Raw genomic sequence first — 57,671 nt, forward strand, 5'->3', positions numbered from 1 at the left:
GGCGTCTATGGCTTCGACCTCGAAACCGCCGGCATGGTGGCCGCCGCCTATTCCATTCCCGGCAGTCTGTTCCGGGCTTATGGCGGCGTGCTGTCGGACCGCATCGGCGCACGGACCGTGATGTATCTCATGCTGCTCGTCGCGGCGATCACGACCTTGATCCTGTCGCTGCCGGCGACGCCCGGCATCCTGCCCATCGCCATCACGCCGCTCGTCTTCGTGGTCGTCGTCTTCGCGCTCGGCTTCGTCATGAGCCTCGGCAAGGCCGCCGTCTACAAGCACATCCCGGTCTATTACCCCGAGAGCGTCGGGGCGGTCGGCGGCCTCGTCGGCATGATCGGCGGGCTCGGCGGCTTCGTCCTGCCCATCGCCTTCGGCGCGCTGAAGGACGCGACCGGCCTCTGGTCGAGCTGCTTCCTCCTGCTCTTCGTCGTCGTCGCGGTCTCGCTCGCCTGGATGCATCTCGCCATCCGGCGGATCGAGCGCCGCGCTGCCTCGGCGCCGGCCGGCGTCACCGCCTGACACGCATTGATTGGACCCAGGATGGATCGCCCCATGCGCGAGAAACTCATCGTCATCGGCGCCGGCATGGCCTCGGGCCGGGCGCTGGAGCATCTCTTCGATGCCGCACCTGGCGCTTTCGACGTCACGCTCTTCGGCGCCGAACCGCGCGGCAATTACAACCGCATCATGCTCTCGCCGGTGCTGGCCGGCGAGAAGACCTTCGGCGATATCGTCACCCATGATGCGGCCTGGTATGCCGAGCACGGTGTCGCCTGCCGCTTCGGCGAGACCGTCACCAGGATCGACCGCAAGCGCAAGGTCGTCGTCTCCAAGGGGGGCGAGACCCCCTATGACAAGCTGCTGATCGCCACCGGTTCGGCGCCCTTCATCATCCCGATCGCCGGCCGCGAGCTGCCGGGCGTCATGGCCTTCCGCGATCTCGACGATGTCAATGCCATGGTGGAGGCGGCGCGCAAGCCGGGCGCCAAGGCGGTCGTCATCGGCGGCGGCCTGCTCGGCCTCGAAGCGGCCGCCGCCCTGAAGCTGCGCGGCATGGACGTGGTGGTGCTCCACCTCATGGGCCACCTGATGGAGCGCCAGCTCGACCCCGCGGCCGGCTATCTCCTCAAGAAGGAGCTCGAGGGACGCGGCATCAAGGTGCATGTCAAGGCGCAGACCAAGGCGGTCCTGGGCGAGGAGCGTGTCGAGGCCGTGCTGCTCGAAGACGGCACCATCTATCCCGCCGATATCGTGGTGATGGCGGTCGGCATCCGTCCCGAGGCGCGGATCGCTATTGATGCCGGGCTTTATGTGGAGCGCGGCATCGTCGTCAACGACCAGATGGTGACCTCCGATCCCGATATTCTCGCGGTCGGCGAATGCGTGGAGCACGAGAACATCTGCTATGGCCTGGTGGCGCCGCTCTATGACATGGCGCGCGTCGTGGCCAAGACGCTGATCAAGGAATATGCCGCCTTCCGCCCGGTCGAGACTGCGACGCAGCTCAAGGTCACCGGCATCAATCTCTACTCGGCAGGCGATTTCGCCGATGGCGACGACCGCGAGGAGATCGTGCTGCGCGATGCCGCGGTCGGGGTCTACAAACGCCTCGTCCTCAAGGAGAACCGCATCGTCGGCGCGGTCATGTATGGCGAGACCTCCGACGGGGCATGGTTCTTCGACATGCTCAAGAAGGGGACCGACGTTTCGGAGATGCGCGATACGCTCATCTTCGGACAGGCCTACCAGGGAGGGTCCCCGCTGGACCCTACGGCGGCCGTTGCAGCCTTGCCGGATGATGCGGAGATCTGCGGCTGCAACGGCATATGCAAGGGCAAGATCACCGGCGCAATTACTGAGAAGGGGCTGACGTCGCTCGACGACGTGCGCGCCCATACCAAGGCCTCCGCCTCCTGCGGCTCCTGCACCGGCCTCGTCGAGCAGCTCATGAAGTTGACGCTGGGCGATACCTATAAACCCACGGCCGTGCAGCCCATGTGCAGCTGCACCGATCTCGGGCATGACGATGTTCGCCGGCTCATCAAGGCGAAGGCGCTGAAGACGATCCCGGCCGTCATGCAGGAGCTCGAATGGAAGACCTCCTGCGGCTGCGCCAAATGCCGTCCGGCGCTGAACTACTATCTTGTCTGCGACTGGCCGGATGAATATGCCGACGACTACCAGTCGCGTTTCGTCAACGAACGCGTGCACGCCAATATCCAGAAAGACGGCACCTATTCGGTGGTACCGCGCATGTGGGGCGGCGTGACCTCGGCGAAGGAGCTGCGCGCCATCGCTGATGTCGTCGACAAGTTCGACATCCCGATGGTGAAGGTCACCGGCGGCCAGCGCATCGACATGCTCGGCGTCAAGAAGGAGGACCTGCCAGCCGTCTGGGCCGAGCTCGGCCAGGCGGGCTTCGTCTCCGGCCACGCCTATGCCAAGGGCTTGCGCACGGTGAAGACCTGCGTCGGCTCCGACTGGTGCCGGTTCGGCACGCAGGATTCGACCGGCTTCGGCATCCGCATCGAGAAGTTCATGTGGGGCTCATGGACGCCGGCCAAGGTGAAGATGGCGGTGTCGGGCTGCCCGCGCAATTGCGCGGAGGCTACCTGCAAGGATGTCGGGGCGATCTGCGTCGATTCCGGCTATGAGATCCATTTCGCCGGCGCCGCCGGCCTCGATATCAAGGGCACGGAAGTACTCGGCCTCGTCAAGACGGAAGACGAGGCGCTCGAAGTCATCGTCGCCCTCGTGCAGATGTATCGCGAACAGGCCCGCTATCTCGAGCGCATCTATAAATGGGCGAAACGCGTCGGCCTTGACGAAATACGCCGCCAGACCCTCGATGATCTGGAAAAGCGCCGGGCCTATTACGACCGCTTCGTCTTTTCCCAGCAATTCGCGCAGGTCGATCCCTGGTCGGAACGCGTGTCCGGCAAGGACAAGCACGAGTTCCGCCCCATGGCGAGCATCGGCTTTGCGGAGGCGGCGGAGTGAGGAGCGAATCCGCCAATACGAGACGCGACGCGACCACCCTCCCCCTTGTGGGGAGGGTCGATCTGCGAAGCGGATCGGGGTGGGGGTGGTCAAGCCTCGCGCCCCTCATTGTCACCCCCACCCCGCTCACTGCGCTCGCGACCCTCCCCACAAGGGGGAGGGTGAAGACGGCCCTCGCTATCGGCAGCGGCAACAATTGAGTAGCCAATCATGAGCTGGATCGAGATCGGATCGATCAACGATATCCCCCGCCGCGGCGCGCGCTGCGTCGCCACCCCTGCGGGCAAGATCGCGGTGTTCCGCACCGCCGACGACAGGGTCTTCGCCATCGACGACCGTTGCCCGCACAAGGGCGGCCCCTTGAGCCAGGGCATCGTGCACGGCGCAGCCGTCACCTGCCCCCTGCACAACTGGGTGATCGCCCTCGACACGGGCAAGGCGCTCGGTGCCGACGAAGGCGCGGTGCGCACCTATCCCGTCAAGGTGGAAGGAGAGCGGCTCCTCATCGACGCCAGTTCCCTGACGAGCCTGGCCGCCTGAGGATGATGATGGCAGAGGCGCCGAGCGTGAAGACCACCTGCCCCTATTGCGGGGTGGGCTGCGGCGTGATCGCCGATGTCGCGCCCGACGGCGCGGTCGCGGTGCGCGGCGACCCCGACCACCCCGCCAATTTCGGCCGGCTCTGTTCGAAGGGCTCGGCCCTCGCCGAAACGCTCGGCTTGGATGGTCGCCTGCTCCATCCGGAAATTGGCGGCGCGCGCGCCGGCTGGGATGAGGCGCTCGACCTCACCGCGACCACCTTCTCGCGAGCCATCGCCGAGCACGGGCCGGATTCGGTCGCCTTCTATGTGTCCGGCCAGTTGCTCACCGAAGATTATTATGTGGCAAACAAGCTGATGAAGGGCTTCATCGGCTCGGCCAATATCGACACCAATTCGCGCCTCTGCATGGCCTCGGCAGTCGCCGGCCACCGCCGCGCCTTCGGCACCGATACGGTGCCGGGCGCTTATGAGGATCTGGAACTGGCCGATCTCGTCGTGCTGGTCGGCTCCAATCTCGCCTGGTGCCACCCGGTGCTCTACCAGCGCCTCGCGGCGGCGAAGGAAGCGCGTCCGGCGATGCGCGTTGTGCTCGTCGACCCGCGCCGCACCATGACGGCCGATATCGCCGACCTGCACCTGCCGATCCGCGCCGACGGCGATGTCGCGCTCTTTGCCGGCTTGCTCGCCTTCCTCGCCGGACACGAGGCGCTCGACCGCGCCTATGTTGCAGCCCACACCACCGGCTTCGATGCGGCTCTTGCTGCCGCGCACAAGCTCAGCCTCGGGGACGTTGCCGCGCAGACCGGCCTCGCGCCCGAAGACCTCGCCACCTTCTACGATCTTTTCGCCGTAACGGAGAAGGTCGTCACCGTCTTCAGCCAGGGCGTCAACCAGTCCTCGTCCGGCACGGATAAGGCCAATGCCATCATTAATTGCCATCTGGCGACCGGTCGCATCGGCAGGCCGGGCATGGGCCCCTTCTCGATCACCGGCCAGCCCAATGCCATGGGTGGGCGCGAGGTCGGTGGCCTCGCGAATATGCTCGCCGCCCATATGGACATCGAGCGGCCGGAGCATCGCGACCTCGTGCAGCGCTTCTGGCACGCGCCGGTCATCGCCGACAAGCCGGGGCTCAAGGCCGTCGAGATGTTCCGGGCCGTAGCGGACGGGCGCATCAAGGCGCTCTGGATCATGGCGACCAATCCGGTCGATTCCATGCCGGAGGCCGGCCTCGTCGAGGAGGCTCTCAAGGCCTGCCCCTTCGTCGTGGTCTCCGACATCTATGATGCGACCGACACCATCCGCCATGCCCATGTGAAGCTGCCCGCCGCGGGCTGGGGCGAGAAGGATGGCACCGTCACCAATTCCGAGCGGCGCATCTCGCGCCAGCGGCCCTTCCTGCCCTTGCCCGGCGAGGCGCGGCCCGACTGGTGGATCATCACCGAGGTCGCCCGGCGTATGGGTTTCGCGGAGGCTTTCCCTTATACCTCCCCGGTCGAGATCTTTGCCGAACACGCCGCGCTGTCGGCCTCGGACAACGACGGCAGCCGCGATTTCGACATCGGCGCCTATGCGGGGCTCGACCAGCGCGCCTTCGACAGCCTTGCGCCGTTCCAATGGCCGGCGCCTTTACCCTCCCCCGCCGCCCATCCACCCTTCGGCTTCAGTTTTGAAGTCCCGCCCGCGCCGGTCCCGCCTTTACCCTCCCCCTTGCGGGGAGGGTCGGCGCGCAGCGCCGGGGTGGGGGTCATGGACGAAGACGAGCGACGAACACCACCCCCACCCCGCTCCGCTTCGCGGATCGACCCTCCCCACAAGGGGGAGGGTCAAGACCCCCGCGCCCCTTCCGTCACGAGAGGCGAAAACGACGTCACGGTATCGAGCACCATCCGCTTCTTCGCGGACGGGCGGTTCTTCACCCCGGATCGGAAGGCGCGGTTCGTCGCCGTGACACCGCAGGCCGAAACGCGGACGAGCGCCGACTATCCGCTCGTCCTCAACACCGGCCGCATCCGCGACCATTGGCACACGATGACGCGCACGGGCCGGAGCCCCCGCCTCTCCCAGCATCTCGCCGAGCCGTTCGTCGAGATTCACCCGGACGATGCCGCCCACTACGGCATCGGTGATGCCGAGATCGTCCGCGTAACGGGGGCTACGGGTTCGGTCCTCCTGCGCGCCCTGCTCTCGGACCGGCAGGCGCGCGGCGCGATCTTTGTGCCGATGCACTGGACCGACCAATTCGCGGCACAAGCCCGTGTCGATCGGCTCGTGCCGGGCATCACCGATCCCGTCTCCGGCCAGCCGGCGCTGAAACATGTGCCGGTGCGCATCGAGCGCTTCGCGGCTGTGCTCTACGGCTTTGCCGTGCTGCGCGAGCGCTCCGCCGTCATCGATGCGGACTACTGGGCGCTGGCGCGCTGCAACGGTGGCTGGCGGTTCGAATTTGCGCTGGCCGACAAAGACCGCGACGGCGCGGCACTCGCCGCCGAACTCTTCGGCCATCCGCCGGACGTCCTCGCCTATCACGATGCGCGCGTCGGCCAGCAGCGCTTCGCCGCCTTCGAAGGCGGCCGGCTCCGTGGCGCGCTCTTTCTCGCGGCCGAGCCCGTGGCCGTGTCGCGCGCCTGGGCCGTCGACCAGCTCGTGGGGGATTTCGCCGACCAGCGCGCGCGGCTTTCGGTCGTCGCCGGACGGCCGGGCCGCGGTCTCGATCGGGGCGCCACCGTCTGCGCCTGCTTCGGCATCGGTGCCAATCAGATCGCCGCCGCGGTCGCCGCCGGCTGCACGACTGTCGCCGCCATCGGCGAGGCGCTCCAGGCCGGCACCAATTGCGGCTCCTGCCGCTCGGAAATCAGGGGGATCATCGATGTCCACCGTCTTCGCGCAGCCGAGTAAGGCAATGGTGCGAGTCGCGCCGCTCGCCGTTTTGCCCGTCTTCTTCGCGCTGAAGGGTAAGCCGGTGGTCGTTGCCGGCGGCTCGGACGGTGCCGCCTGGAAAGCCGAGCTTCTCGCGGCCGCCGGTGGCATCGTCCACATTTATGCGCCAGCAAAAGAACTGAGCGAGGAGTTCCAGCGCATCCTGGCGCAAGCGCCAGACCGGTTCATTCATCATGATCGTGCCTGGTCGGCCGCTGACTTCGCGGGGGCGGCGCTCGCCGTCGCCGATCTCGAGCAGGAGGAGGTCGAGGCCTTTCGTGCAGCGGCGCGGGCCGCCGGTGTGCCGGTCAATGTCATCGACAAGCCGGAGGCCTGCGATTTCCAGTTCGGCGCGATCGTCAATCGCTCGCCAGTCGTGGTCGGTATTTCGACGGCGGGTGCCGCGCCCATTCTCGGCCAGGCGATCCGTCGCAAGATCGAGACGCTGCTGCCGCCGAGCCTCGCAGCATGGGCAGCGCTCGCCGAGGCGATCCGCGCCAGGGTCGGCGAGCGGCTGGCCGGACCTGCTCGGCGCGCCTTCTGGGAAGCGCTCGTCGACCGCGCCTTCGGCCCGGCGCCGACGGCCCGCGCCGAGGCGGAACTGACCGAAGCCATGGATCGCATCGCCAGCACCACCACCGGCCAGGGCCGCGTCACGCTGGTCGGGGCGGGGCCCGGCGATGCCGAGCTCCTGACGCTCAAGGCCGTGCGCGAGCTCCAGTCGGCCGACGTCATCCTGTTCGATGCAGGAACCTCCGGTGATGTCTTGGAGCTCGCGCGGCGCGAGGCTAAACGCCTCCTGGTCGGCGAGGATAGCCGTCCGGACATGCAGGCGCTGATGGAGAAGCTCGCCCGACGCGGCAAGCATGTGGTGCGGCTCGTCGCAGGCAATCCGGCCGGCATGCCGGAAGCGCTAGCTGAGGTTACTCGCCTCGAAGCCGCCGGCATTGCGGTGAGCGTGGTGCCGGGCATCGTAGTACCTGAGGATTCAGATGCGGATACGTCTATGAGCGAGGGGTCCGCACGTCTTGGTAACCTCCTGGTAAATTCTGGTGGTTACTGATTCCTGACAGTATGCGGAGATGTCCAATGGACATGCGTCAGGAACCATTTTCGTCGGACGAGCCGAATGACCGGAGCGCCGGCGAAGGTCGCGAGATCGAGGGCCGCGCCGCCCCAACGAGCGAGGGCCGGCAGCTTGTGCCGGTCGCTGTTGCGCCGCGAATCGATCCGGATGCACGGCCGAGCATCAATGGGGCCGCGATGTCCGGTGGCTTGGCGACGAGCCTCGCCGAACTCGGGGCGCGCTTGGCCGCCTTCTCCAAGCGGCATGGGGCCGTGCTCGCGGCCGCGATGGTGCTCATCCTCGGTAGCGCCGGCAGCTTTGCAATCGCTAAGCTCTCGGAAAGCCAGCCGGGCTCGGGAGGCCATGCCGGCTCCGCGACCAGCGATGCCAGCGTGGTCGCCGCCAAGAGCCCGCCCATCGTCGGCACGGAGCAGCGCCAGGCGGATATCGCGCGGCTCAGCGACGAGTTGCGCAAGATGAAGGCTGGGCTCGACAGCCTGCGCGCCTCGGTCGACGCGAGCCGCAACACCGACGACCTCAAGGCCCTGCGCACGACAGTGGCGGCGCTCAAGGATGATCTCGCCCGCACCAAACAGGATACGTCCGGCGCCGTGGCTCAGGCCACCGCCCAGCTGTCGAAGCAGATCGACAAGCTGGACCATGTCGACAACAGCGCCAAGCTCGCGCAGATTACGGCGCGTCTCGAGCGCATCGAAAAGCAGATGGCGGATCAGACGGTGACCGGTTCGATCAAGCCGGCGGCGCCGCCCCCCAAGCCCACACCCAGGCCGTTGGCCAAAATTCAACCGAAAACCGTTCCGGGTTGGTCCGTGCGCGAGGTCTATGACGGTGCAGCCCTTCTCGAAGGCCGCGGCGGCCTCTTCGAAGTAAGCCCCGGAGCCAATGTGCCGGGCCTCGGTCGGATCCAGTCAATCGAGCGCCGCAACGGCGGCTGGGTCGTCGTGACCGCAGCAGGTCTCGTGCAGTCCGAGTGGTGATCCGAGCGCGCGTTTTTTGAATGGAGGGGGCAGCGACTTCGGAAGGCCTCAGATCGCCGAGGCGTTGCTCTCGACACGCGTCAAAAGCTCTAAGGCACCGGACGCGTTCTGACGGGCGATAAGCGTTTCGTAGCCGGCGAATTTTGGGTGCGGTGTCGCGAAGGTGTGCCTGTGCGTGGCGGTGATCACGACCGCCGCGGCGCCCGCAGCATCCGCGGCAGCAATGCCCGCCGCCGTATCCTCGAAGACGAGACATTGGGCGGCAGGATAGCCGAGACGTTCGGCCGCGAGTAGAAAGCAATCCGGCGCAGGCTTGCCGTGGGTGACGTCCTCGGCGGTGATCATCGTCGGCGGGCTTGGCAGCCGGGCCGCTTCGAGCCGCCGCTCGGCGAGCGCGCGCGATGCAGAGGTGACGATCGCCCATCGGTCGATCGGCAGGGACGCGAGAAAATCGGCGGCCCCGGCAATCGCCTCAATGCCCGCGACATCCTCCAACTCGGCTTGCGTGATCGCCCGGGCCTCGGCCTCGGCGTCGATCCCCGGTAGCGCCAACCGGTGGACGGTTTCCACCGTCCGCACGCCGTGGATTGTCGGCAGGAAGGTCTCGACATCGACCCCATGGCGGCGTGCCCAGGCCGCCCAGACGCGCTCGGCCGCGACGATCGATGTCAGGATCGTGCCGTCCATATCGAAGAGGAACGCGGCGAAAGGTTGATCCGGAAATACGAGATCGTCGATCATAGGCAGCTCCGACAGGATGGGCTGGGGACCTTTGCACGATAACGGCTGCTGCGGCCAGAGCCGCGCTGGCGGCGATGCCTCGCCTGGAATGCGGCTCAGGCGTTGCCGATCAAAATGCCGGCGGCGAAGACGAGCGCCCCGCCGAGCACCACCTGGAAAGCCGCCCTCAGGAAGGGCGTCTCCATATAGCGGTTCTGAATGAAGGCGATCGCCCACAGCTCGACGAAGACGACCGACACCGCGATGACGGTTGCCGTCCAAAAATGCGCAATGAGATAGGGAAGCGCGTGACCGAGGCCACCGATGGCGGTCATGACGCCCGATGCCAACCCGCGCTTGACCGGCGATCCCCTGCCGGACAATTTTCCATCGTCGTGGGCCGCTTCCGTGAAGCCCATGGAAATGCCAGCCCCCACCGAAGCGGACAGCCCCACGAGAAAGGTCTGCCGGGTATCCTGCGTCGCAAAAGCCGCGGCAAAGATGGGCGCCAGGGTCGACACCGAACCGTCCATCAGCCCGGCTAGCCCCGGCTGGACGAAGGTCAGGATGAACTGCCTGCGCTCCGTTGCTGCTTCCTGCTCCTTGACGTCACGGGGCGCGTGAGTGAGGCCGAGCTCGCGCGCCAGCGCTTCATGGGCCTTCTCCGTGCTCGCCAGATTGCCGAGAAGGTCCCGCGTCGCGGCGTCCGTGCAACGCTTCGCTGCTTCCAAGTAAAAACGATAGGCTTGGTTCTCCATCGCTTCCGCGGCGGCGCGAACCTTGTCGATCCCGAGCGGCCTCACCAGCCAATCAGGCTCACGCTCATAATAGCCGCGCACATGTTCTCGGCGGATCAGGGGAATGGTGTCGCCGAACCGATCGCGATGAAGCGCAATCAAGGCTCGGCGATGGCGATCCTCCTCGTCGGCCATATCGTCGAAGATCTTCGCCGATTGCGGGAACTGATCACGCAGGCCATCGGCATAGGCGCGGTAGATGCGCCCATCGTCTTCTTCGGAGGAGATCGCCAGGGCGAGGATTTCCTGCTCGCAGAGGCTCTTAAAGGGACGGCGATGGAAGCGGAAGAGGCGAGACAGCATGGCAGGGGCCTATTTAGAATAATTCTAAATAAGGGCCGCCTAAAGCCCCGTCAAGCGGTCGCGCCCGCGGTTGCCTCCTCGACGCGCCGTCTGCCGCCTCCCGACCCGACCCCATGGCTGAAGCCATGCCATTTCGCTCGACCTGCCGCGATGGGCAGCGCAGTATCCGGCAAGGAGAGCGGAACCGAACGCCACTGGGCGGCATAAACGCTGAGCGGGCCCGGCGGGGTCTCCGTCATTCCGTCTGAAGCAGCGCTTTCTCCGGCGCCCTCAATCGAACAGGCAGGCCATGGTCTCTATTCAGCCCTTCCTTTCGCGAACCAGCGTTGCCTATTTCTCGATGGAAATCGCGCTCCGACCGGAGATGCACACCTATAGCGGCGGCCTCGGAATCCTTGCCGGCGACAGCGCCCGGTCGGCCGCCGATCTTAGTCTGCCCGTCGTCTTCGTGACGCTCGCGTCCCACAAAGGCTACCTGCGCCAGGAGATCGAGGCCGACGGCAAACAGGTCGACAATGCGGACCCGTGGAAGATCCGCGATTTCGCGACCCCTCTCGACGCCATGGTGGCGGTCGAGATCGAGGGCCGCTCGGTCTGGATCCGGCCGTGGCTCCACACCGTCTCGTCTCCGCTCGGTGCGGCGGTGCCCGTCCTCCTGCTCGATACGGATTTCGACCAGAATGCCGCCGTCGACCGCGAGATCACCGATCGGCTTTACGGGGGCGACGAGATCTACCGCCTGAAGCAGGAAATCGTACTCGGCATCGGCGGCGCAAAGGCGCTGGAGGCCCTGGGATTCAGGATCGCGACCTTCCATCTCAACGAGGGGCACGCGGCGCTCCTCACGCTGCACCTCCTCGGCAAGCCTGCGCTCGCGGATCTCGCCAACAGGGATCCCGTCGAGCGCGTGCGCGAGGCCTGCGTCTTCACCACCCACACGCCGGTCGAGGCAGGGCACGACCGTTTCTCCTACACCGATATCGAGCGCGTGCTCGGCACGGAGCTGATCGACCTCGACGAGCTCAAGCTGCTCGGCGGCACCAGCCAGCTCAACCTGACGCTCCTTGCGCTCAATCTCAGCGGTTATGTGAATGGCGTGGCGGTGCGCCATGCGGAAACGACCCGGCGCATGTTCCCGGGCTATCGCATCGAATCCGTGACGAATGGCGTCCATGTGTCGACCTGGACCCACCCCGCTTTCGCCGATCTCTACCAAGCCGACCTGCCCTGCTGGGCCCACGAGCCGGAACGCCTCGTCCGCTGCGACCAACTGCCCGACGAGCACATCTGGAGCGCGCATCAGCGGGCCAAGGCCGAGCTTCTCGCGCTCGTCTTCCGCGAGACAGGCCACACCCTCGATCCGGACCGGCCGACCATCGCCTTCGCCCGCCGCATGACGGGCTACAAACGGCCGGACCTCATCTTCACGGAACTCGACCGCCTGCGCGCCATCGCGCGCCGCTACCCGTTCCAGATCGTCATGGCCGGCAAGGCCCATCCGCGCGACAGCCAGGGCAAGGCGCTGATCGCGCAGATACATCGCCATATGCGCGAATTGTCGAATGATGTTCCGGTCATTTTCCTGTCGAACTACGACATGGACCGCGCACGCGTGCTCGTGGCCGGCGCCGACATCTGGCTCAATACGCCCATGCCGCCGCTGGAGGCATCCGGCACGAGCGGCATGAAGGCGGCACTCAACGGCGTCTTGAACCTCAGCGTCGTCGACGGCTGGTGGGTGGAGGCCTGCATCGAGGGCGTCACGGGCTGGGGCATCGACGGCCGGCGGCTCGACATGGCCCAGGACGATGCCGCCGAACTCTACGGCAAGCTCGAAGACACCGTTCTTCCGCTCTATTACGAGAATAGATCGCGCTGGATCTGGATGATGAAGCAGGCGATATCCAAGATCGGCCCCTACTTCAACAGTCAGCGCATGATGCGCCGCTATGCGAGCGAAGCTTATCTTCGCTGACCAGAGATCCGAAAGTTGAGTGGCCGCATTCGACGCCACGCCAAGCCTGGAGACAGTGGGAGCTCTTTTCACCCTTTCGTTGAGCGCGAAAAGAGCTCCCGATTCTTGACAGATCGCATCACTTCGAGCGGGCCGGCATTCACCTCGCCCGAAACGCTCTTAGCCGGCGACAGCGGCCGTTTCGACGCGCGGCTGCCATTTCAGAATGTGCTCGGCAGCGGCCACCGTCTCACCGCGCTGGTTGGTGACCTCGATACGGGCGCGCGTGCGCAGCCGTTCGGGATCGACTTCCACGACGGAATAGGTCGCCGTCACGGTATCGCCGATGAACACCGGTGCGACGAAGCGCACACGGTCATAGCCGAGCGAGACGGGCGTCGAATCGATGCCTTTCTCCAGGCTGCGCTCGATGAGCATCGTCGAGCAGGTCGACATATAGCCGACCATCAAAGCGCCATGGGCAATGCGCTTTCCGAAAGCGGAGGTGCGCATGAATTCCTCATTGACGTGATTGCCCGAGAAATCGCCGGTAATGCCGGCGAAGAGATAAACGTCGCTTTCCGACACCGTCTTGGCGAAGCGCACGGTATCTCCAACTTCCGCATACATGGCTTTCATCGGCTTTTCCTTATCGAGACAGGCTGGAACGAACGGCGCCGACCGCTTTTAGCTCGTCGATCTCCGCGGCTGAAAAGTCGAGGGACACTAAGATCTCGTCCGTTTGCTCGCCGACTTCCGGCGGCAATCGGCGCACGGGCGGAACGCTGCCGTTGTACTTCAGCGGATGCTTGACCACGGTGGCCTCGCCGCCCCGGACGGGAATGACCTCGAAGGCGCCGTTGTGAATGGCCTGGGGGTCGTTGCGAAGATCGTCATAGCTCTGCACGCGCTCGCACCAGACGCCCGCCTTGTCGAAGGCGGGCGCGATCTCGGCAAAGCGCAGCGGCGCGAGTTCCTCCGCCAGCGCGGTCGCAATCCGGTCCCGCTCGGCATGCGGGTCGAGGTCAGCGAGCGCCGCAAGCCGCGGATTGTCGAGCGCCTCGGCGATGCGTTTCACCGGGTTGAGCGAGATCGCCACCCAGCCGTCGGCGATCTGATAGACGCCGTAGGGAGCCTCATGGAACCAGGTGACGAGATGCTCGTCGCGGTCGAAACGCTCGTTGCCGTGGCCCCCGCTGTAGTAAAGGCTCAGCGCCTCGGTCTGCATGTCGATGCCCGCAGCGAACAGGCTTCCTTCGATCAGCGTGCCTTTGCCGGTCGCGAGCTTATGCGCATAGGCGGCCGCAATGCCCATGGCGAGGAGCGCCGCACCATGCTGGTCGACGGCAGCACAGCCGATTCCGGTCGGCTGCGCCGCCCCCGTCGCGGCGATCAGGCCGGACCGCGCCTGGATCAGAAGGTCCTGGCCCGGCCGGTCACGGGCCGGACCATCGGCGCCGAATCCGGTCGCCGAGGCATAGATGATGCCGGGATTGATCGCCGCCACATCCTGGTAGCCCAAGCCCAGCCGCTGCATCACGCCAGGGCGATAGTTCTCGAGCAGAACGTCCGCGGACCGGATGAGGCGCTCAAGAACGGCCTTCGCCCGCGGCTCCTTGAGGTTGACCGCCAGGCTGCGCTTGTTGCGGTTGGCGGAGACGAAGAAGGCGCTGACCCCGTCGACGAAGGTATTGGCGCCCGACCAATGCCGCTCGAAAGCACCGCCGACCGGCTCCACCTTGATCACGTCGGCACCCATGTCGGCCAGATACTGCGCGGCGGCCGGACCTTGCAGATAATGGCAGAAACTCAGAAGCCGCATGCCGTTGAGCAGCATCGGCGCCTCCGGCGCGGCCTTCCGCTCGTCGTCACTCATTCAACATCTCCTATCGGCGCCGCGGGCGGCGGCGACATCTGTTCACGGGTCTCGTTGACGCTCATTCGTTTGGTCGGGGCTTCAGGCGGGCGGCCTCGACCGGCCTTGCCGCCACCTCATCGCCCACCCAGGATCTGGCGGGCGATGATGACCCGCTGGATCTGGCTCGTGCCTTCCCAGATCTCGTAGACCCGCACATCCCGGTAGAGCCGCTCGACCGTCGAGTCGCGCGAATAGCCATAGGCGCCGTGGATCTGGACCGCGTTATTCACGACGCGATTGGCCATCTGGGAGGCGAAGAGCTTCGCCTCGGAGGCCTCGCGTATGATCGGCAGCCCTGCATCCCTGCGCTGCGCGGCGCGGCGGATCATCAGGCGAGCCGCTTCGATATTCACGGACATGTCGGCGATCATGAACTGGACGGCTTGCAGCTGGGCGATGGGCTGCCCGAAGGCCTGCCGGGTTTTGGCATAGCCGACCGCCTCCTCGAAGGCAGCCTGGGCAATGCCGACGCTCTGCGCGCCGATGCCGATCCGGCCGGAGTTGAGGGAGGTGAGCGCCCGGCGCAGGCCCTCGCCGGGCGGTGCAAGCACCATCGCGTCCGGCACGAAGCACTCCTCGAACAGGAGTTCGCCCGTCGCCAGGCCACGCACTCCCATGATCTCGGCCTTGGCGCCGCGCCTGCAGCCGTCCGAGTCGGTCGGCACCAGGAACAGCCCGATGCCGGCTCGCCCGAGCGTCCGGTCGGTCGTCGCCACGACGACGGCGAGATCGCAGTTCAGCGCGAAGGTGATGAACTGTTTGGCGCCGCTGAGAAGATAGCCGCCGGTGACGCGCTTGGCCGTGGTTTTCACCGCCGCCACGTCGGACCCGGTGTCGGCCTCCGTCTGGGCGATGGCGCAGATCAGTTCGCCCGCCGCCATCTGCGGCAGATAGCGCTGCTTGATGTCCTCACTCGCATTGGTGAGGAGGACGTCACACATGAGCTTGCAGACCATCTGCGCGTCAGCGACTGCGGCGGCGCCCGTCGCGAGCTCTTCCTGGACGAGCGCCCACGAAAACGTATCGGCGCCCGATCCGCCGTATTCGGGCGGCAAGGTCATGCCCAACAGCCCGAGCCGGGCCATCTCGCCGTAGAGATCGCCGGGGAAGCTGTCGGTTTTGTCGATCTCGGCGGCGCGCGGCCGCACCGCTGTACGGGCGAAGTCGCGGACCGTGTCCTGGATCAGCTTCTGCTCGTCTGTCAGACCGAAGTTCATTCGCCATCTCCAGCGTGGAGCGCCTCAGACGCTCCACGCCGTTGGAATACTGAGTGATGATGGTCGGGCGGGCTCGCCCGACCTTTGTTCAGTTCGACTTCGTCGCCGCCTGGAGCTCCTGCAGGAGCGCCTCGCCATTCGGCACCGCCTGGAGCAGGCTCGGCCAGGTACCGCGCGCCGTGGTCTTGAACTCGGTCAGGTCCGGCTGAACGATTTCGACCTTGGCCTTTTCCAGCGCCGCCATGCCTTCCTGATAGGTGCGCTTATAGGTCTCGATCGAGGCCTTCGAAGCTTCGGCAGCCGCACGGCGAACAAGATCCTGCTGCTCTTTCGTCAGGGCATCGAAGCGCACCTTCGACATCAGCACGAGGGAGGGCATGTTGTGCGTCTTGGTGAGATTGAAGAACTTCGTCACTTCGACGAACTTGTCCTGGATCACCTGCTCCGGTGAGGCCTCGGCCCCATCGACGACGCCATTCTGCAGCGCGACGAAGACTTCCGAATAGGCCATCGGTGTCGGCTGTGCGCCGAGCGCCTCATAGGTCTTGATGAAGCCGGGCCCCTGCAGGACGCGGATCTTCATGCCCTTGAGATCGCCCACGGTGCGCACCGGCCGCGAACCATAGACGCTGCGTTCGAAGACCGAGAAGAAGTTCAGGCCGACCAGCCCGCGGCTGTCCAACATCGCCAGCATTTTCTGGCCGAACGGGCCTTGCAGGACGGCATTCGCCTGATCAACCGATTCGAAGAGATAGGGCAGCGACAGGATAGAGAATTCCGGAATGGTGTTTTCGAGCGGCGGGCTGGCCGTGATCACGGCGCTGATCGCGCCGGTACGCGCCGACTGGATCATCTTGACTTCGCCGCCGAGCTGGCTTTGCGGGTAGATCGTGACCTTCATCTCGCCATTGCTGCCGGACTCGATCACTTCCTTGAATTTGAGCGCCGCAGCCTGGTAGTGGCTGTCGGTGGTCAGCGTATGGCCGATATTGATCTCGACGGGAGCGGCATTGGCCTGCATCGCTCCGAAGATCAGCGAGGCGCCAACAAGGCCGGAGCGTAATATGCTGTTCATTTGGAAGTCCTCCACTTTCAGGTCAGGTATTTTTATTTAACGAGAAGGAGCGATATCGCCGGCACGTAGGAGATGATGAGCACGTCGATAACCAATACCGCGAGGAAGATGAGCAAGGGCCGCACGAGCTGGTCGATGCGCAGTCCCGCGATCTCGCAGGCGATGAAGAGATTGACGCCCACCGGCGGCGTCACCATGCCGACCGCCAGATTGACGACGAAAATCATGCCGAAATGTAGCGGATCGATGCCGAAATGCACCGCGACCGGCCCGAGGATGGGGGCCAGGATGATGATCGCCGCGAGCGTCTCCATGAACATCCCGACCATGAAGAGCAGGCCGTTGACGAGGAGCAGAAAGGTGAAGGCCGAGCCGGCCACCGAGGTGATCCAGGTTCCCACCTGCTGCGGCACCTGATTGATGGTGAGGGCGAAGCCGAAGGCCGACGCGAAGGCGACGATGAACAGAATGCCCGCCGAAACGAGAGCAGACTTCACGAAGATCCGCCCGACGTCGGCGAGCGTCAGCTGCCGGTAGACGAAGAAGCTGATGAGGAAGCCGTAGGCGACCGCGACGACGGCAGCTTCTGTCGGCGTGAAGGCTCCGCCATAGATGCCGCCGAGAATGATGACGGGCATGAGAAGGGCGAGCGAGGCATCCATCGCGGCACGAAGCACGCCCCTCAGCCATTCGCGGGGCGCCACCGGCCTCACCTGGTCGAAGCCCATGACCGAGGCCGTGGCGAAGACGGTCAGCATCAGGGAGAAGCCGACCAGCAGTCCCGGAATGATCCCGGCGATGAAGAGCTCCGTGATGGAGGTATTCATCACGAGCGCATAGATGATCATCGGCAGGGAGGGCGGAATGATCACCCCGAGCTCGCCGGAAGCAGCGACCGTCGCCGCCGCGAAATTCAGCGGATAGCCCTTCTCCTTCATCGCCGGGATGGTCGTGGAGCCGATGGCGGCCGTGGTGGCCGAGGACGACCCGGAAATGGTCGCGAACATCATGCTCGTGAGCACGGCGGCCGCGCCGAGCCCGCCCCGCAGCCAGCCGACGATCGCGTTGGCGAGCCCGATCAGCCGTTGGGAAATGCCGCCCGCCTGCATGATATTGCCGGCCAGGATGAAGAACGGCACCGCCATCAGCGAAAAGCTGTCGAGGCTTTCGAAGGCAGCCTGGATGGCCGCCACGATCGGCAGCCCCTTCTGGTAGAGAATGGCGAATGAGACGAGCCCGATCGAAATCGCGACCGGAACGGAGAGGAAGAGCAGAACGATCAGGCCGCCGAGAATCTGCACGATGAGCATGGCGTCAATCCCCCGCCATCTCGACGGCCGCAGCGACCGGTTCGCCCCCGTTCGTCAGCCTTGCGATGGTGAGCCCGACGAGGTTGAGCAGTGCCAGCGCGCTTCCGACGGGCAAGGCGGCATAGACCCACGGCATGGGAATGCGCATCACGGGCGAGGCCTCGATCATACTCATCACGGTCCAGTCGATCCCCGTCCGCAGAAGGCAGGCGAAGAAGAAGAAGCTCAAGACGATGCTGGCGATGCGGATGCTGCGGCCCCAGGCCCCGGGAAGCGTCAACGCGAAAACGTCGACGGCGATCAGCCGTCCGTGCCGGCAGAGCACCGCCACCCCGAGAAAGACGCTCCAGGCCACGAGATAGCGCGCCGATTCCTCTGTCCAGGGAGCAGCCACGATCACGCCGACGGCCGGCAGGACGAAACGCACGATGACCTGCAAGAGCACCGCGATCGTCGCCAGCGCGAACAAGGTGCCGGCCAACCAGCAGGCCAGCGTATTCACCCCGTCGAGCAGCCTGAGGAAGCCTCGCGCCATCCTTGTCTCCCTCACGCCAGCGCGGGACGGCGAGGCCCGGCTACAAAGCCCCTCGTCACCGGCTCGATGATGTCCGCGACTGGGAAGCCTCCCGACCACGTCATGTTTCACTCCCGAGCGGGGCGCCGTGCCCCTCTTGCTGTTGTGCGACCGATGAGCCGCATGCGGGCTCGGCAAAAAGCAGGGAAGCCGGATCGCGTGCCGCCTGTCGGCGGCGGGACGCCGGATTCCGTTCTTCCGTTGGGTCCAACTTGGTCCTCCCGCGCCAGTTTTTCTGGTCTCTGCTTCTGAAAGCGCTTACATGTAAAAGCCTGGATTACGCGGTGTCAATATGTTCGGAATCGCGATAGCGCGAGAGTGGCTGGCTGGCGCGGAGACGGCCGTGGTAGGAGCTGACGCGTGCGGCCGCGATCGGGCGGGGCTGTCGGCATGGCCGGCCGAGGCTCGCCGATGACGCCGCATGTGAACAGGCGCGGATCCGAATGACCGACGTGAAGAAAAAGATCGTGATTGCGGATATCGCCGCCGCCGCCGGTGTTTCCACCGCCACGGTGTCGCGCGTGCTCAACACGCCGTCCATCGTGCGGCCGGAGCTGCGGGAGCGCGTCCAGCAGGCGCTGCGCACCTTCGGTTATGTCCCGCATGCAGCCGCGCGGGCCCTCGCCTCACGCAAGACTCGCTCGGTCGGGGCCATCGTGCCGACGCTGGGCACCTCCATTTTCGCGCGCGGCGTCGAGGCCCTGCAGAACCGGCTCGGCGAGGAGGGTTACGGACTGCTGGTGGCCAATTCCCAGTATGATCTGGAACGGGAGCTGTTCGAAACCCGCACCCTGCTCGAGCGCGGCATCGACGGGCTCGTGCTTGTCGGCAACGAGCGGGTCTCGGAAGCGCGCGCGCTGTTGCGGCACTACGGTATCCCGGTCGTCGTGACCTATGTCAGCCATGCCGCCGACGACCTGCCGGCGATCGGGCTCGACGGCTTCCAGGCTTGCTACGATCTCACGCGCGCGCTGATCGAGCTCGGTCACCGGCATTTCGCCGTTGCGACGAGCCCCTTCGGCACCAATGATCGCATTCGGGCGCGCCGGCACGGCATGTTGACCTGCCTCGAACAGCGCGGCCTGCGCCCTCCCCCGGATGCGGTGCTGGAGGTGCCCTACACCATGGAGGACGGCCGACGCGCGCTGCGGACGCTGGTCGCGCGATTTCCCGAGATCACAGCGCTCGTCTGCACCACCGACGTGCTCGCGATCGGCGCTATCGCCGAGGCCAAGGTGATCGGCCTCGACGTGCCGGGCGACCTGTCGATCTCCGGCTTCGACGATCTCGAATTCGCGAGTTATCTCGACCCGCCGCTGACCACCGTCCATGTACCGGCCGAGGAGATCGGCCGCCTGGCCGCCGAACGCCTGATCGGCCTCATCAGGGGGGAAGAGGTCGCCATGTCGACCGATGTTCCCGGCCGGATCGTCTATCGCCGGTCAACAGCGGCGCCGCGCGCCGGCGGCTTACTTACGGATATCCTGGAAAGACGCCAGCCGGAGCGCGCAGCAGCGGTCAGCGGTTGAACCGAGGCTGTCGCTTCTCGAGAAAGGCGGCAACCCCCTCGCGCAGATCGCCCGTCCGGAAGAGCGCGCCAAACGCCTCGGCTTCTGCGGTGTCGATCGCGCCTGAAGGCACGGCGGCCGCGACGCAGGCTTTGGCGAGCCGCAAGGCCTCGCGCGGCAGGCCCGCGAGTTCAGCCGCCAGGCTGTCGACGCGGGCGTCGAGTTCGCCCTCCTCGACGACCTCGTTGATCAACCCGATGTCGAGAGCGCGGGCCGCCGAAATCGGCCGGCCGGTCATGATCAGGCTTCGCGCCATCGCCGGCCCGACCTCCTGGACGAGGCGCTTGATGCCGCCGGCGGCCGGCAGCGCGCCCAGCTTGATTTCGGGAAAGCCGAATTCGGCGGTGCTCGCGGCAACGCGCAGATCGCAGGCCAGCATCAGCTCGCCGCCGCCGCCCAGTGCCAGGCCGCGCAGTTTGGCGATGACCACCTGCGGCAGCCCGGCGATACGATCGTAGAGATATTGCTCGAACCGGATCTTGGCGACGCCGCCGAGTTCATCGTCGGGAAACTCGCGAATGTCCGAGCCCACCGAGAAGGCGCGGGCGCCGTCCGACTCGATCACGATGACGCCGAGATCACGCCTGTCCGCGAGGGCGCCCGCCGTCTCGAACAGCGCCCGTCTGACGGCGGTCGTCAGGATATTGAGCGGCGGATTGGCGATGCGGATACGCGCGACCGCCCCCTCGATCGCAAGCGAAACCACGGGCTTGGCCTTGTCCTCGGACATCACTCAGACCAGCCGGTCGAGGGTGGGACCGTAGCGTCCGGGCATGGTGACACGGCAGAGCGCCTCGACGAAATAGAAGTCGCCGAACAGCACGGCTGCATCCGGCCCGATGTTATGCGGCTTGGAGTAGCAGCCGTGCTTCAGCAATCCGCGATGGGAGGGCTCGCGCGCCAGGCAGCTGCGGCACAGCCCCTCCAGCAGCCACAGCCCCTGTTCCCGGCGACGCCCAGCGCGCGCCTGGTCGGGGTCGAGGTCGGCGAGCTTCAGGAAGGCATTGGCGACGATGGCGGAGGCGGCGCTGTCGCGTGGAGCGTTGGGCAGTGCCGGATCGTCGAAATCCCAGAAGGCCACGGGATCGTCGCCGATCCGCTGCATGAAGTAATCCCCGAGGTCCTGGGCGAGCTCGAGATAGTGGCGCTGCCCCGTGGCAGCCGCGGTGTCGGCGAAGCCGAGGATGGCCCAGCCTTGGCCGCGCGACCAGCAGGACTCGTCCGCATAGCCTTGGAAGGTGTAGCCACGGGCGCGCTCGCCCGAGGGCAGCGCATATTGCACGGCGTGATAGGTGGAGCGATCCGGCCGGATGAAGGCCGCCTCGGTCATGCGGGCATGGGCTTCCGCGGCGACCAGATAGCTCGCGTCGCCGGTGGTGCGGGCGGCCCAATAGAGCAGCGCCAGATTGGCCATGGTGTCGATAGCCGAGCTGCACTGAGCGCGCGGATCATCGAGGCTGCCCCAGGAGGAGAGATAGGCGCCGCGGTCGGTGCGCACGAGCCGGCTGCGCAGGCGCGAGGCCGCCTTCAGGGCGGCGGCGGCGAGTTCCGGGTCATGGGTGATATGATGGCCGGGCACCGCGCTCGATATGAAGATGAAGCCGATGTCATGGGTATTGGGGTCGTCGGCGCGCTGCTCGACCAGCCGTATCCGCTCGCGGGCGAGCTTGAGGAAGCGGTCGTCGCCGCGGTGAAGATGAGCCGCCAGCAGCAGACCCACCCAGAAGCCGCAGAACCAGTTGCCGTGGCTCCAGTTATCGCCCGTATAGCCCGCCGACACGGATGCGAGCATAGTATCCCAGCGGCCGTCGGGGGCGGTGACATAGGGAAATGCGACCCCGAGGCTCTGCTCGTCTTCCAGCAGCTTGTCGGAGAGGAGGTCGAGAGCGTCGCGGAAGAGGTCGGCTCGGGTGTCGGTAAGCGCTATCATTCTTCGGCTCTAGCTTGAGGACGGCGGTTCGACAGGAACGTAGAGAACACGGGGGCCTGTCGAGCAAAACGGGTGCAAACGCTGCCATTGGCCCGACTTTGTGTCAATAAAATTTGAAAGCGATTTCAGAACACCTCCGATGAGCCGCGCGCCGGCCGATGCCCGGCCATTAGGGTGATCTCTAAGCGTGGACCGGGCCTGCGCCGAGCGAGGGCCGTGAGCGATCAACCGGCGGCGCCGGCCACCTCCGGCGCGGCGGGGAAGGTGGAGCGCACGAGTTCCCAGGCGACTTCCAGATGGCGTCTCATCGCCTGTTCGGCCCCGTCCGGATCCCGATCGACGATGGCTTGGAAGACGGCGGCATGGCCGGCAAAGTTCAGCCGGTCGATATCGGCGGCGCGCGGCATGTCGCACCAATGCCGCACCAGCCATTCCACATAGGCCTTGTGCAGCACTGGATAGATCGGATTGCGCGGGATGCGGTAGAGCAAGGCGTGGAAGGCGACATCCGTGGCGTAGAACGTCTCGCTGTCGCCGATCGCCATACGGTTGCGCTCGAGCACCCCGCCGAGTTCCTCGATGTCCTCCTTGCGCGCCTCTCTGGCCGCAGCTCGGGCAAGGCCGCTCTCGATGAAGACGCGCGTGTCGAAGAGGTTGCGCACGCCCTCCTCGTCATCGAGGAGATGCCTCACGAAGTGGCCGATGGTGCTGAGGGCCTGATCGTAATCCGGCTTACGGACCACGGGGCGGAAGCCCGGGCGCGTATGCAGCAAGCCGCGATTGGCGAGGCTGGTGATGGCCTCCCGCACGACGGTGCGGCTCACCCCATAGCGCTGCATCAGGTCGCGCTCGGGCGGCAGCCGCTCGCCCTCTTCGATGTTCCCGGCCGTGATCAGGGCCGCAAGCCGCTCAGCGAGCACGTCCGAGGCGCGGCCCACCCGCCGCCGCACCATGCCCGTTTCTGCCATCACCTTGTTCACAGGATCGAGACCTCGAACAACAGCCGCTCCTCCGTTCTGGAATGATCGAAACGCCTCCTGATGTCAATTTTGATCCGACCAAACTCTGCTGGAATTGGGGAGAGAAAGGTCGCCGATGGTAGCTCTTGACAGTCCGCTATGCTTGGGGCTTGCTTTGGTCCAGCCAAAGAGTGGCGGCCGGAAACGGCCGCTTGGAGGAAACCCACCGCGGTTCGATCGGCGTGGCGGCTTCAGTCCGTCTGCAGGGAGGGTCGGAATTGCCACAGCTTTCCCACATCGACCCCGCCGGGCTGCGCCTGGCGAGCCTGTCGCACCTTGCAACCACCCACCCTGTCACCTGCCCTGGAGCCATTCGCACGGCCCGCGGCTTGTGCGGGAGCACTGGCTATGGGCGGCGAGGCGAGACGATCCGGAATGACGGCACGCGGGCTCACCGCGGCATCGAGGAGGAAATGACATGTTGAGACGCACCTTCCTGGCGCTTGCGGCCGGCGCCGCGACGCTCCCGTTCGGCTTCGCTGCGCTCGCGCAGGAGCTGCCCAAGCTCGAGGCGAAGGACAAGTACAAGGTCGGCTTTGCCCAGACGGAGTCCAACAACCCCTGGCGCATCGCGCAGACCGAGAGCATGAAGTCGGAGGCGGCGAAGCTCGGCCATCAGCTCGTCTATACCGATGCTGCCGGCTCTGCCGCCAAGCAGGTGGCCGACGTCAACAGCATGATCGCCCAGGGCGTCGACCTCATCTTCCTGGCGCCGCGCGAGGAAAAGCCGCTCGTTCCGGCCGTCATGGCGGCCAAGCGGGCGGGCATTCCCGTCATTCTACTCGACCGGTCCGTCGATCCAAGTTTAGCCAAGCCCGGCCGGGATTACCTTACCTTCATCGGCTCGGACTTCGTCGAGGAGGGCCGGCGCGCCGCCGAGGCGCTCGACAAGGCGACGAATGGCAAGGCTGAAATCATCCAGCTCGAGGGCACCGTCGGCGCCTCGCCGGCCAATGACCGCCGCAAGGGCTTCGAGGACTACATCAAGGACAAGCCGGGCATGAAGATCATCGCCTCCCAGTCCGGCGACTTCGCCCGCGACAAGGGCCGGCAGGTGGCCGAGACTTTGCTCCAGGCCCATCCGAACGCCACCGCGATCTACGCCCATAACGACGAGATGGCGATGGGCGCGATTTCGGCGCTCGAAGCGGCCGGCAAGACGCCGGGCAAGGACGTGCTCATCGTCTCCGTCGACGGCACGCGCGATGCGCTGCAGGCCATCATCGACGGCAAGATGCTGGCGACCGTCGAATGCAACCCGAAATTCGGCCCGAAGGCTTTCGAGGTCATGATGCGCTACGCCAAGGGCGAGAAGATCCCGCCTGTCGTGGTGAATGAAGACCGCTTCTTCGACAAGTCGAACGCCGCGCAAATGATCGCCGACGCTTACTGAGGTCCCGCCGGCGGTTCGCCGATGAGCGAGCCGCCGGCCACCGCTTCCTTGTACCGCCGCCGACCCGAAGCATGGAGCGGCAGATCGAGATGACAGTTTCCACGACCGAACCATCCGTTGATGCGCCGGGGCCGCTCCTTGCCATGCGCGGCATCGACAAGCGCTTCGCCGGCATCCCGGCGCTCGCCGGCGCCTCGCTCGAGGTCGGCCGTGGCGAGGTGCACGCGCTCATCGGCCAGAACGGCGCGGGCAAGTCGACGCTCATCAAGGTGCTCACCGGCTATTACCGGCGGGACGGCGGCGACATCCTGTTCGAGGGCGCGCCGGCCGACTTCGCCTCGCCGCAGGCTGCCCAGGCGGCCGGCATCAGCACGATCTACCAGGAGATCAACCTGGTCCCCTACCGCTCCGTGACCGAGAACATCTGCCTCGGCCGGGAGATCAGGCGCTTCGGCCTGCTCGACTGGCGGGCCATGCACCGGGAAGCGGAAGCGCTCCTCGCGCGCTTCAAGATGGATGTCGACGTGCGCCAGCCGCTCATGTCCTACAGCACGGCGACCCAGCAGATGGTGGCGATCGCCCGCGCCATCGGCTTCGATGCGCGCCTCGTCATCATGGACGAGCCGACCTCTTCGCTCGATGATCAGGAGGTCGCGACGCTGTTCGAGGTCATTCGCCAGCTCAAGCGCGAGCAGGTGTCGGTGATTTTCGTCAGCCATAAGCTCGACGAGCTCTATGCGGTCTGCGACCGAGTGACGGTAATGCGTGACGGCCGCACCGTCCGAACCGCGCCGCTTCAGGAGATGACGCGGCTCGAACTCGTCACCACCATGCTCGGGCGCGAGATGGCCGAGGTGGCGCGCGAGGGCGCAACCGCCTTCGGCGCGGACGCCGCCGTCGACGCCGGGGAGCGGCTTCTCACAGTCGAGCATCTCGCCGTCGGGCGGCGTGTGCGCGACGTGAGCTTCGACGTGCGCGCCGGCGAAATTGTGGGCCTTGCCGGCCTCCTCGGCTCCGGACGATCGGAGACGGCGCGTGTCGTCTTCGGCGCGGACCGCGCCGATGCGGGCACGGTTTCGCTCGCCGGCGCAGAGGGCCGGGTCGCCGCGCCTGCCGATGCCATCCGCGCGGGCCTCGGCTTCTGCCCGGAGGACCGCAAGCTCGAGGGCATCGTGCCCGCCATGTCCGTGCGCGAAAACCTGACCCTGGCGCTCATGCCGCATCTCTCGAAGGGCGGCGTCCTCGACGAGGCCCGTCAGCGCGAGGTCGTCGACCGCTTCATCAAGCGGCTCGGCATCAAATGCGCGAGCCCCGAACAGCCCATCCGCGAGCTTTCAGGTGGCAACCAACAGAAGGTGCTGCTCGCCCGCTGGCTCTGCATGAACCCCAAGCTCCTCATTCTCGACGAGCCGACGCGCGGAATCGATGTTGGCGCCAAGGCCGAAATCCAGGCGCTCATCCGCGAGCTCGCCGACCAGGGCCTCGGCGTGCTCATGATTTCCTCGGAACTGGAAGAGGTGATCGAAGGCGCGGACCGCGCCTTCGTGCTGCGCGAGGGGCGGACCGTCGCCGAGCTCGCCCGCGGCGAACTCTCGGAGCCGGCCGTCATGGCGGCCATGGCCCACGGAACGGGCGCGGAGGCTGCACCATGACCGAGGCTGCGGCGAGCGAGCGTCCGAGGCGCTTCGCAGGTCTCGACGTCGCCGGGCTGCTGGTGCGCCACGGCGCCCTGCTGGCGCTCGTCCTCCTCGTGCTCGTCAACCTCGCGATCACCCCGAATTTCGCCACCTGGCAGACGCTCAACGTCAATCTCACGCAGGTCTGCACCATCGTCATCGTCGGCGTCGGCATGACCCTCGTCATCGCCACCGGCGGCATCGACCTCTCCGTCGGCTCGCTTATGGCGATCGCCGGCGCGCTCGCGCCGCTCATCTTCATGGGTAAGCTCGTTGCTCTGCCGCTGCCCCTTGCCATCGCACTTGCCTTCGTCGTTCCCGTCCTTGTCGCGGGCGCCTTCGGCTGGTTCAACGGCTGGCTCATCACGCGCTTCCGCATCCAGCCGATCATCGCCACGCTCGTCCTGTTCATCGCCGGGCGTGGCATCGCGCAGGTAATGACCAACGGCAATCTGCAGGCTTTCAAGGTTCCGGAATTCCAGTTCATCGGCCTCGGCCGCGTCTTCGGCATTCCGTTCCAGGCGCTTTTGATGGTCGTCCTCGTCGTGGTCGCAGCCTGGGCGCTGAGGCGCACCGTCTTCGGCCGCGAGATCCTCGCCGTCGGCGGCAATGAGCGCGCGGCGCGGCTTTCGGGCATTCCGGTCGCGCGGGTGAAGCGGCGGGTCTATGCCATCAGCGGGCTCTGCGCGGGTGTCGCCGGGCTCATCGTCATCGCCATCAATTCGGCGAGCGACGCCAATCTGGTCGGGCTCGGCATGGAGCTCGACGCCATTGCCGCCGTCGCGGTGGGCGGCACGCTGCTCACCGGCGGACGCGCCACCGTGCTCGGCACGCTGGTCGGCGCGCTCATCATTCAGCTCGTCCGCTACACCCTGCTCGCCAACGGCGTGCCGGATGCGGCGGCGCTCGTCGTCAAGGCGGGGCTCATCGTTCTCGCCGTCTGGCTGCAGAGGCAGAAGAGCCATGGCTGATCTTGCCTTGCGCCCGGAGCGGCGCTCGCTCGTGCCAGCCCTCAGTCGCTACGGCGTGGTGCTCGCGCTGATCGCGCTGATCCTCTTCGGCGCCTTCCGCTACGACAATTTCCTCGGCGCCTTCAACGTGCTGACGGTGCTGCGATACAACGCGATGTTCGCGCTGGTCGCGCTCGGCATGTGCTTCGTCATCATGACGGGCGGCATCGACCTCTCGGTCGGCTCGACGGCGGCGCTCGGCAGCGTGGCGGCGGCGCTCGCTTCGCCCTATGGGCTGGTGCCAGGCCTTCTCGCCGGGGTCGGCGCGGGGCTCGCCGTCGGGCTGATCAATGCTTTCGTCATTGCCGGACTCAATATCCTGCCCTTCATCGCGACGCTCGCCACCATGCTCGGCGCGAGCGGCACGGCGCTGCTGCTCGCCGGCAACCAGTCGGTTTCCGTGTCCTACGACACGAGCTTCGTCGAGCTCGGCCAGGGCGATCTCCTCGGTTTCCCCATTCCGGCCTGGATCGCGCTCGCAGCCTATATCGCCGGGTCGATCATCCTCAATTTCACGGCTTACGGCCGCTATGTGCTGGCCGTCGGCGGCGCCGAGGACGCGACGCGGCTCATGGGCCTGCCTGTGCAGCGCGTGAAGGTGCTGGTCTATGCGGCGAGCGGGGCGCTCGCGGGGCTTGCCGGCGTCATCCTCGCTGCCCAGTTCGGCGCGGGCCAGCCCATCGAGGGTGTCGGCTGGGAGCTCTTCGCCATCGCCTCGGTCGTGGTCGGCGGCACGCTGCTCACCGGCGGCGTCGGCTCGGTCGGCGCGACGCTCGCCGGCGTGCTGCTGCTCGGCCTCATCTTCAACATCCTGAATTTCGAGAACGGCCTCGGCTGGATCAGCCTGTCCGCCTATTGGCAGTCGGTGATCCGCGGCGCCTTCCTGCTTCTCGTGGTCGTCATCCAGGCGCGCCTCGTCGCGCGAAGCGACGACGTCATCTGACGCCTGCAACTGCAAAGAGGTAAATCATGGCCAAGCTCGCGGCGATGGAGCCCGGCTTCTACCGCATTCCGCTTCCCGAGGTCCTCACGGACAGCATGCATGGCGAGATGCGCGCCTTCGAGCTCAATACCGTGCGCCTCAAGGATGAGGATGGCGCCGAGGGGGTGGGCTACACCTATACGGTGGGGCGCAACGGGGCGGCGGTCGATGCCATCCTGCGGCGCGAGATGCCCGAGATCTTTGCGGGCGAGGAGGCCGATCATATCGAGCGGCTGTGGCAAAAGGCCTGGTGGGCGCTGCATTACGGCGGGCGCGGCGGGCCGACGGTGCTCGCCATCTCGGCCTTCGACATGGCGCTGTGGGACCTGAAGGCCAAGCGCGCCGGGCTGCCGCTCTGGAATTTCCTCGGCGGCTTCGACCAAAAAGTGCCCTGCTATGCCGGCGGCATCGACCTCGACCTGCCGCTCGACAAGCTGCTCCGCCAGACCGACGACAACCTGGCCAAGGGCTTCCGCGCCATCAAGATGAAGGTCGGCCGCAAGCGCCTCGCCGAAGACGTCGAGCGGGTGAAGGCGATGCGCGCCCATCTCGGCGAGGATTTCCCCCTCATGGCCGACGCCAATATGAAATGGACCGTGGACGAGGCGATCCGGGCCGCCCGTGCCTTCCAGCCCTACGATCTCACTTGGATAGAAGAGCCGACCATTCCCGACGATCCGGCCGGCCATGCCCGCATCGTGCGGGAAGGCGGGCTGCCCGTCGCGGCGGGCGAAAATCTCCGCACTCTGTGGGAGTTCAAGCAGTATATCGCGGCCGGCGCCGTCACCTATCCCGAGCCGGACGTCACCAATTGCGGCGGCGTCACGCCCTTCATGAAGATCGCGCATCTGGCCGAGGCCTTCAATCTGCCGGTGACCACCCACGGCGCGCATGACGTGACGGTGCATCTCCTCGCAGCCTGCCCGAACCGCAGCTTCCTCGAAGCCCATGGCTTCGGGCTCGACCGTTACATCGCCGAGCCGCTTGTCATCGAGGAGGGCTTCGCCATGGCGCCCGACCGGCCGGGGCATGGCGTTCAGTTCGACTGGGCGGGGCTCGAGGAGGTCAAGGGCTGACGGCGCGCGCGATCCATGAGAACGGGAGGCGCCGAATGACCGAGCGTTTCGACTATATCGTCGTCGGGGGCGGCTCGTCCGGCTGCGTCGCCGCCGCCCGTCTCGTCATGGAGGCCGGCGCCCGCGTGCTGCTGCTGGAGGCCGGCCATTCCCACCGGCACCCGCTGCTCGACATGCCGCCGGGCATCTTCAAGATGATCAACGGCAGCAAGTTCATGCGCTACCACCACACGGTGCCGCAGGAGCATCTGAACGGCCGGGAGCACGACATTCCCCAAGCCAATGTGCTCGGCGGCGGCTCCTCGGTGAACGCGCAGGTCTATATGCGCGGCCGCCCGTCCGACTACGACGAATGGCATGAGTTGCTGCGGGGCGACAACGACTATCCCGGCTGGGGCTGGGAGGACGTGCTGCCGCATTTTCGCGGCATGGAGGGCAACAACCGCCTCTATGACGAGCGCCACGGGGCGGACGGACCGCTGCTCGTCTCCGACCCCGGCCATATCAACGATTTCTCGCGCTGGTTCGTGCAGAGCGTGCAGGCGCTCGGCGAGCCCTTCAACCACGATTTCAACGGCCCGACGCAGCGGGGCGTCGGCTTCTACCAGTTCATGAACCGGCGTGGGAAGCGCAGCAGCGCGGCCTATGCCTTCATCGCGCCGCTCGAGAGAGATCCGCGGCTGACGGTGCGCCTCAACGCGCGGGTGCGGCGCATCGACATCGCCCAAGGCCGCGCCGTGGGCGTCACCTACCGCGATGCGGCCGGCGCGGAGCACAAGGTCTTGGCGGAGGCCGAGGTCATCCTCGCCGCCGGCTCGCTCGTCACCCCACAGCTTCTCATGCTCTCCGGCATCGGCCCGGCCGATCACCTCAAGGAGCACGGCATCGACTGCCTCGTTGATCTGCCAGGGGTCGGCGAGAACCTGATCGATCATCCGGAAGCGCCGATCGTCTCCATGGCGAACGGCCCGCACGGCTATTACAAGCAGGGCGTCGGCTGGCGCATGCTGCTCAACGGCCTGCAGTTCAAGCTGTTCGGCACGGGGCCGATCACCTCGGCGGGGGTGGAGGCGGGCGCCTTCGTCAACCCGACCGACCCCACGGCCGAGCCGACGATCCAGGCCTTCTGCGTGCCCATCGTCTATCTCGACCGAGACACGCTCGGCCTCGTCGAGGATACCTATGGGCTCACCGTGACGACGGTGGTGGTGAAGCCGAAATCGCGTGGCTATGTGCGGCTGAGGTCCGCCAACCCGGACGACATGCCGCTCGTCTCGCCCAATCTCCTGAAGGACCCCGCCGACGCCCGCACCATGATCGAGGGCCAGCGCTTCTTTCTGCGCGCCTTCGCGACGCGGCCGCTCGCCGACCATATCGCCCGCGTCGCCATTCCCGATCCCGACGACGTGAGCGACGAGGCGCTGATGAACCACTGCCGCCGCTTCGTGAAGACGAACTACCACCCGAGCGGCACCTGCCGCATGGGGCCGACCGGCGATCCGCTCGCCGTGCTCGACTCGCGGCTGCGCGTGCGCGGCGTCGAAGGATTACGCGTCTGCGACCTCTCGGCCATGCCGAACATCAACGCCGGCAACACCAATGCACCCGCCCTGATGATGGGCAGCCGCTGCGCCGAACTCGTCATGAGCCAGCACGCGGCGTCCCCGCCGTCGGCGGACGCGCCGGCACCGCGCCCGGTGCACATGCATCCGGCCTGATGCGCATAGACTGATCCGCAGCCCGCTTCTTGGCCGTGACTTCACGTGAGGAGGTCCACGGACCCTTATCAGCCCATCGCGGATTTCCGGTAAAGTGCCGACCGGCAGGCCCAAGCTGCTGTTAGCCTATGCGAGTCGACCGAATGGCACCCGTCCACGTAAACCCAGACAAGATCCGCGAATTCGAGAATGCGGAGAGCTTTTACCTGTGGCTCCGCCAGCACCACGGCAAAGAGGACGAGGTCTGGATCAACATCCACAAGCTGGGTTCGGGCCTCAAGTCGATCACGCCTCAGGAGGCCATCGACGTCGTGCTGTGCTGGGGCTGGATTGACGGCATACGCAAGAGCTTTGACGACAAAAGCTACCTGCAGCGCTACACACCGCGCGGCAGGAAGAGCGTCTGGAGCCGGATCAATGTCGACAACGTCGCCCGGCTCATCACGGAAGGGCGGATGACCGCGCACGGGCTCCGGCAGGTCGAGGCGGCCAAGGCCGACGGACGCTGGGACCGCGCCTATGCGAGCGGAACGGAGATGCGGATCCCCGACGATCTGCAGGCGGCGATCGATGCCGAACCCGCGGCCAAGCACATGCTGGAGAAGTTGAGCGCACAGAACCGCTATGCTCTGGCCTACCGCCTTCATCATATGAAGACCGAAGCGGGGCGGAAAAGGAAGATCGAGACCTTCGTCGAGATGCTCAAGTGCGGCGAAACCATCTACCCGCAGCGCAGGAAATGAGCGTCCGGCAAGCCAACGAGCGGCGATCAGCACTCTCGATAGGGCCGTACCGATCACATTCTGACCGCCGCTGGCCAAGAGAGGTTCCGTCAGCCGCGGCTCTTCATCACCGGCAGAGCCGCCTCGATCGAGTGGAAGCCGCGATCCGGTTGACCTGAACGATCGCTTCGCAATTCCCATTCGGAAACGCGTCGACGATAGGCGCTGCCGGCCCTGTCCTCTTGCGGCGTTGTTCCAAGCTCTTGCGGGGCAGCAGTAGGCAGGCCGCGGCGGTCCCGCAGTCCGATGCCAGATACCGGGCCAGACCGACGTTTCACCACGATGACAAATCTGGCTCGCTCATTCCAAGACGAGCGCGGGCCGGCCCGACGTAGAGGGGCGGGTACTGTCATCCAAACGTCAAGCTGCAGTATTACCAAACATATTACGCCATTGGATATTCCGCCTGATGTGTAATGGCGCGCCGACGGTGGGGGAGATCCTGACAATTGGTCGGGCCCGGTTCGACGACTTCGTGCATAAATTCGTTCTCTGCGCCAGTCGCGAAAGGCATTTCATGGATAGACTTCGCTTCTCTTCCATGTATTCGAGGTCGACTGCGAGAATAGCAATGTCCGCCGCTGTAGGGCTTGCTGCGTTGATCTTCGGCACGGTTGCTCAGGCAGACCCCATCCAGGGCGCGGGCTCGACCTTCGCCGCGCCGATCATCAATCAATGGTCTCGCGACTACGAGGCGATGCGCACCGACGGCGGTGACTACACGTCGCCGGACTGGCGTGTTGATTACGAACCGGTGGGGTCGCTGGCCGGGATTATGCGTCTTGCCCAACCCGAGATGGATTTCGCAGCCACCGACGCGCCGCTGCCTCCTCACGAGTTGACGAAACGCCGTTGGACACAATTCCCGATCGTCATGGGCGGCATCGTGGTCGTTGCCAACATCAACGGCATAGGCGCCGGCCAGCTTCGCCTATCAGGGCAGGTGCTCGCCGACATTTATCTCGGCAAGATCAAGAACTGGTCCGATCCAGCGATCAAGGCGCTGAACCCCGATCTGACGCTACCCGACGCTCCGATCGCGGTCCTGCACCGCGCCGATGGCTCGGGCTCGACCTTTACCTTCAGCAGCTTCCTGTCGAAGGTGAGTCCCGAGTGGCAGGAGAAGCTCGGCGCCGATACGCTGATCGCCTGGCCGATCGGACGCGGGGAAAAAGGCACGGGCGGGCTGGCCACGCTGACCGCCGCGACCAACAACAGCATTGCATATCTCGAGTACGGCCAAGCCGTCCGCGCCGGGTTTCGCTTCGTGTCGCTGCAGAACGCCGACGGAGCCTTCGTGCGTCCCGGGCCGGCCACGTTCCAGGCCGGACTGGCAACCGTGGCGTGGAACGCCGCCGGCGGCTTCCATGCCGACACGACCAACCTCGCCGGAGCCAACGCCTGGCCAATGGCGGTCGTCACCTATGCCGTCCTGCCGAAGGATCGCGGCGAGATGCGGATCAACCGCGTCCTCGACCTGTTCCGGCTCTCCTTCACGCGGGGTGCCGATGAGGCCTCCGCGCTCGGCTACATCCCCGTCCCGCATGAACTCGCCGGCCGGATCGAAGCATATTGGGCCGAAAATTACGGCCCGGCGGATCCCGCGCTTGCGAACAACTAAGCTCTTCGCCGCTGTCTTTCAGAATCGGGCACGCTCATGGAAATCGATATCTTCAAGGATATTCTGGTGCCGGTCATCGGCGGGCTGGGCATCTTCATGCTCGGGCTGGAATTCATGGCCAACGGCATCCAGGCCCTCTCCGTCAACCGGATGCGCGAGTTCCTCGCCAAGGCCGCCGGAACGCCGATCAAGGGCGTCATGGCAGGAACGCTGATCACCGGTGTCATCCAATCCTCGACAGCGATGACCGTCATGGTGGTCGGCCTCGTCAACGCCGGCGTCGTGGCGCTGAGGCCGGCGATCAGCGTGATCATGGGCGCCAATATCGGCACCACGCTGGGCAACGGCCTGATCGCATTGCCGCTCGGACCACTCGGACTGATCTTCGGGGGCATCTTTGCGCTCGTCTACTGTTTCGCCAAGAGTGAGAAGGTCCGTAACGTCGCGCTGGCCTGTATGGGCTTCGCGCTGATCTTCTACGGCCTCAACCTCATGACCGGCGGCCTGCGGCCGTTGCGCAACATGCCCGAGGTCATGGAGTTGCTTCAGACCCTTCGGGCCGACTCCTACTTCAACCTCATCAAATGCGTGCTCATCGCGGCTGGTATCACCGCCATGATCCATTCGTCCTCGGCGACGATCGGTATCGTCATGGGTCTGGGTGCCGCCGGCGTGCTGGACTGGACGACGGCCGTGGCTTTCTCGCTCGGCGCAGACCTCGGCACCACGATCACCTCGTGGATGGCCTCCCTCAATCTGTCGAAGAACGCCAAGCGTGCGGCTTACGCCCACATCTCTTTCAACATTATCGGCGTCTGTATAACCGTTCCGCTATTCTTCATCTCCATAGAAGTTCTGAAGTGGGGTATGCAGTGGTTCGGCGGCGACCCCAGCATTCCCGTGCTGGTCGACGGCAAGGAGACCTTCCCGCTGGTGCCGGTCGCGGTCGGTGTCTATTCGACGGTCTTCAACATCTTCAACACCGTGTTGCTGTTCCCGTTCGTCGGCGTGTTCGAGCGCGTGCTCTCCCGCGTCGGACGCTTGGACGAGGAAGAAGTGGAGGACTTCTCGACGCCGAAGTTCCTCAACCGCCAGATCGCCAACGATTTTGCCAGAGCCGTTCCCGCGGTCCAGCAGGAGACGGCCCGTCATCTCCAAGCCGGCGCCATGTTCCTCAACATCGCGCGCGGCGACAAGAAGGCACCGTCCGATCCGGGCGAGCACTATCTGGCGACCGACATTCTCAGCCGCGACATCCGCGCCTACACGGCCAATCTGATGAAGGAAGACCTGCCCTACGAACAGCTCGATCTCATCGCCAGTTTGATCGAGGAAGCCGACTTCACCGCCGCGCTGACGGAGCAGATGCATCAGGTGGCACGCCGCGTCAAACGCGAGAAGTTCTCCCCGCAGGCGCAGACGATCGTCGATGCCGCGCTCGACAAGCTCGATGCCGCCCTGCGGGCGATCCTGCCCGACCTTGGCATTCCCGACCCCAGGATGCCGGCGGGTCACGTCAGCTTCCCGCAGGTCGAGGAACTGCGCACCCGGACGCTGGCACTCGGTCCGAATGCCGGGGCAGGCGAGCGCGGCACGATCCTCGCATTGCTCGGCTCGATCGAGCGAGCAGGGATCCTCGTCGACCGCATCGACGCCGAGCGCAAATCCGTCAACCGGCAGAGCGTGCTGGCGCGCGCGGCGGCTCGCAAGGGAAGTCAGGAGCGGCCGATGGACGAAGGTGGCCTTAGCCCCGTTCCGGCCGAGTAACCGTCCGGGCAACGGTATCGCCGCTTGGAGCGGCGATACCGCGCCCTGGTCGAGGCCGGGCCGCATTCCCTGATACTCGGCAGAACCTTCCCCGAGAAATCAGGGCTCCCCGCGTTGTGGTCGCGGGTTTTCGGGATTTTGCGACAGGATCGCGGGTGTTGAGTAGTGAAGAAAATCTGGGCGTATCCATCAATGCCGAACTGGTGCGTCGCCTGATAGCTGCGCAGTTTCCAGAATGGTCGAACTTGCCAGTAACGGCCATCGAACCCGGCGGGTGGGATAATCGCACTTTCCGACTTGGCGATCATATGTCTGTGCGCCTGCCTAGCGCCCTAGCCTATGTCGCACAAGTGGAGAAGGAACACGAATGGTTGCCTAGTCTTGCGTTGCACCTACCGTTACCAATTCCTGTTCCTCTGGCGAAGGGAGCACCAGCCGAAGGCTATCCTTGGCCTTGGTCGATTTATCAATGGCTCAATGGCGATCCGGTAACAACAGACCATATTTCCGACCTAACCGCGTTTGCTCGATCGCTCGCCCGCTTCCTCGCCGCCCTACACAGCATCGATGCGACCGGCGGGCCTCCAGCGGGGCAGCACAATTTCCATCGTGGAGGTCGCCTCGCTGTCTATGACGCGGAAACGCGGTCCGCGCTGCTGGCGCTCGCCGGGCGCATGGATATAGCGGTAGCAGGTGACATATGGACGGCCGCGCTATCGTCGGAGTGGCATGGCCCTCCGCTATGGGTTCACGGCGATATGTCATCTGGCAATCTTCTTATGAAGGACGGTGACCTATGCGCCGTGATTGATTTCGGCTGCGCGGCCGTGGGCGACCCTGCCTGTGATCTTGTGATTGCATGGACCCTGCTTTCCGGCGAGAGCCGAGAAGCATTTCGCGCAGCGCTTCCCCTCGATAAGGAGACTTGGGATCGGGCTCGCGGATGGGCCTTATGGAAAGCGCTGATTACCGTCGCAGACCAAAACAAAAGTCAGCAAAACAATGAACGGTCGTGGCAGGTTATAGGCGAGCTATTGGCTGACTATCGCCAGAAATCTGACCGATGACGCAGAACTCCTGACGGGATCAGGCCAAGCCCGACGCAGACCGCCCCCAAGCCATGCTCCAGAACGTCCCGGGAGCGATGAAGATGGGCACCCTGTCTACGCCATGGCCACATACGGCGGAGCCGCACGAGTCTGACGGCCGCTCGAACCCCGGTCGCATAGGGGCGACCGACTTGTCTCGCACCGGTCAGTCCGGAAGTGGAATGTGCTCATCCCGGTCATCGACCGGGAGATCGAAGCGCCCCTTGCCCCAGTTCTGCGCGCGCCATTCGGCTTTGGCCTTTTCGATGCGCTCCTGCGAAGACGCGACGAAATTCCACCAGATGTAGCGGGGGCCCGAAAGGGTCGCGCCGCCGAGAATCATCAGGCGCGCGCCTCTGTCGCCGGCCGCGACAGTGATCCTGTCGCCGGGGCGGAAGACCATCATCCGACCTGCCTCGAAATCCTGGCCGGCGATCGAGATCGAGCCTTCGACGATGTAGATGCCCCGGTCCTCGTGATCGTGCGGCATCGGCAACCGGCCTCCCGCATCGAGCTTTACGTCGGCGTAGAAGGTCTCCGAGTACATCGTCGCGGGGGCCTTCTCACCATAGGCGTCCCCGAGGATCAGCCGGACCGAGACGCCGCGATCCTCGATCACAGGGAGCACCCCCTCGCCATGATGCTCAAACATCGGTGCCATATCCTCGTGACGCTCGGGCAGCGCCAGCCAGGTCTGAATTCCGAACAGGCTGTTCGGACCGCTTCGGGCGGCCGAGGAGGTGCGCTCCGAATGGGTCACGCCGCGCCCGGCCACCATCCAGTTCAATTCGCCGGGACGGATGATCTGGTCTGCCCCGGTGCTGTCCCGGTGACGGAAGTCGCCGCGATAGAGATAGGTAACGGTGGCGAGACCGATATGCGGATGCGGCCGAACGTCAACGCCCTGTCCGGTCAGGAACTCGGCCGGCCCAGCCTGATCGAAGAAGATGAACGGTCCGACCATCTGCCGCTTCGGCGCCGGCAGGGCGCGCCGAACCTCGAAGCCGCCCAGGTCTCGAGCGCGTGGAACGATGAGAGTTTCGATCGCGTCGATGCCCACCTCATCGGGGCAGCCGGGGTCGATTGCCGGATTCCAACTCATGAGCGTTATCCTCTCTTGGGCTTCCGGGAGGCCTCGTCCTCGCCGATGCGGATGCCTGATTTCGATCAATCCTGACCGCGCGAGCGACGAGCGCTTTCGGCCCGACGAACACCTAAACTGGCGAGCGACCATCTGCCCAACTAGCCCTGCGATATGTCAAGCTGTGTCGCAGTAAGTGGAACGTGGGGGCAATCGTCGAACTCAGCGGCTCGCAGTGGAGCGACGGTCGAACGCAATTCCTCAACAAGGCTTCGCCCCTTCCTGTTTTAACGGTCGAGACCCCAAACATCCGGATTTTGTGCGAAGTACGCGATCAGCATTTCGATGAGGACCCGGACTTTCCGTGCGGGGTGCTGCCCCGGCGGTCGGACGACATACGCGCCTGCCGAAGGTGGGGGATAGCGTGTCATCACCGGAACGAGCGCACCGGAGGCCACATATTCGTGTGTGATGCAATCCGGGAGCCAGGCGATGCCGAGTCCTGCCGCCGCGGCAGCGGCAAGCGCGGTGGCGTTGTCGGCCTTGAACCTGCCCTGCGGCTGGACCGTGACGATTTTGTCGCCATCCATGAACTGCCAGGCTTCCGTTCCTTGCATGAGGGCCTGATGGTTGACGACCTGCTCTATCGTCTCGGGTGAACCGTGCGCTTTGATGTAATTCGGGCTTGCGACAAGCTTTCCATAGATCGGCCCGACGCGCTTCGCGATCAGGTTGGAGTCCTGAAGGTAACCAACCCGGATCGCGCAATCGAAACCTTCGGCGATCAGATCGACAAAGCGATCACTGTAAGAGGTATGGATGTGGAGCTGGGGGTGGTGTTTCGCCATTTCCGCAAGCACGGGGGCGAAGTGGGTCGGGCCGAAAGAGAGCGGCATTGCAACCCTCAAGCGGCCGCGCAGCTCACCGGTGGGAAGGATCGTTTCCCTGGCCATATCGATCTCGGCGCTGGCTCGGGCCGCATGGTCTCTGAACGTGATTCCCGCTTCCGTGAGCGCGGCGCCGCGGGTCGTCCGTGCAAGAAGTTGGGCACCAAGTTCCGCTTCAACCCGAAAGAGCCGCCGACTGACGATTGACTTGGAGAGGCCGAGCCGGCGCGCGGCGGCCGATACGCCCCCTGCATCGGCCACTGCGACGAATGTCTGCAGATCTTCGATGTTCAACTCGGCGTTCCTTATTTCGCGACACAGCTTGCCTGATTATGGCGCTATCGCATCACGAAAAGGAACAGCAAATTGCGCCCAGGCAACGTCACCCGCTGGCGCATGTCTCCCGTGAACCATTGCCGTCCCGTGGCGGCAGAAAAGGGAAGTTTTGATGACCCCTCGTAACGGCCTTGATTCACTTCTTCGCCCCGAAGACTCGGTCCTCGTTCTGATCGACCACCAGCCCTACCAGCTCGCGAACCTCAACAGCCACGAGCCGCAGATGGTGATCAACAATACCGCGGGTCTGGCAAAAGCCGCCAAGGCCTTCGCCGTGCCGACGATCCTGACCACCGTGCTCGCCGAGCGGGGTGGTTTGCTCTTCCCCCAGATCACCGATGTGTTCCCTGGCCAGGAAGTGATCGACCGCACGTTCATCAACACCTGGGAGGACCAGAAAGTGGTGGACGCGGTCAAGGCAACAGGCCGCAAGCAGTTGATCATCGCCGGCCTGTGGACCGAGGTGTGCGTCGCGATGCCGACGATCCAGGCTCTCGGCGAAGGCTGGGACGTGACGGTGATCACCGATGCGTCCGGTGGCGTTTCGGTCGAAGCACATCAGGTCGCCATCCAACGAATGATCGCGGCCGGCGCAAACATGATGACGTGGGTAGCGCTGGCTGCCGAATGGCAGCGCGATTGGGCTCGGGTCGATACGGCCATCAAGATGACCGAGGTGTTCACGCAGCATGCTGGCGGTAGCGGTATCGCTTATCTGTGGGAGCAACAGCTGCTCAATACGCCAGTGCCTGCCAACGCAGGATAGTCTGAGCAGGGCTGATGAGGTCTCGAACGACGCGTTGCGAAGATCTCGCTGCTATCGCAGCCTCGTCATCCCTGTAGGAGGTCCGTCGATGGATGCCGTGCGGCCGGCATGATCAAGGGCCACGAACCGTGATGCCTTCGTCACGCACAGGTTCAAGGCCAGGCGCGCCCCAAGCTGACCTAGTGTCGGATTTCGGTGGGTTCGGGACGCGCGTGGCCGAGCACTCCAATCCCGCGACCGCAGCCGGCATCGCTGCGACCATCGATCATCTCAAGAAAGGACCACCGGTAACGGCGGCGCAAGGCGGCATGTCGATGTTCGATCCCGAGGAAGGAGCGCATCGCACTCCATCAGGAACGGCATAGCTGGCAGCCCCTTCATGTCCAGGCAGAGGCGAAGCTGACTACGACGTGTGATCGGCGGCTGTGCCGGTTGGACTATCCCACCCGGTAGCAGGTGCGAGAACCACGCCTCGCATACCAGCCGTCCTCAAGAACTTATCCCATGGACGATTAGAGAGAGTGCCGCTCAATTCTGTGGCAATCGGCGGCTGATGGCGGAGAGGGGGGGATTCGAACCCCCGATACGGTTGCCCGTATGCCGCATTTCGAGTGCGGTGCATTCAACCGCTCTGCCACCTCTCCGTCGGCGCGCACTTATACGTGAGGAGCGCGCAAGATCAAGGCTTCTCTGATTACCCCTCAGCGGGATCTCCACGAGGCAATTACCCCGCCGCAGGCCACGAGACCCGGCCGCGCGAGGGTTGCCGCCCTGCCACACAGGCCTGCCGCAAGCACAGCCGCGCCGCGCCGACATTGACACTGGGCGGCCGGCGATGTATCGAGCCATGCTTCGCGCGAGGCTTGCCTCCGCGTCCTGCCTCGCTTCGATCCGCCACGGTGGACGGGTGAGCAGCAACATCTGCCAAAAAGCCGGCCGTGCGGAATGCTCCGTAAAGAGCCGGGTGGAACACGGGACAGAACGATGTTCGCAGTTATCAAAACCGGCGGCAAGCAGTATCGCGTGGCTGCCGAGGATGTCATTACGATCGAGCGGCTGGCCGGCGAACCGGGCGACGTGATCACCTTCGCCGAGGTGCTCATGCTCGGCAACGGCAGCACAACGGAAGTCGGCGCACCTTTCGTGGCCGGCGCCGCGGTTGCCGGCGAGCTCGTCGAACAGGCGCGCGGACCGAAGGTCATCGCCTTCAAGAAGCGCCGCCGCCAGAACTCGAAGCGCAAGCGCGGTCATCGCCAGGACCTGACCCGCGTGCGCATCACCGAGATCCTGACGGGCGGTGCCAAGCCTTCGGCGAAGGCCAAGGCGGCAAAGTCCGCGAAGGCGGCGGAACCGGCAGCGGATGCTGCGCCGGAAGCGGCAGCGACCGCCGACCATGGCAATCTGTCTCTCATCGCCGGCATCGGGCCGACGATCGAGAAGAAGCTCAGGGCCGCCGGCATCACGAACTGGGAGGCGATCGCCGCCTGGACCGAGGCCGACATCGAGAAATACGATGCCGAGTTGAACCTGCGCGGACGCATCACGCGTGACGAGTGGGTCGAACAGGCCAAGGAGCTCTTGGCGGGCAAGCCGCCGCGTGCGAAGATCGATCAGTCCGAACAAGCTTCGGGCGAGGATCGCTGAGCAGCGGCAAACAGGTTTTTGTGTGGTGGCGTTTGACGGCTTGAAGCTGCGCCTCGCGCTACCGACGACAGGTCATTCGGGAGTTTAATCATGGCTCACAAAAAGGCAGGCGGATCTTCGCGCAACGGGCGCGACTCGGACGGCCGGCGCCTCGGCGTGAAGAAATTCGGCGGCGAGCGGGTGATCCCCGGCAACATCATTATTCGCCAGCGGGGCACGACGGTGCACCCGGGGGCAAATGTTGGCATGGGCAAGGACCATACGCTTTTCGCGCTTTGTGCCGGTCATGTCGATTTCTCCAAGAAATCGGGGCGAGCTTTCGTCTCGGTCGTACCCGCCCAACAGGCGGCAGAGTAACGGCGGCAGCTTGAGACGAGGAGCTCCCGCCGGCATCCCAGCGAACCGGCGGAAACGAAGCTCCTGAATCTGCTTCGGATCCAAGCGACAGGGGAGATGGGATGTTCCATCTCCCCTTCGTCGTTTTGGCCATGGCGCCGAGCGCATGGCCCTTGGAACGGAGCCAACGATGTTCACCTGCGGCATCATCGAAGACGCCTTCGTCATCGAGACCGAGCGGCTCGCCCTGCGCTGGCCGCGCCTCGTAGACGCAGCCGCCATCGCTCGCCTGGCAGGTGAAAAAGCCGTCGCCGAGATGACGGCGCATATCCCCCATCCCTACCTGCCCGGCCAAGCCGAGCAATTCATTGCAACGAGCCGCGCCAACAATGCCGCGGGCAAGGCATTGACGCTCGTCGCGACGCTGCGCGAGGCACCCGCTGAGGTTCTCGGCGCGGTCGGCGCCATGGCGGGGCAAAGGGCAACGCCCGCCGTCGGTTATTGGCTCGGCCGGCCCTATTGGGGCCGGGGCTTGGCCACGGAGGCCTTGCGGGCGCTGATCGACACCGTCTTCGAACGTTCGGCGGCGCCGGCTATCGCCGCTGAAGTACGGGTCGTCAATCCGGCCTCCCGGCGCGTGCTCGAAAAATGTGGGTTTCGGCACGATGGCGCGGGCTTCATGGACTTTCCGGCCCGCGGCGGGCGGCTGCCCGTCGATCTTTTCACGCTCGAGCGCGGCATCTGGGCCAGCTTGAAGCAGTGGACGCCCGCCGTAATCACTGCCGGCGCGGTGGCGTCCGCACCGTTGGAATAGGAGGGAGCGATGTTGCCACAGGCACTCGAGACCGAACGCATGCTGTTGCGGCCGGTGACGCCGGCCGATGCGGAGCCGCTGCATCACGCCCTCACCTGGGAGGTGGTGCGTTGGTTGAGCAGCGTGCCCTGGCCCCTCGCCGTCGACGACGTCGCCACCTTTGCCGCGCAGGCCGAGGCGGAGAGGCGCGACGGCACGGCCTTCCACTATGCCATGGTCGTCGACGGCACTCCGGTCGGCGTGGTCGGCCTCGAGCCACGCCATGGCGCGATGAGCCTCGGCTATTGGTTGGGCGAGGCCCATTGGGGGCGGGGCTTGGGCCGCGAGGCGGCGACTGCCCTGGTGGGCGGCTTCTTCGCCGCGACCGAGGCAGTGCATCTCGCCTCCGGCGTCTTCGCCGGCAATGAGGCTTCGCTGCGGCTGCAGAAGAAGCTCGGCTTCATCGTCGTCGGCGAGGGGCTCGTGCCGTCGAAGGCGCTGCAGCGCCCCTTGCCGCATTACGACACGGTCCTCGGACGGGCCCGCTGGTCCGATGCGGCCGCGGCCGCTTGACATGATACGGCGCGGCTCGTCCTGCGCCGTATCCGCTGCCCCCTGACGATGCGGGCTCTTCAAACAACCAGCATGTCGGGCCGGGAGGCGATCTCATCGAGCGTCATGCCGAGGATGGTGATCTGTGTCGCCGCTTCACCGCGTGCCGAGAGCACGAGGGTGGTCGAGCCGTTGCCCTCAATGGCGCAGGCCAGGGCCGCCTTCGCATCCCGCAAATGGAAATGCCGTAAATCGATATTGCTGCCTTCGCCTGCCGTGAAATCGGCAATGAGGTCGTGCCCGTCTCCCGGGTGAAAGACGAAAAGATTGCGGCCCTTCCCGCCGAGCAAATAGTCATTGCCCTTGCCCCCGGCGATGACGTCGTTGCCGTCGCCTCCCTCGACCACGTCGTTGTCATCCTCGCCTGACAGGATGTCATGACCATCGCCGCCGCTGATGTAGTCGTCGCCTGCACCACCGGCGATGATGTCGTTGCCGCGCCGACCCCGGAGATCATTGGCAGCCGCATTGCCGGTGATGACATCACCGGCGGAGCCGCCGATCGCGGCCTCGATGAGGAACTGACCGCCGCTGTTCTCGAAGAGGGCGTTGAAGACATTGCCATGGGCTATATGGCCCCTGCCTAGATAGGCGAGTTGTTCGTCTGCGAGCTTGCTCGAACGGCCCGGCCTCAGATCGATGGCGAGCGGCGTGTCGTAGTTGCTGCAGTCGTAGGTATCCCACCCGGCGCAATCGAGGATCGTCTCGAAGATCCGTCCTCCGGCGGGTATGCCGCTTCCCACGCCGTCCACATAGGATTGGCCGGTGTGCGGATCCCACGTGTAGACGGTATCGCCGGATCGATAGTCGGAGCGCAGACCATAGAGCACCGCCAGGCTCAGGAGGTCGTGCATCATGAAGCCGGGATAGCCGATGCAGTTCACCTGCCCCGTTGGGGCGCCACCGGCGTAAGCGCGGTAGCTCATCACCGTGAATTCGAAGCAGTCCTGATCGGCAGGCATGCAGCCGAACACCACGTTGTCGTGAGGGTGCTTCAGCCCGAGCGCATGGCCGATCTCGTGACAGAGCGTCATGTAGCCGTAGGAGCCTTTGACGGGTGCTTCGAAGCCGGAGAGGCTCGAAATCCATATATCGCCCGCTTCATCGCCTTCGCCGGGAAACTGCGCATAGGCGCCATCAATAGGCCGGGCGACGATCCGGATCGTCGCCTTTTCCGGGTTTTCGTTCTGCTCGAGGAAGTCGAGAGGGACAATCCGGGCCAGTTCTACAAAGATGTCGCGAATCGCCGCTTTCGCCTCCTCAGTTATGGAGGAGAAGCGCTCTTCGCCTTCGTAGAGATGCGTAAATTGCCTTTCCTGTGTGGGAAAACTATAGGTTATAGTGGTCAGATTCCACTTCTTATGGTAGAGCAGGCCATCCACGCAAGGTAAGCGCGTTCTGCTTGTATCGACGACCGTCATCTTGCGCCCCATTCAATCAATGGAGCGCAACCTGAGGCCAAAAGATGCAGGCGGCGATGCAACGCGCGTTGCCGATCTCGCGTTTGCTACAGGGCCGTGCGGTGATAGCCGAGGACGGCTGGCATGCACCGCATTGCGGTGAGCCCAGGCCTCATGTAGGGAACGCCTTCGTCCCGCAGTGGGCGGGAGTAGACAAATGAAGTTTCTGGACCAGGCCAAGATCTATATTCGCTCGGGCGACGGCGGCGCCGGCTGCGTCTCCTTCCGGCGCGAGAAGTTCATCGAATTCGGCGGGCCGGACGGCGGCGATGGCGGCCGCGGCGGCGACGTCGTGGTGGAATGCGTCGAGGGGCTTAACACGCTGATCGACTACCGCTACCAGCAGCATTTCAAGGCGCGCTCCGGCACCCACGGCATGGGCAAGAACCGCACCGGCGCGCGCGGCCCTGATGTCGTGCTCAAGGTGCCGCAAGGCACGGAGATCTATGCCGAGGACGGCGAGACGCTGCTGGCCGACCTCACCGAGATCGGTCAGAGGGTCGTGCTGGCGCGCGGCGGCAACGGCGGCTTCGGCAACGCCTATTTCAAGACCTCCACCAATCAGGCACCGCGCCATGCCAACCCCGGCCAGTCGGGCACCGAGATGTGGATCTGGCTGCGGTTGAAACTCATCGCCGATGCCGGCCTTGTCGGCCTGCCCAATGCCGGAAAATCGACATTTCTGGCCGCGGTCAGCGCGGCCAAGCCCAAAATCGCGGACTATCCCTTCACCACGCTGCATCCCGGGCTTGGCGTCGTCGGCATCGACGGCCGCGAATTCGTGCTCGCCGACATCCCCGGCCTCATCGAGGGCGCGCACGAGGGGCACGGCCTGGGCGATCGCTTCCTCGGCCATGTGGAGCGATGCCGCGTTCTCCTGCATCTCGTCGACGGCACCGGCGAGCATGCCGGAAAGGCCTACAAGACCGTGCGCGAGGAGCTCGAAGCCTATGGCCACGGCCTCGGCGAAAAGCCGGAGATCGTGGTGCTGACCAAGGCCGATTCCCTCGACGACGACACGCGCCGGGAACAGGTGGCGCGGCTCAAGCGGGCCGCGCGGAAAACCCCCTTCGTGATTTCCGCCGCCTCCGGTCTCGGGGTCAAGGAGGTGCTGCGCGCCGTGCTCGGCAGGCTCGACGGCATCGCCACGGACGAGGCGGAGACGGCCGAGGGCGAGCCCTGGCAGCCCTAGACATTCATTCTCGAACGACGACGGAGCGCGGTGTCACCTCCCCCTCGAGGGGGGAGGTCGCCGCGGCATTGCCGCGGCGGGAGGGGGTGATTGGCAGCCGCCGGAACCTTGCCACCCCACCCCGGCTCGCTCATTGCTCGCCGACCCTCCCTCTCAAGGGGGGGTGACAGAGAGCCGTCCAATCAAAGACGGATGTTCAGCGCGTCTTGACGCCGGCGATCAGGAAGCCGCCCAGGGCGAAAAAGCCGATCAGCACGGCAAGTCCCGCGCCTTGGCTTGCGAAGAGCTGGGTAGCGAGCGCCACGAGCGTCGGCCCGAGGAAGGAGGTCACCTTCCCCGACAGCGCGAAGAAACCGAAGAACTGCCCTGCCCTTTCCGGCGGTGCGAGCCGGACGAGAAGACTGCGCGAGGACGCTTGCAAGGGCCCGGCGACGAGCCCGATCGCCAGCCCGAGCGCGACATAGACCTTTTCCGGGATATGGCCATAGAGCCCCGCGCCGCCCACCATAGGGCCGGTCGGCATGACGAAGAGGATATGCTCGCGCCCAAGCGACAGAATGCCGATGCAACAGAGGACGAGCACCGTAAGCGACCCGAGAATGACGCGCTTGCCGCCGATCCTGTCGTCCAGCCAGCCGCCGACAAAGGCACCGATGGTCCCGGTCAGCGTCAGCAGGATGCCGAAAACGCCGATCTCGATGGTGCCCCAGCCGAAGACGCCGGCGGCATAGATGCCACCGAAGGCAAACAGCGCGACGAGGCCGTCCTGGTAGACCATATTGGCGATCAGGAAGCGGCCGAGCTGGCGCAGGCGCCGGATCTCACGCAGCGTTTCGCCGAAGGCCGCCAAGCCTCCGCCTATCGCCCGGCGCATGCCGATGCCGGTCGGCGGCACGTCCGGCGTGATCAGGAACATGGGCAGGGTGAAGATCACGAACCAGACCGCCGATAGCGGCCCGACCAGCCGGTCGCCTTCGCCGGCACGAGGATCGAGGCCGAAGAGCGGAGCAATCCCGGCCAATGTCTTGCCGGTCTCCGGCGAGGCCGCACAGAAGACGAGCACGACGGCAAGCGAAACGAGCCCGCCGACATAACCCATCGCCCAGCCCGTGCCGGAGAGACGCCCCATGCGCGCCGGCGGCACGAGACGCGGCATCATGGCATTGTTGAAGACGGTGGCGAATTCCGCGCCGATTGTAGCGAGCCCGAAAGCAAGGAGCGCCAGCGGCACCGCGCCCGGCGTGCCCGGTGCTGCCCACCAGAGCGCCGCAGATCCGATGACGAGCAATACCCCGAAGAAGGCGATCCAGGGCTTCTTCGGGCCGGCTGCGTCGGCGACCGCGCCGAGCACCGGCGAGGTGAGCCCGATGACGAGCCCGGCGATGCCCGTCGCATAGCCCCACAGGCTCTGGCCGGTGACCGGATCGGATGCGAGCCATGCGGCAAAAAACGGTGCGAAAACGAAGGTGGTGACGAGGGTGAAGAAGGGCTGCGCCGCCCAATCGAAAAACACCCAGGCGACCACCGCGCGCCGCGGCGGGAAGCCCGATGTGGAGGCAGGTCCAGGCGCCGGGACAACCGCTGCCGAAGACTGTGAGGGCGAAAGCTGCGGCGAGGAAATCGGCACCAACTCGACTGTCAACGGCGGTGGACAACGACCTCGATCGGCAGGGGGGCCTGCCAGCCGTGGCGGACGAGCTCCGGATCGAGATGTTCTTCACACGGCTCGCCGATGCATAGATAGGCGATAAACCTCCAGGAGGCCGGCACGTCAAGCGCCGCTTTGACGCGTGCCGGATCGAGGATCGACACCCAGCCGACGCCGAGCCCCTCGGCGCGCGCTGCAAGCCACAGGGTATGGACTGCCATCAGCGTGGAATAATGCACGGTCTCCGGCATCGTGGCGCGGCCGAGGCCGTGGCCCGCCTGCGGATTTTCCTCGCTGAACACCGCGAGATGCACCGGCGCTTCCCGCAAGCCGGCGAGCTTGAGCTGCGCATAGCAGCCGGCCCGCTCGCCGTCATAGGCCGCGAGGGCTTCGGCGTTACAGCGCTCGAATTCGGCGATGATCGCCTGACGCAAGGCGGGCGTGCGCACGTCGACGAAGCGCCAGGGTTGGCTGTTGCCGACGGACGGCGCATGCATGGCAAGTTCAAGGAGGCGATCGAGCCTCGCTTCGTCGAGCGGCGCACCGGTAAAGCGCCTCACATCCCGCCGCCAGGCGATGAGCTCGGCGAACTTCTGGCGGAAGGCGCGCGTGAAGCGAGGCGCCGCCCGCTGCCGCTCGCCCTGTTCCGTCATGCCTTGACGAGATCGCCGACGAGCCCGGCGGCGACCGTCACCCGCGACAGCGTGAGCCCCGCCGCCACGATATTGTCCACCATGGCGCGGATACGCTCCACCTCACCGCCGCGTGCTTCCGCCCAACGGTGCACGGCCGCCATGGCGCCCGCGGCATCCTCGGCTGCTCCCGTGACCGCGACGACCTCCGCCGTGAGCCGCCGATGGGCACCGGCGAGTGCGCCGAGCGCACGTCCCAGCGCCAAGCCGTCGTAATAGTCCGGCGCTGGCAGGTCGCGCGCCGCAGCGGCCAGTTCGCGCAGCCGGAAGCTGGTCTCGACGGCGAAATGCACGGCCGCAACCTCGCCGGCGCTTCGCTCGGTCGCCTGGGCAATGCGCGCGACGTCGGGGGCCGCACCCAATTCGGACAAGGCCGCCAGGCGCTGGGCGAGTTCAGCCGGCACGCCGGCCCTGGCGAGATCGGCGCTGCGCGCCACGAGCGCAGCGCTCGCCTCCGGCGGGAGCGCCCGCGGCAAGGCCGCTTCCACCGCGGTGATGCCGCGGCGATAGCGGGCCACGATCTTCTGGATGCCGTCCGCGCGGAAATCCGCATTGCGGATGAACCAGGTGAGGCCGTCGACCATGAGATCCTGCAGCCCGGCATAAAGGTCGAGCTGAATGGCGGCGTTGATGTCGTCGTCCGCATGGCCGATCCGCGCATCGAGCGCGTCGATGCCGGCATTGAGCTCGATCAGCCCATAGGAGTCGCGCACGGCGGCATAGGCGGCTGCGATAGTGGCGGCGTCCGCGCCGGTCTCGTCGGCGAGCCGCGTGACGACGGTTGGGCCGCCGCGGTTGACGATGGCATTGGCGAGCTGCGTCGCGATGATCTCGCGCCTCAGGCGATGGCCGGTGACGGCATCGGGATAGCGCTCGCGCAAGGGCTTTGGCATGTAGCGCATCAGCTCGCCGGCGAGATAGGGATCGTCCGGCACCGGGCTCGCGAGAATGGCGTCGTGCAGCGCGAGCTTGGCATAAGCGATAACGACCGCGATCTCCGGCCGCGCCAGCCCTTCGCCGCGCTGCTGGCGCTGCGCCAGAGCCGCATCGTCGGGGAGAAACTCGACGGCGCGATCGAGCCGGCCTTCCGCTTCGAGCACCCGCATGAGGCGGCGGGTGAAGCCGAGTTCGCCGGCGCCGCGCCGCTCGGCGATGGAGATCGCGAGCGTCTGCAGATAGTTGTTGGTAAGAACGAGACGCGCCACTTCGTCGGTCATCCCGACGAGCAGGCTGTCCCGTGCCGGAGCATCGAGACGCCCGTCCGCGATCAAGGGCGCGAGCGCGACCTTGATATTGACCTCCACGTCGGAGGTGTTGACGCCGGCCGAATTGTCGATCGCGTCGGAATTGAGCCGCACACCGGCAAGGGCCGCCTCGATGCGACCGCGCTGGGTGACGCCGAGATTGGCCCCCTCGCCGATCACCTTGGCACGGAGCTGCGCACCGGTAACGCGGATCGCGTCATTGGCGCGGTCGCCGGCCGCGGCATCCGTCTCATCACTCGCCCGGATATAGGTGCCGATGCCGCCGAACCACAAGAGATCGACCGGCGCCTTGAGGATCGCGGTCATCACCTCCTGCGGCGACGCATGGTCCTGCGCGAGCCCGAGCACGGCCTGGACCGCGGGCGACAGCGGGATCGACTTCGCCTGGCGGGAGAAGACACCGCCGCCCGGTGAGATTAAGGACTTGTCGTAATCCTGCCAGCTCGACCGCGGCAATGCGAAGAGCCGCTTGCGCTCCGCATGGGCGATCGCCGGGTCGGGATCGGGGTCGAGGAAAATATCGCGGTGATCGAAGGCGGCAGCGAGCTTGAGCTTCTCCGAGAGCAGCATGCCGTTGCCGAAGACGTCGCCCGACATGTCGCCGACGCCGGCGACCGTCACCGGAGTTGCCTGGATGTCGATGTCGAGTTCGCGGAAATGCCGCTTCACCGCCTCCCAGGCGCCGCGTGCGGTGATGCCCATCTTCTTGTGGTCATAACCCTGGCTGCCGCCGGAGGCGAAGGCATCGCCCAGCCAGAAGCCGTGCTCGATGGCGATGCTGTTGGCGAGATCCGAGAAGGTCGCGGTGCCCTTATCGGCCGCGACGACGAGATAGGGATCGTCATCGTCGTAGCGCACGGTGAGCGCCGGCGGCACGATCTCTTCGCCGACGCGGTTGTCGGTGAGGTCGAGCAAGCTGGAGATGAAGATGCGGTAAGCCTCTGTGCCTTCGGCCATGAAGGCCTGCCGATCGCCGGGTGACGGCAGGCGCTTCGGCAAGAAGCCGCCCTTGGCGCCCACCGGCACGATGACGGCGTTCTTGACCTGCTGCGCCTTGACGAGGCCGAGCACCTCCGTGCGGAAATCCTGCGACCGATCCGACCAGCGGATGCCGCCGCGTGCCACCTTGCCGAAGCGCAGATGCACGCCGTCGACGCGTGGCGAATGCACGAAGATCTCGTAGAGCGGCTTCGGCGTCGGCAGCCCGTCCACTTTGGCGCAGGCATATTTCACGGCGATCGTGCGCCGCGGAAGACCGTCCGCCCCCAGCTGGAAGAAATTGGTCCGCACGGCCGCATGCACGAGATTGACGAAGTGGCGCAGGATGCGGTCGTCGTCGAGACTCTCGACCTGCTGCAGCAAGGCCTCGATCTGGGCGTCGCATTCGACCTGCTGGACGGTGCGGGTCGCCTCGTCGAGGCGTGGGTCGAAACGTGCATAGAACAGCGCGACGATGGCCGCGGCCGCCGCCCCGTTCCGCCTGAGGGCCGTGGCGAGATAGCCGAAACTGAAGGGCACGCCGATCTGGCGCAGGTAATGGGCGAAGCCGCGCAGCAGCGCTACATCCCGCCAGGCGAGCCCCGCTTCGAGCACCAGCGCGTTGAAGCTGTCGGATTCCGCAAAATCGCGGAAAAGCGCCATCAGTGCCGCTTCGATGCCGGGCTGCAGGCGCTCGACATCGATGGCGCCGCCCGCCGCGCGCTCGAGCCGCATGTCGTGCAGCCAGACCCGCCCCTCGTCCGGCACGCCCTGCGGCAGGATACGGTGGGTGCGCTCGTTGACGACGCGGAAGCCCAGATTTTCCAGGAGCGGCACGCGTTCGGACAGCGGCATCGGCCGCCCCCGGGAGAAGACCTTGAGATTGGCGCGCGTGTCGTCGTCGCCCTCGCGGCGATAAAGATCGGCCGCCCAGGGCCGCTCGGCGCTCAGCCGCTCGAGAATGTCGATGTCGGCGATGACCGCTTCGCCGGAATAGGCTTCGCGATAGCCCGCGCCGAAGGCCTCGCCGTAGCGCTCCGCGAGCTCGCGCCCCTTGCGGCCGCCGATGCTCGCTTCCAGCGTCTCGGCGAGCGCATCGCGCCAGGTGCGCACGATGGAGCGGATGCCCGCCTCGAGCTCCTCCTGCCCGATCGCCGGGATAGTCCCCTCGTAATGGCCGACAATATAGTGGGTGCGCGCCAGCGGCCCTTCCGGATAGGCCGGATAGGCCGCCGAGATATGGCCCTCGAAGACGCTCGCCAGAAATTCGCCGACCCGCCGCCGGACCTCCGTGTCGTACCGATCCTTAGGGATATAGACGAGCACGGACACGAAGCGGTCGAAGGCGTCGAGCCGCGCCAGCGCGCGCACGCGCGGACGCTCGGTGAGCTTCAACACCTCCAGCGCGAAGCGATAGAGGCTCTCGGCGTCCATCTGGAAGAGCTCGTCGCGCGGATAGTCCTCCAACACATAGAGGAGCGCCCGGCCGGAATAGCTCGCCGGATCGAAGCCGGCGCGCGCCACGACATCGGCGATCTTCTTGCGCAGATAGGGAATGGTACTGGTTGTTGCCGTATAGACCGCGGCCGTGAACAGGCCGACGATACGCAACTCCCCTTCGAGCCGGCCATCCGCCGAGAACAGCTTGACCCCGACATAGTCGAGATGCACGCGGCGATGGACGCGTGACTTCACATTCGCCTTGGTGATGATGAGCGGCACGGGGCGGGCGAGGAAAGCGCGCAGTTCCGGTGTCATCACCACGAGCTCGTGGCCGCGGCGCAGGATCTTGATCTCGGGATCGCGCAGGATGCCGAGGCCCGTGCCATGCACGGGATCGGCGCTCGTGTCGCCGCCGGCAAAGCGATATTCGCGAATACCGAGGATGGTGAAATTGTCGTCCGCGAGCCAGGACAGGAAGTCGATCGCCTCCGCGACGACATCGTCCGGCATCAACGGATGGGGGTTGCGCAGCACGGAGACCGTATCGGTGAGCCGCTTACGCATCGCGTCCCAGTCGTCCGTCGCCTGGCACACGTCGGTATAGGTGCGCGCCAGCTCGTCGACGAGCGCCTGCCGGGCGCCCTCATCGTCGATGCGCTCTATATGGATATGGATGAGGCTCTCGTGCGGCGCCGACGCGGCGGCACCGTCGAGCATCACCCGAGCCAAGCGGCCTTCGCCGTCACGCTCGACCGCAAGGATGGGATGGGCCACGAGGAAGACCCGCCAGCCGAGGGCCATCAGGGCGGCAAGCGTGGAGTCGAGCAGGAACGGCATGTCGTCGTTGACGACCTCGATTACCGTCATCTGCCGCTTGAGACCACCCGCGCCGACGTCCTGGTCGCTCAGTCTCACCGCCGGGGCATCGCCCGCCTGACGCGGCTCGGCGAGATGGCCATAGGCGCTTGCCGCAAAACCGGCGATCGCCTCGGGTGTATAGCGTTCGAGATCCTCGATGGCCGTCGCACCGAAGAGGGCCCGTGCAAAACCTTGGGGAGGGGCAGGAACCCGGCCTGCGAGATGCTGCTCGACCGTGCCGATCAGCCGTTCCCGTTCGCTCTTGTCATCCACGGGCAGCCGGTTGAGTTCGGGGCCGGCTTGCGTGGGCATAGGTTTCCGATCCGCCTTCGCCGTGCCGAGCCGTTCCATGCGAAGCCTCCTTGTTTGCCGACCACCATCGATTAGGCATTCCTAGCGACGGCATATGGATCATTGATGACCACGCAACTTTGGATAACCCCTTGGCGCGTGGTGGACAATGGCAATCCCGGACCGAAGCCTCGGAACCGCTGACGCTTGGCGCGGAAAAGCATGCCACGACGGGCCGTCATCTCCGCCCGCGAGCCAACAAATGTGGCCCATAAAAGAAAAGGCCGGCGGTAAACCGCCGGCCTCTTTTAAGGAAGGGTACTCGTACGCGCTGCCAAGTGGCCCGGCAGTTCCCTGGAGCAGGGGGGCTGGGGGGCTGACGTATCCGGCACCAGGAAATGCCGAGCCACCGAGGCAACACGGTCTTTATCGTCGGTCAGTTGGGCCGCCGATGGGCCGCTCTGCGGCGGAAATGTGGATTCTGTGCCCACTCCTCTTTTTACTGACGGCGCATTCGGCGAAAGCGCTTGGGGGACGGGCTTGGGGACAGCGCCTGAGGATGAGCAGACCGCTTGCTCTGAGATGAATGTGACACTTGCGCGACATCGGATCGCACACCATCATGCCATTCGGTGCAGGCTTTCCTCGCGGGCAGGTCTATGCTCGCAGTCGGCGGACCGGAGCCGGCAGGGACCATCCGGATGGCCTCAGGGCGCCGGAGCTGCCCATGACTTCGGGCCGCGTCGAGGTCGCAACAGAAGAGAGGCGCAATGAGCGAGGATGATAGCCCCGAAGCAGAGCAGGCCTCGTCGCGACGCTACGCCGGCCTTGCGCCGGCGCGGGTCGTGGCTCCGAGGGCGGCAAGTCCGGTGACCCCGCCCGGCGCGTCCGAACGAACGACTGAGAGGCAGGAGGTTCCGCGCGGGTCAGCCTCGATCGCCACCTTCCCACGTCCGGTCGCCAAGCCTGGCGCATCCGCGCCGACAGCCCCGGTGGTGGTGTCCTTCAACCGGATGGAACTGCGCGAGATCCTCGATCTTTATGGACGCAAGGTGGCCGCGGGTGAATGGCGTGACTACGCCATCGACTGTCTCAAAGACAAGGCGGTCTTCTCGGTGTTCCGCAGGACATCGGAAGTTCCCCTCTATCGCATCGAGAAGGACCCGAAGCTCGCGCGGCGCCAGGGCGCTTACAGCGTCGTGACGGCCTCCGGCCTGATCCTGAAACGCGGCCACGAGCTCGCGCGGGTCATTGCGGTGCTGGAGCGAGCGTTGCGCGTCGTCGGCTGAATTCTCATCTCGCGAGCATAAAGAAAGCCCCGGCCATGGCCGGGGCTTTCTCGTCCGAGAAGGCGCGTCAGTTGCTGCGCTGCTGGCCGAAGAGCTGCAGCAGCAGCATGAACATATTGATGAAGTCGAGATAGAGCCTCAGCGCGCCGAGCACCGACTTGCGGGCGGCAGCGGCACTGTCGTCCATCTCATAGTACATTTCCTTGATCTGCTGCGTATCCCAGGCGGTGAGGCCTGCGAAGATCAGCACGCCGACGACGGAGATGGCGAACTGCAGCGCGCTCGAGGCCAGGAAGATATTGACCACCATCGCGATGATCAGGCCGAAGAGCCCCATGAGCAGGAAGGAGCCCATGGCCGACAGGTTCCGCTTCGTCGTATAGCCGTAGAGGCTAAGCGCGCCAAAGGTTGCGGCCGTGATGAAGAACACCCGCGTGATCGACGCCCCGGTAAACACCAGGAAGATCGACGAAAGCGATAGGCCGACCAGCGCCGCATAGGCGAGGAACAGCAGCCGCGCGGTCGTGGGCTGCAGGCTGGCTATCCGGAAGCTCAGGAAGAAGACCAGCGCGAGCGGCGCGAAGATGACGACCCACTTCAGCGGGCTCATATAAAGAGCATAGCCCAAGCTCGTCAGCATCAGTCCGTTGCCGAACTGGCCGGCAGCGGCCGCGGGATCGGTGGTCACGGCGAGCGTGTAGGTTCCGAGCGCTGCCAGACCTGTGATGGCCAAGCCCAGAACCATGTTGTTGTAGACACCGAGCATGAAGGCCCGCAGCCCCTCATCGAGCCCTGCGGTTCCGGCCCGTGCCACACCACTGCCGTAGGCGACGGTGTTGCGGTTCAGATCCGACATGATTCCCTCTCGAACCTCTCCAATGGACTGCCGCATCTCGGCAGTCGTTGAGAATATGGAACATCGCCGCCCGTGATACAAGGGTCCGGCGGTTCACGCGGCAAGTGCTGCAAGAAATTTCGCCGAACATGAACGTTTCGTAAAGTTCAGCCTGGCAGCAGCGATGATGAAGAAGCGAGACAGCTACAGATCTCGCAAATAGGGGGCCGGCTTTTGACCTAGAATTCGCCAAGTCCCCAGGAGAGAGATGACGACGGCAACGAGAACCGCTGTGAGTGCGGCAAGAATCGCGTTGAGAGGGTAGAAGTCGAAATCGAGCCGCATGACGCGCGTTACTACGAGCGCGGCGGCGACAGAGCCGGCCAAAAATCCGAAAACGGCGGTGGCCGCGGCAATTGCGCCATATTCGATCGTATAGGCGGTGATCAGATGGGCGCGGGTGGCACCGAGCGTCTTCAGGATCACGGCATCGTAGAGGCGGGCGCGATGCGAGGCGGCAAGCGCACCGGCCAGCACGAAAATGCTTGCAAGCAGCGCGATCGAGGCCGCCGCTCTCACCGCCAGCGCCAGCTGCGAGACCATGTCGTCGACCGCCTGTAGCGCATCGCGCACCCGCACGCTCGTGACCACGGGGAAGGCGGCGGCAGCCTCGCGCAAGAGTGTGGCCTCGCGGGCCACCAGAGCGGCATTGTCCGCGGTGTCGCTCTTCGGCCAGGTGAGCGTTGCGAGGTCGGTATGCGGCGCCCCGGCGAAAGTGGCCGGCGAGAACACCATGACGAAATTGATGCCGAGCGAGCGCCATTCGACCTTGCGCAGATTGGCGATGCGCGCCTCGATCGTGCGGCCGAGAACATTGACCGTGATGATATCGCCGATGGTCAGCCCGAGCTTCTCGGCGATGTCGCTCTCAAAAGAGACGAGCGGCGGGCCGGCATAATCGCTCGGCCACCATTGGCCGGCAACCAGCGCCGAGCCCGTCGGCAGGCGCGCCGCATAGGTAATGCCCCGGTCGCCGTCGAGCACCCATTGCACGTCCTCGGGCGCCTTGTAGTCCTCAGCGGAGATGCCCTTCAGCGTCAGCAGACGGCCGCGCATCATCGGCACCTGCTCGAGCTCGGCGCCCGGCGCCTTCTCGGCGATGAAAGCCTGGAACTGGTCGGCCTCGGCGGCGGGAATATCGAGAAAGAAGAAGCTCGGCGCCGCCTCGGGCAGGCTGCGCGTCAGCTGATTGCGCAGATTGGTCTCGATCAGCGCGAGCGTGACGATGAGGGTGATGCCGAGGCCGAGCGAGAGCACGAGGGAGGGCGTCAGCGCCCCCGGCCGGTGCATATTGGCGAGTGCGAGCCGCACGGCTGGCCGGCGCGGGTGGGGCAGAGCGCGCGCAAGGCGCATCATGCCCGTCCCCACCAGCCTGAGCAGCACGAAGACGGCGGCGGCGGCAACTACGAAGATCAGCGCGAGCCAGCGGTCGTAGGAGAAGACGACCGCCACGACCACGAGGGCGAGCGTGGCAGCCACGAGCGCCACCAGATAACGGCTGCGCGGGATGCGCCTGTCCACGTCGACCGAGGAGCGGAAGAGCGCCGAGACCGGCACGTCATGCGCGCGCCCGAGCGGCAGAAGCGCGAAGGTGAGCGCGGTGAGAAGGCCGTAGAGCCCGGCCAGCGCGAGCTCCGCCGGGGCCAGCGTCGGCGCGAGCGGCAGCGGAATAAGGCTGCGCCCCACCGTCGACAGCAAGAACGGCACCGTCGCGCCGAGCGCGAGGCCGATGGCGACGCCGATCAGGGCCATCAGCATGACTTGGGTGAGATAGACGGCGACGACCTGTCCGCCCGGCGCGCCGAGGCTCTTGAGGGTGGCAATGGAGGAGCGCTTGCGGTCGACGAAGGCGTTGACCGCATTCGCCACGCCGACGCCACCGACCAACAGCGCCGTGAGCCCGACGAGCGTCAGGAACTGGGTAAACCGATCGATCTCGCGCGACAGGCGAGGCGCCGCCTCCAAACGGCCGCGAACCTCCCAGCCCGCCTGCGGAAAGGCCGTCCTGATCGCATCTTCCGTCGCGGCCAATGCCGCATCGCTGTCCTGTCCGGGCGGCAGGACGATGCGATAGGTCCAGCGTACGAGGCTGCCGGGCTGCAGGAGACCGGAGGCCCTGAGCGCCTCCTGCGAGATCAGGAGCCGCGGCCCGAAGCCGACGCCGGACACCGCCTTGTCGGGCTCCGACACCACCGCCGCCTTGAGCACCAGCGGGACATGACCGAGCGTGACGCGATCGCCGGGCTTCAGCGCGAGCCGGGCGAGCAGCACCGGGTCGGCAAAAGCGCCGTAAGCGCCGTCGGACGAAGCGAGCGCATCGGTTCCGAGCGGCGGATCCGTCTCGAGCTCCCCGACCGAGGGATAGCGGTCGTCGACCGCCTTGACCTCGACGAGCGCCGAGCCCTTGTCGCCGGCGACGACCATGGCGCGCAAGGTGGCGATGCCTGAGACCGCACCGCGGCCCGCGAGGAAGTCGAGCTCGGCCGGGCTCGCCTCGCGCTGAGCGAGGGAGATGCTGACATCGCCGCCGAGAATGCGCCGGCCTTCCGTCGCCAGGCCGTCGGTGAGGCTGCGCCCCACCGAGCCGACAGCGGCGATGGCAGCCACGCCGAGCGCGATACAGGCGAGGAAGATGCCGAAGCCTTGCAGCCCGCCGCGCATCTCGCGTAGCGCAAGCCGCAGCACGAGCGGCAGGCGGCCGAAGCGCGAGCCCTGGGCGACGAAGCCGTGCATGGCAATCTCCTCCGGGCTGCTCAGGCGCTCACCGAATCCGCCTCGACGAGGCCCGAACGGAGCCTGACGACGCGATCGCAGCGGGCTGCAAGCCCCGGATCATGGGTGACGAGCACCAGCGTCGCGCGGCGGTCCTGCTTCAGCGCGAAGAGAAGCTCGACGATGCCCCCTCCGGTCGCCTCGTCCAGATTCCCGGTCGGTTCGTCGGCGACGATGATCGGCGGATGGCCGACGGTAGCGCGGGCAATGGCCACGCGCTGCTGCTCGCCGCCCGAGAGCTGTGCCGGGTAGTGATGCAGGCGCTCACCGAGACCGACGCGCGCGAGCTCGGCGGCGGCGCGCTCGAAGGCCCCTTGTCCGCCGGCGAGTTCCACCGGCAGCGCGACATTCTCGAGCGCCGTCATGGTCGGCACGAGATGGAACGACTGAAAGACGATGCCGATATT

The 57,671-nt window shown here is 65.7% G+C and carries 44 protein-coding genes, 1 tRNA gene and 1 pseudogene (2 of these 46 cut by a window edge); 25 read left to right on the forward strand and 21 right to left on the reverse strand.

Annotation, left to right across the window (positions count from 1 at the left end; translation table 11 throughout):
• The 6 genes and pseudogenes from ACFQU1_RS00265 to ACFQU1_RS00290 form a co-directional block, all read left to right on the forward strand.
• Positions 1 to 522, forward strand: the 3' end of a protein-coding gene (locus ACFQU1_RS00265) for a nitrate/nitrite transporter (protein ID WP_378128204.1). Its footprint begins 735 nt before the window's first position; only the last 522 of its 1,257 coding nucleotides appear in the window; its start codon lies off the left edge, out of view; its stop codon occupies positions 520 to 522.
• A 33-nt stretch (positions 523 to 555) separates the two neighbouring features.
• Positions 556 to 3,003: a nitrite reductase large subunit NirB gene (gene nirB / locus ACFQU1_RS00270; RefSeq protein WP_378128205.1), complete on the forward strand. Its 2,448-nt coding sequence runs from the start codon at positions 556 to 558 to the stop codon at positions 3,001 to 3,003.
• 210 nt (positions 3,004 to 3,213) lie between these two features.
• The gene (nirD, locus tag ACFQU1_RS00275; protein WP_378128206.1) at positions 3,214 to 3,543 is read left to right on the forward strand and encodes a nitrite reductase small subunit NirD; all 330 of its coding nucleotides are present in this window, start codon (positions 3,214 to 3,216) and stop codon (positions 3,541 to 3,543) included.
• Between the two features lie 2 nt (positions 3,544 to 3,545).
• Positions 3,546 to 6,443: a molybdopterin-dependent oxidoreductase gene (locus ACFQU1_RS00280; RefSeq protein WP_378128207.1), complete on the forward strand. Its 2,898-nt coding sequence runs from the start codon at positions 3,546 to 3,548 to the stop codon at positions 6,441 to 6,443.
• Positions 6,415 to 7,497: pseudogene (locus tag ACFQU1_RS00285) on the forward strand (siroheme synthase); the annotation flags it as partial. The gene ACFQU1_RS00280 and the pseudogene ACFQU1_RS00285, both read left to right, overlap by 29 nt.
• A 56-nt stretch (positions 7,498 to 7,553) precedes the next feature.
• Positions 7,554 to 8,528 carry a hypothetical protein gene (locus tag ACFQU1_RS00290; RefSeq protein ID WP_378128208.1) on the forward strand — a complete coding sequence of 325 codons (975 nt, stop codon included), beginning with the start codon at positions 7,554 to 7,556 and terminating at the stop codon, positions 8,526 to 8,528.
• Positions 8,529 to 8,576: 48 nt separating this feature from the next.
• On the opposite strand, the gene ACFQU1_RS00295 is transcribed toward ACFQU1_RS00290, so the two are convergent.
• Together ACFQU1_RS00295 and mbfA are read right to left on the reverse strand one after the other, a co-directional pair.
• Positions 8,577 to 9,269, reverse strand: a complete 693-nt coding sequence (locus tag ACFQU1_RS00295) for an HAD-IA family hydrolase (protein ID WP_378128209.1) — start codon at positions 9,267 to 9,269, stop codon at positions 8,577 to 8,579.
• Positions 9,270 to 9,364: 95 nt separating this feature from the next.
• Positions 9,365 to 10,348: an iron exporter MbfA gene (gene mbfA / locus ACFQU1_RS00300; RefSeq protein WP_378128210.1), complete on the reverse strand. Its 984-nt coding sequence runs from the start codon at positions 10,346 to 10,348 to the stop codon at positions 9,365 to 9,367.
• 289 nt (positions 10,349 to 10,637) lie between these two features.
• Between mbfA and glgP the strand changes: the two genes are divergently transcribed.
• Positions 10,638 to 12,323: an alpha-glucan family phosphorylase gene (gene glgP, locus ACFQU1_RS00305; RefSeq protein ID WP_378128211.1), complete on the forward strand. Its 1,686-nt coding sequence runs from the start codon at positions 10,638 to 10,640 to the stop codon at positions 12,321 to 12,323.
• A gap of 159 nt (positions 12,324 to 12,482) precedes the next feature.
• On the opposite strand, the gene ACFQU1_RS00310 is transcribed toward glgP, so the two are convergent.
• The 6 genes from ACFQU1_RS00310 to ACFQU1_RS00335 all read right to left on the reverse strand — a co-directional run bounded on the left by ACFQU1_RS00310 (position 12,483) and on the right by ACFQU1_RS00335 (position 18,357).
• Positions 12,483 to 12,941, reverse strand: coding sequence for a MaoC family dehydratase (locus tag ACFQU1_RS00310; protein ID WP_378128212.1), 459 nt, complete (start codon positions 12,939 to 12,941; stop codon positions 12,483 to 12,485).
• Between the two features lie 10 nt (positions 12,942 to 12,951).
• Positions 12,952 to 14,178 (reverse strand): CaiB/BaiF CoA transferase family protein, encoded by a 1,227-nt coding sequence (locus ACFQU1_RS00315; RefSeq protein ID WP_378128213.1) that lies wholly within the window; start codon positions 14,176 to 14,178, stop codon positions 12,952 to 12,954.
• Positions 14,179 to 14,294: 116 nt separating this feature from the next.
• Positions 14,295 to 15,437: an acyl-CoA dehydrogenase family protein gene (locus ACFQU1_RS00320; RefSeq protein ID WP_378128214.1), complete on the reverse strand. Its 1,143-nt coding sequence runs from the start codon at positions 15,435 to 15,437 to the stop codon at positions 14,295 to 14,297.
• A gap of 88 nt (positions 15,438 to 15,525) precedes the next feature.
• Positions 15,526 to 16,512: a TRAP transporter substrate-binding protein gene (locus tag ACFQU1_RS00325; protein WP_378128215.1), complete on the reverse strand. Its 987-nt coding sequence runs from the start codon at positions 16,510 to 16,512 to the stop codon at positions 15,526 to 15,528.
• 32 nt (positions 16,513 to 16,544) lie between these two features.
• Entirely contained in the window at positions 16,545 to 17,822 is a 1,278-nt protein-coding gene (locus tag ACFQU1_RS00330; protein ID WP_378128216.1) for a TRAP transporter large permease, read from the reverse strand.
• A 4-nt stretch (positions 17,823 to 17,826) separates the two neighbouring features.
• Positions 17,827 to 18,357, reverse strand: a complete 531-nt coding sequence (locus ACFQU1_RS00335; RefSeq protein WP_378128217.1) for a TRAP transporter small permease — start codon at positions 18,355 to 18,357, stop codon at positions 17,827 to 17,829.
• Between the two features lie 482 nt (positions 18,358 to 18,839).
• Here ACFQU1_RS00335 and ACFQU1_RS00340 point away from each other — a divergent pair, with 482 nt between their 5' ends.
• Positions 18,840 to 19,925, forward strand: a complete 1,086-nt coding sequence (locus tag ACFQU1_RS00340) for a LacI family DNA-binding transcriptional regulator (protein WP_378128218.1) — start codon at positions 18,840 to 18,842, stop codon at positions 19,923 to 19,925.
• Here ACFQU1_RS00340 and ACFQU1_RS00345 read toward each other — a convergent pair.
• The 3 genes from ACFQU1_RS00345 to ACFQU1_RS00355 all read right to left on the reverse strand — a co-directional run bounded on the left by ACFQU1_RS00345 (position 19,915) and on the right by ACFQU1_RS00355 (position 22,862).
• Complete coding sequence (locus tag ACFQU1_RS00345; RefSeq protein ID WP_378128219.1) at positions 19,915 to 20,694, reverse strand: enoyl-CoA hydratase/isomerase family protein; 780 nt, start codon at positions 20,692 to 20,694, stop codon at positions 19,915 to 19,917. The two genes, ACFQU1_RS00340 and ACFQU1_RS00345, sit on opposite strands and share 11 nt — an antisense overlap.
• A 3-nt stretch (positions 20,695 to 20,697) precedes the next feature.
• Positions 20,698 to 21,894, reverse strand: a complete 1,197-nt coding sequence (locus tag ACFQU1_RS00350; protein ID WP_378128220.1) for a glycosyl hydrolase — start codon at positions 21,892 to 21,894, stop codon at positions 20,698 to 20,700.
• Positions 21,895 to 22,118: 224 nt separating this feature from the next.
• The gene (locus ACFQU1_RS00355) at positions 22,119 to 22,862 is read right to left on the reverse strand and encodes an FCD domain-containing protein (protein WP_378128221.1); all 744 of its coding nucleotides are present in this window, start codon (positions 22,860 to 22,862) and stop codon (positions 22,119 to 22,121) included.
• 469 nt (positions 22,863 to 23,331) lie between these two features.
• Between ACFQU1_RS00355 and ACFQU1_RS00360 the strand changes: the two genes are divergently transcribed.
• The 10 genes from ACFQU1_RS00360 (at position 23,332) to ACFQU1_RS00405 (ending at position 36,005) form a co-directional block, all read left to right on the forward strand.
• A complete protein-coding gene (locus ACFQU1_RS00360) occupies positions 23,332 to 24,306 on the forward strand; it encodes an ABC transporter substrate-binding protein (protein WP_378128222.1) in 975 nt (324 codons plus the stop codon).
• Positions 24,307 to 24,395: 89 nt separating this feature from the next.
• Positions 24,396 to 25,958, forward strand: coding sequence for a sugar ABC transporter ATP-binding protein (locus ACFQU1_RS00365; RefSeq protein ID WP_378128223.1), 1,563 nt, complete (start codon positions 24,396 to 24,398; stop codon positions 25,956 to 25,958).
• Positions 25,955 to 26,953 carry an ABC transporter permease gene (locus tag ACFQU1_RS00370; protein WP_378128224.1) on the forward strand — a complete coding sequence of 333 codons (999 nt, stop codon included), beginning with the start codon at positions 25,955 to 25,957 and terminating at the stop codon, positions 26,951 to 26,953. The genes ACFQU1_RS00365 and ACFQU1_RS00370 overlap by 4 nt, the downstream gene beginning before the upstream one ends.
• On the forward strand, positions 26,946 to 27,935 hold the full coding sequence (locus ACFQU1_RS00375) for an ABC transporter permease (protein ID WP_378128225.1): 990 nt from the start codon (positions 26,946 to 26,948) through the stop codon (positions 27,933 to 27,935). Before ACFQU1_RS00370 ends, ACFQU1_RS00375 begins: the two co-directional genes overlap by 8 nt.
• 26 nt (positions 27,936 to 27,961) lie before the next feature.
• Positions 27,962 to 29,050 (forward strand): mandelate racemase/muconate lactonizing enzyme family protein, encoded by a 1,089-nt coding sequence (locus tag ACFQU1_RS00380; protein WP_378128226.1) that lies wholly within the window; start codon positions 27,962 to 27,964, stop codon positions 29,048 to 29,050.
• 35 nt (positions 29,051 to 29,085) lie between these two features.
• The gene (locus tag ACFQU1_RS00385; RefSeq protein WP_378128227.1) at positions 29,086 to 30,768 is read left to right on the forward strand and encodes a GMC family oxidoreductase; all 1,683 of its coding nucleotides are present in this window, start codon (positions 29,086 to 29,088) and stop codon (positions 30,766 to 30,768) included.
• A gap of 143 nt (positions 30,769 to 30,911) precedes the next feature.
• The gene (locus tag ACFQU1_RS00390; protein ID WP_378128228.1) at positions 30,912 to 31,511 is read left to right on the forward strand and encodes a YdeI family protein; all 600 of its coding nucleotides are present in this window, start codon (positions 30,912 to 30,914) and stop codon (positions 31,509 to 31,511) included.
• 610 nt (positions 31,512 to 32,121) lie between these two features.
• Positions 32,122 to 33,171, forward strand: a complete 1,050-nt coding sequence (gene pstS, locus ACFQU1_RS00395) for a phosphate ABC transporter substrate-binding protein PstS (RefSeq protein WP_378128229.1) — start codon at positions 32,122 to 32,124, stop codon at positions 33,169 to 33,171.
• Positions 33,172 to 33,207: 36 nt separating this feature from the next.
• Positions 33,208 to 34,938 (forward strand): Na/Pi cotransporter family protein, encoded by a 1,731-nt coding sequence (locus ACFQU1_RS00400; protein WP_378128230.1) that lies wholly within the window; start codon positions 33,208 to 33,210, stop codon positions 34,936 to 34,938.
• A gap of 158 nt (positions 34,939 to 35,096) precedes the next feature.
• A complete protein-coding gene (locus ACFQU1_RS00405) occupies positions 35,097 to 36,005 on the forward strand; it encodes an aminoglycoside phosphotransferase family protein (protein ID WP_378128231.1) in 909 nt (302 codons plus the stop codon).
• 187 nt (positions 36,006 to 36,192) lie between these two features.
• Here the strand turns inward: ACFQU1_RS00405 and ACFQU1_RS00410 are convergent, their stop codons facing one another.
• The gene (locus tag ACFQU1_RS00410; protein ID WP_378128232.1) at positions 36,193 to 37,128 is read right to left on the reverse strand and encodes a pirin family protein; all 936 of its coding nucleotides are present in this window, start codon (positions 37,126 to 37,128) and stop codon (positions 36,193 to 36,195) included.
• Positions 37,129 to 37,394: 266 nt separating this feature from the next.
• Positions 37,395 to 38,288 carry a LysR family transcriptional regulator gene (locus ACFQU1_RS00415; protein ID WP_378128233.1) on the reverse strand — a complete coding sequence of 298 codons (894 nt, stop codon included), beginning with the start codon at positions 38,286 to 38,288 and terminating at the stop codon, positions 37,395 to 37,397.
• Between the two features lie 154 nt (positions 38,289 to 38,442).
• On the opposite strand from ACFQU1_RS00415, the gene ACFQU1_RS00420 reads away from it, so the two are divergent.
• Positions 38,443 to 39,096: a hydrolase gene (locus ACFQU1_RS00420; protein WP_378128234.1), complete on the forward strand. Its 654-nt coding sequence runs from the start codon at positions 38,443 to 38,445 to the stop codon at positions 39,094 to 39,096.
• Between the two features lie 554 nt (positions 39,097 to 39,650).
• Here the strand turns inward: ACFQU1_RS00420 and ACFQU1_RS00425 are convergent.
• Positions 39,651 to 39,740, reverse strand: a tRNA-Ser gene (locus ACFQU1_RS00425).
• Positions 39,741 to 40,080: 340 nt separating this feature from the next.
• On the opposite strand from ACFQU1_RS00425, the gene ACFQU1_RS00430 reads away from it, so the two are divergent.
• The 4 genes from ACFQU1_RS00430 to ACFQU1_RS00445 all read left to right on the forward strand — a co-directional run bounded on the left by ACFQU1_RS00430 (position 40,081) and on the right by ACFQU1_RS00445 (position 42,442).
• Positions 40,081 to 40,740 (forward strand): 50S ribosomal protein L21, encoded by a 660-nt coding sequence (locus tag ACFQU1_RS00430; RefSeq protein WP_378128235.1) that lies wholly within the window; start codon positions 40,081 to 40,083, stop codon positions 40,738 to 40,740.
• Between the two features lie 90 nt (positions 40,741 to 40,830).
• On the forward strand, positions 40,831 to 41,097 hold the full coding sequence (rpmA, locus tag ACFQU1_RS00435; RefSeq protein ID WP_378128236.1) for a 50S ribosomal protein L27: 267 nt from the start codon (positions 40,831 to 40,833) through the stop codon (positions 41,095 to 41,097).
• Between the two features lie 169 nt (positions 41,098 to 41,266).
• Entirely contained in the window at positions 41,267 to 41,890 is a 624-nt protein-coding gene (locus ACFQU1_RS00440) for a GNAT family N-acetyltransferase (protein WP_378128237.1), read from the forward strand.
• A gap of 9 nt (positions 41,891 to 41,899) precedes the next feature.
• Entirely contained in the window at positions 41,900 to 42,442 is a 543-nt protein-coding gene (locus ACFQU1_RS00445) for a GNAT family N-acetyltransferase (protein WP_378128238.1), read from the forward strand.
• Positions 42,443 to 42,501: 59 nt separating this feature from the next.
• On the opposite strand, the gene ACFQU1_RS00450 is transcribed toward ACFQU1_RS00445, so the two are convergent.
• On the reverse strand, positions 42,502 to 43,902 hold the full coding sequence (locus ACFQU1_RS00450) for a M10 family metallopeptidase C-terminal domain-containing protein (RefSeq protein ID WP_378128239.1): 1,401 nt from the start codon (positions 43,900 to 43,902) through the stop codon (positions 42,502 to 42,504).
• Positions 43,903 to 44,098: 196 nt separating this feature from the next.
• Here ACFQU1_RS00450 and obgE point away from each other — a divergent pair, with 196 nt between their 5' ends.
• Positions 44,099 to 45,133, forward strand: coding sequence for a GTPase ObgE (obgE, locus tag ACFQU1_RS00455; RefSeq protein WP_378128240.1), 1,035 nt, complete (start codon positions 44,099 to 44,101; stop codon positions 45,131 to 45,133).
• A 196-nt stretch (positions 45,134 to 45,329) separates the two neighbouring features.
• Here obgE and ACFQU1_RS00460 read toward each other — a convergent pair whose 3' ends face one another.
• From ACFQU1_RS00460 to ACFQU1_RS00470, 3 genes are all read right to left on the reverse strand, one after another.
• The gene (locus ACFQU1_RS00460; RefSeq protein WP_378128241.1) at positions 45,330 to 46,646 is read right to left on the reverse strand and encodes an MFS transporter; all 1,317 of its coding nucleotides are present in this window, start codon (positions 46,644 to 46,646) and stop codon (positions 45,330 to 45,332) included.
• Positions 46,647 to 46,771: 125 nt separating this feature from the next.
• Positions 46,772 to 47,434 carry a 5,6-dimethylbenzimidazole synthase gene (gene bluB / locus ACFQU1_RS00465; RefSeq protein ID WP_378128242.1) on the reverse strand — a complete coding sequence of 221 codons (663 nt, stop codon included), beginning with the start codon at positions 47,432 to 47,434 and terminating at the stop codon, positions 46,772 to 46,774.
• Positions 47,431 to 52,329 (reverse strand): NAD-glutamate dehydrogenase, encoded by a 4,899-nt coding sequence (locus tag ACFQU1_RS00470; protein ID WP_378129686.1) that lies wholly within the window; start codon positions 52,327 to 52,329, stop codon positions 47,431 to 47,433. Before ACFQU1_RS00470 ends, bluB begins: the two co-directional genes overlap by 4 nt.
• Before the next feature lie 914 nt (positions 52,330 to 53,243).
• On the opposite strand from ACFQU1_RS00470, the gene ACFQU1_RS00475 reads away from it, so the two are divergent.
• Positions 53,244 to 53,597: a DUF2794 domain-containing protein gene (locus ACFQU1_RS00475; RefSeq protein ID WP_378129688.1), complete on the forward strand. Its 354-nt coding sequence runs from the start codon at positions 53,244 to 53,246 to the stop codon at positions 53,595 to 53,597.
• A gap of 67 nt (positions 53,598 to 53,664) precedes the next feature.
• Here ACFQU1_RS00475 and ACFQU1_RS00480 read toward each other — a convergent pair whose 3' ends face one another.
• From ACFQU1_RS00480 to ACFQU1_RS00490, 3 genes are all read right to left on the reverse strand, one after another.
• Entirely contained in the window at positions 53,665 to 54,453 is a 789-nt protein-coding gene (locus ACFQU1_RS00480) for a Bax inhibitor-1/YccA family protein (RefSeq protein WP_378128243.1), read from the reverse strand.
• A gap of 183 nt (positions 54,454 to 54,636) precedes the next feature.
• Complete coding sequence (locus ACFQU1_RS00485) at positions 54,637 to 57,225, reverse strand: ABC transporter permease (protein WP_378128244.1); 2,589 nt, start codon at positions 57,223 to 57,225, stop codon at positions 54,637 to 54,639.
• Between the two features lie 20 nt (positions 57,226 to 57,245).
• Positions 57,246 to 57,671 carry the 3' portion of an ABC transporter ATP-binding protein gene (locus ACFQU1_RS00490; RefSeq protein ID WP_378128245.1) on the reverse strand. 252 nt of this gene lie beyond the right edge of the window, so the window shows 426 of its 678 coding nt (coding positions 253–678); the start codon falls outside the window, past its right edge — the gene reads right to left on this strand; the stop codon is at positions 57,246 to 57,248.

It is taken from the genome of Chelatococcus sp. GCM10030263 (assembly GCF_042666455.1).
GTDB lineage: Bacteria > Pseudomonadota > Alphaproteobacteria > Rhizobiales > Beijerinckiaceae > Chelatococcus.

Bases quoted from the DNA above. Each gene is read 5' to 3' on its own strand.
- ACFQU1_RS00375 (WP_378128225.1), top strand. From the start codon at position 26,946: ATGGCTGATCTTGCCTTGCGCCCGGAGCGGCGCTCGCTCGTGCCAGCC.
- ACFQU1_RS00450 (WP_378128239.1), bottom strand. From the start codon at position 43,902: ATGACGGTCGTCGATACAAGCAGAACGCGCTTACCTTGCGTGGATGGC.
- ACFQU1_RS00355 (WP_378128221.1), bottom strand. From the start codon at position 22,862: ATGGCAGAAACGGGCATGGTGCGGCGGCGGGTGGGCCGCGCCTCGGAC.
- ACFQU1_RS00390 (WP_378128228.1), top strand. From the start codon at position 30,912: ATGGCACCCGTCCACGTAAACCCAGACAAGATCCGCGAATTCGAGAAT.
- nirB (WP_378128205.1), top strand. From the start codon at position 556: ATGCGCGAGAAACTCATCGTCATCGGCGCCGGCATGGCCTCGGGCCGG.
- ACFQU1_RS00360 (WP_378128222.1), top strand. From the start codon at position 23,332: ATGTTGAGACGCACCTTCCTGGCGCTTGCGGCCGGCGCCGCGACGCTC.
- ACFQU1_RS00445 (WP_378128238.1), top strand. From the start codon at position 41,900: ATGTTGCCACAGGCACTCGAGACCGAACGCATGCTGTTGCGGCCGGTG.
- bluB (WP_378128242.1), bottom strand. From the start codon at position 47,434: ATGACGGAACAGGGCGAGCGGCAGCGGGCGGCGCCTCGCTTCACGCGC.
- ACFQU1_RS00335 (WP_378128217.1), bottom strand. From the start codon at position 18,357: ATGGCGCGAGGCTTCCTCAGGCTGCTCGACGGGGTGAATACGCTGGCC.
- mbfA (WP_378128210.1), bottom strand. From the start codon at position 10,348: ATGCTGTCTCGCCTCTTCCGCTTCCATCGCCGTCCCTTTAAGAGCCTC.
- ACFQU1_RS00430 (WP_378128235.1), top strand. From the start codon at position 40,081: ATGTTCGCAGTTATCAAAACCGGCGGCAAGCAGTATCGCGTGGCTGCC.
- ACFQU1_RS00385 (WP_378128227.1), top strand. From the start codon at position 29,086: ATGACCGAGCGTTTCGACTATATCGTCGTCGGGGGCGGCTCGTCCGGC.
- ACFQU1_RS00280 (WP_378128207.1), top strand. From the start codon at position 3,546: ATGATGATGGCAGAGGCGCCGAGCGTGAAGACCACCTGCCCCTATTGC.
- nirD (WP_378128206.1), top strand. From the start codon at position 3,214: ATGAGCTGGATCGAGATCGGATCGATCAACGATATCCCCCGCCGCGGC.
- ACFQU1_RS00470 (WP_378129686.1), bottom strand. From the start codon at position 52,329: ATGCCCACGCAAGCCGGCCCCGAACTCAACCGGCTGCCCGTGGATGAC.
- ACFQU1_RS00350 (WP_378128220.1), bottom strand. From the start codon at position 21,894: ATGATAGCGCTTACCGACACCCGAGCCGACCTCTTCCGCGACGCTCTC.
- ACFQU1_RS00345 (WP_378128219.1), bottom strand. From the start codon at position 20,694: ATGTCCGAGGACAAGGCCAAGCCCGTGGTTTCGCTTGCGATCGAGGGG.
- ACFQU1_RS00365 (WP_378128223.1), top strand. From the start codon at position 24,396: ATGACAGTTTCCACGACCGAACCATCCGTTGATGCGCCGGGGCCGCTC.
- ACFQU1_RS00290 (WP_378128208.1), top strand. From the start codon at position 7,554: ATGGACATGCGTCAGGAACCATTTTCGTCGGACGAGCCGAATGACCGG.
- ACFQU1_RS00295 (WP_378128209.1), bottom strand. From the start codon at position 9,269: ATGATCGACGATCTCGTATTTCCGGATCAACCTTTCGCCGCGTTCCTC.
- ACFQU1_RS00380 (WP_378128226.1), top strand. From the start codon at position 27,962: ATGGCCAAGCTCGCGGCGATGGAGCCCGGCTTCTACCGCATTCCGCTT.
- ACFQU1_RS00485 (WP_378128244.1), bottom strand. From the start codon at position 57,225: ATGCACGGCTTCGTCGCCCAGGGCTCGCGCTTCGGCCGCCTGCCGCTC.
- glgP (WP_378128211.1), top strand. From the start codon at position 10,638: ATGGTCTCTATTCAGCCCTTCCTTTCGCGAACCAGCGTTGCCTATTTC.
- ACFQU1_RS00410 (WP_378128232.1), bottom strand. From the start codon at position 37,128: ATGAGTTGGAATCCGGCAATCGACCCCGGCTGCCCCGATGAGGTGGGC.
- ACFQU1_RS00325 (WP_378128215.1), bottom strand. From the start codon at position 16,512: ATGAACAGCATATTACGCTCCGGCCTTGTTGGCGCCTCGCTGATCTTC.
- ACFQU1_RS00400 (WP_378128230.1), top strand. From the start codon at position 33,208: ATGGAAATCGATATCTTCAAGGATATTCTGGTGCCGGTCATCGGCGGG.
- obgE (WP_378128240.1), top strand. From the start codon at position 44,099: ATGAAGTTTCTGGACCAGGCCAAGATCTATATTCGCTCGGGCGACGGC.
- rpmA (WP_378128236.1), top strand. From the start codon at position 40,831: ATGGCTCACAAAAAGGCAGGCGGATCTTCGCGCAACGGGCGCGACTCG.
- ACFQU1_RS00320 (WP_378128214.1), bottom strand. From the start codon at position 15,437: ATGAACTTCGGTCTGACAGACGAGCAGAAGCTGATCCAGGACACGGTC.
- ACFQU1_RS00340 (WP_378128218.1), top strand. From the start codon at position 18,840: ATGACCGACGTGAAGAAAAAGATCGTGATTGCGGATATCGCCGCCGCC.
- pstS (WP_378128229.1), top strand. From the start codon at position 32,122: ATGTCCGCCGCTGTAGGGCTTGCTGCGTTGATCTTCGGCACGGTTGCT.
- ACFQU1_RS00420 (WP_378128234.1), top strand. From the start codon at position 38,443: ATGACCCCTCGTAACGGCCTTGATTCACTTCTTCGCCCCGAAGACTCG.
- ACFQU1_RS00370 (WP_378128224.1), top strand. From the start codon at position 25,955: ATGACCGAGGCTGCGGCGAGCGAGCGTCCGAGGCGCTTCGCAGGTCTC.
- ACFQU1_RS00315 (WP_378128213.1), bottom strand. From the start codon at position 14,178: ATGAGTGACGACGAGCGGAAGGCCGCGCCGGAGGCGCCGATGCTGCTC.
- ACFQU1_RS00330 (WP_378128216.1), bottom strand. From the start codon at position 17,822: ATGCTCATCGTGCAGATTCTCGGCGGCCTGATCGTTCTGCTCTTCCTC.
- ACFQU1_RS00480 (WP_378128243.1), bottom strand. From the start codon at position 54,453: ATGTCGGATCTGAACCGCAACACCGTCGCCTACGGCAGTGGTGTGGCA.
- ACFQU1_RS00440 (WP_378128237.1), top strand. From the start codon at position 41,267: ATGTTCACCTGCGGCATCATCGAAGACGCCTTCGTCATCGAGACCGAG.
- ACFQU1_RS00310 (WP_378128212.1), bottom strand. From the start codon at position 12,941: ATGAAAGCCATGTATGCGGAAGTTGGAGATACCGTGCGCTTCGCCAAG.